The sequence below is a fragment of the Nostoc sp. NMS7 genome (genome assembly GCF_017115085.1).
Lineage (GTDB): Bacteria > Cyanobacteriota > Cyanobacteriia > Cyanobacteriales > Nostocaceae > Nostoc.
Genome location: NZ_JABXKJ010000213.1, coordinates 57672 through 115342 on the forward strand (window position 1 = coordinate 57672; position 57671 = coordinate 115342).

At 43.5% G+C, this 57671-nt stretch carries 47 protein-coding genes and 2 pseudogenes (2 of these 49 cut by a window edge); 28 read left to right on the forward strand and 21 right to left on the reverse strand.

Annotated elements, in window-relative coordinates; translation table 11 throughout:
* On the reverse strand, positions 1–349 hold the 5' portion of the coding sequence (gene trmB / locus HWQ38_RS25290; protein ID WP_292799059.1) for a tRNA (guanosine(46)-N7)-methyltransferase TrmB. The gene continues 302 nt to the left of window position 1, outside the view; the window shows 349 of its 651 coding nt (coding positions 1–349); its start codon is at positions 347–349; the stop codon falls past the left edge of the window.
* A gap of 176 nt (positions 350–525) precedes the next feature.
* Here trmB and HWQ38_RS25295 point away from each other — a divergent pair.
* The 3 genes and pseudogenes from HWQ38_RS25295 to lnt all read left to right on the forward strand — a co-directional run bounded on the left by HWQ38_RS25295 (position 526) and on the right by lnt (position 6265).
* Positions 526–1861 (forward strand): annotated as a pseudogene (locus tag HWQ38_RS25295) (chloride channel protein).
* A 140-nt stretch (positions 1862–2001) separates the two neighbouring features.
* Complete coding sequence (gene gyrA / locus HWQ38_RS25300) at positions 2002–4635, forward strand: DNA topoisomerase (ATP-hydrolyzing) subunit A (protein WP_292799061.1); 2634 nt, start codon at positions 2002–2004, stop codon at positions 4633–4635.
* Positions 4616–6265 carry an apolipoprotein N-acyltransferase gene (lnt, locus tag HWQ38_RS25305; protein WP_292799063.1) on the forward strand — a complete coding sequence of 550 codons (1650 nt, stop codon included), beginning with the start codon at positions 4616–4618 and terminating at the stop codon, positions 6263–6265. Before gyrA ends, lnt begins: the two co-directional genes overlap by 20 nt.
* 220 nt (positions 6266–6485) lie before the next feature.
* Here the strand turns inward: lnt and HWQ38_RS25310 are convergent, their stop codons facing one another.
* On the reverse strand, positions 6486–6722 hold the full coding sequence (locus HWQ38_RS25310; RefSeq protein ID WP_292799065.1) for a hypothetical protein: 237 nt from the start codon (positions 6720–6722) through the stop codon (positions 6486–6488).
* 619 nt (positions 6723–7341) lie between these two features.
* On the opposite strand from HWQ38_RS25310, the gene HWQ38_RS25315 reads away from it, so the two are divergent.
* Positions 7342–8352, forward strand: coding sequence for a cyanophycin synthetase (locus HWQ38_RS25315; RefSeq protein WP_292799067.1), 1011 nt, complete (start codon positions 7342–7344; stop codon positions 8350–8352).
* Between the two features lie 184 nt (positions 8353–8536).
* Here the strand turns inward: HWQ38_RS25315 and HWQ38_RS25320 are convergent, their stop codons facing one another.
* Positions 8537–8887, reverse strand: coding sequence for a hypothetical protein (locus HWQ38_RS25320; RefSeq protein WP_292799069.1), 351 nt, complete (start codon positions 8885–8887; stop codon positions 8537–8539).
* Positions 8888–9528: 641 nt separating this feature from the next.
* Between HWQ38_RS25320 and gatB the strand changes: the two genes are divergently transcribed.
* The 3 genes from gatB to HWQ38_RS25335 all read left to right on the forward strand — a co-directional run bounded on the left by gatB (position 9529) and on the right by HWQ38_RS25335 (position 14437).
* Positions 9529–11004: an Asp-tRNA(Asn)/Glu-tRNA(Gln) amidotransferase subunit GatB gene (gene gatB / locus HWQ38_RS25325; protein WP_292799071.1), complete on the forward strand. Its 1476-nt coding sequence runs from the start codon at positions 9529–9531 to the stop codon at positions 11002–11004.
* Between the two features lie 642 nt (positions 11005–11646).
* Positions 11647–12888, forward strand: a complete 1242-nt coding sequence (gene argJ, locus HWQ38_RS25330; RefSeq protein WP_292799073.1) for a bifunctional ornithine acetyltransferase/N-acetylglutamate synthase — start codon at positions 11647–11649, stop codon at positions 12886–12888.
* Between the two features lie 223 nt (positions 12889–13111).
* Complete coding sequence (locus HWQ38_RS25335; RefSeq protein WP_292799075.1) at positions 13112–14437, forward strand: DUF58 domain-containing protein; 1326 nt, start codon at positions 13112–13114, stop codon at positions 14435–14437.
* Between the two features lie 41 nt (positions 14438–14478).
* Here HWQ38_RS25335 and HWQ38_RS40575 read toward each other — a convergent pair whose 3' ends face one another.
* The 4 genes from HWQ38_RS40575 to HWQ38_RS25350 all read right to left on the reverse strand — a co-directional run bounded on the left by HWQ38_RS40575 (position 14479) and on the right by HWQ38_RS25350 (position 22220).
* The gene (locus HWQ38_RS40575; RefSeq protein ID WP_366933343.1) at positions 14479–15798 is read right to left on the reverse strand and encodes a calcium-binding protein; all 1320 of its coding nucleotides are present in this window, start codon (positions 15796–15798) and stop codon (positions 14479–14481) included.
* Positions 15741–16751 (reverse strand): calcium-binding protein, encoded by a 1011-nt coding sequence (locus HWQ38_RS40580; RefSeq protein ID WP_366933344.1) that lies wholly within the window; start codon positions 16749–16751, stop codon positions 15741–15743. The genes HWQ38_RS40575 and HWQ38_RS40580 overlap by 58 nt, the downstream gene beginning before the upstream one ends.
* 497 nt (positions 16752–17248) lie before the next feature.
* On the reverse strand, positions 17249–18427 hold the full coding sequence (locus HWQ38_RS25345; RefSeq protein WP_292799077.1) for a calcium-binding protein: 1179 nt from the start codon (positions 18425–18427) through the stop codon (positions 17249–17251).
* Positions 18428–18617: 190 nt separating this feature from the next.
* On the reverse strand, positions 18618–22220 hold the full coding sequence (locus tag HWQ38_RS25350; RefSeq protein ID WP_292799079.1) for a calcium-binding protein: 3603 nt from the start codon (positions 22218–22220) through the stop codon (positions 18618–18620).
* A 1073-nt stretch (positions 22221–23293) separates the two neighbouring features.
* On the opposite strand from HWQ38_RS25350, the gene HWQ38_RS25355 reads away from it, so the two are divergent.
* From HWQ38_RS25355 to moeB, 4 genes are all read left to right on the forward strand, one after another.
* A complete protein-coding gene (locus tag HWQ38_RS25355; protein WP_292799081.1) occupies positions 23294–23752 on the forward strand; it encodes a M67 family metallopeptidase in 459 nt (152 codons plus the stop codon).
* A 247-nt stretch (positions 23753–23999) separates the two neighbouring features.
* Complete coding sequence (locus HWQ38_RS25360; protein WP_292799083.1) at positions 24000–24602, forward strand: NAD(P)-binding protein; 603 nt, start codon at positions 24000–24002, stop codon at positions 24600–24602.
* 45 nt (positions 24603–24647) lie between these two features.
* Complete coding sequence (locus HWQ38_RS25365; protein ID WP_292799085.1) at positions 24648–25583, forward strand: FAD-dependent oxidoreductase; 936 nt, start codon at positions 24648–24650, stop codon at positions 25581–25583.
* A gap of 154 nt (positions 25584–25737) precedes the next feature.
* Positions 25738–26913 carry a molybdopterin-synthase adenylyltransferase MoeB gene (gene moeB / locus HWQ38_RS25370; RefSeq protein ID WP_292799174.1) on the forward strand — a complete coding sequence of 392 codons (1176 nt, stop codon included), beginning with the start codon at positions 25738–25740 and terminating at the stop codon, positions 26911–26913.
* An 85-nt stretch (positions 26914–26998) separates the two neighbouring features.
* Here moeB and ftsH4 read toward each other — a convergent pair whose 3' ends face one another.
* Both ftsH4 and HWQ38_RS25380 read right to left on the reverse strand, forming a co-directional pair.
* Positions 26999–28867 carry an ATP-dependent zinc metalloprotease FtsH4 gene (gene ftsH4 / locus HWQ38_RS25375; RefSeq protein ID WP_292799088.1) on the reverse strand — a complete coding sequence of 623 codons (1869 nt, stop codon included), beginning with the start codon at positions 28865–28867 and terminating at the stop codon, positions 26999–27001.
* A 95-nt stretch (positions 28868–28962) separates the two neighbouring features.
* On the reverse strand, positions 28963–29148 hold the full coding sequence (locus HWQ38_RS25380; RefSeq protein WP_292799090.1) for a DUF2949 domain-containing protein: 186 nt from the start codon (positions 29146–29148) through the stop codon (positions 28963–28965).
* Positions 29149–30833: 1685 nt separating this feature from the next.
* On the opposite strand from HWQ38_RS25380, the gene HWQ38_RS25385 reads away from it, so the two are divergent.
* From HWQ38_RS25385 to HWQ38_RS25395, 3 genes are read left to right on the forward strand one after another with little or no spacing between them, the layout of a single operon-like run.
* Positions 30834–31043, forward strand: a complete 210-nt coding sequence (locus HWQ38_RS25385) for a DUF2997 domain-containing protein (protein ID WP_292799176.1) — start codon at positions 30834–30836, stop codon at positions 31041–31043.
* A gap of 39 nt (positions 31044–31082) precedes the next feature.
* Positions 31083–31469 (forward strand): DUF1257 domain-containing protein, encoded by a 387-nt coding sequence (locus tag HWQ38_RS25390; protein WP_012406942.1) that lies wholly within the window; start codon positions 31083–31085, stop codon positions 31467–31469.
* Complete coding sequence (locus HWQ38_RS25395; protein ID WP_292799092.1) at positions 31469–31930, forward strand: ferredoxin; 462 nt, start codon at positions 31469–31471, stop codon at positions 31928–31930. Before HWQ38_RS25390 ends, HWQ38_RS25395 begins: the two co-directional genes overlap by 1 nt.
* A 124-nt stretch (positions 31931–32054) precedes the next feature.
* Here HWQ38_RS25395 and HWQ38_RS25400 read toward each other — a convergent pair.
* From HWQ38_RS25400 to HWQ38_RS25410, 3 genes and pseudogenes are all read right to left on the reverse strand, one after another.
* Positions 32055–32329: pseudogene (locus tag HWQ38_RS25400) on the reverse strand (YiaA/YiaB family inner membrane protein).
* 128 nt (positions 32330–32457) lie between these two features.
* On the reverse strand, positions 32458–34140 hold the full coding sequence (locus HWQ38_RS25405) for a DUF4335 domain-containing protein (protein WP_292799094.1): 1683 nt from the start codon (positions 34138–34140) through the stop codon (positions 32458–32460).
* A 230-nt stretch (positions 34141–34370) separates the two neighbouring features.
* Positions 34371–34976 carry a DUF3038 domain-containing protein gene (locus HWQ38_RS25410; protein ID WP_292799096.1) on the reverse strand — a complete coding sequence of 202 codons (606 nt, stop codon included), beginning with the start codon at positions 34974–34976 and terminating at the stop codon, positions 34371–34373.
* A gap of 491 nt (positions 34977–35467) precedes the next feature.
* On the opposite strand from HWQ38_RS25410, the gene HWQ38_RS25415 reads away from it, so the two are divergent.
* Positions 35468–36676: an RNA-guided endonuclease TnpB family protein gene (locus tag HWQ38_RS25415; RefSeq protein WP_292799098.1), complete on the forward strand. Its 1209-nt coding sequence runs from the start codon at positions 35468–35470 to the stop codon at positions 36674–36676.
* 168 nt (positions 36677–36844) lie between these two features.
* On the opposite strand, the gene HWQ38_RS25420 is transcribed toward HWQ38_RS25415, so the two are convergent.
* Entirely contained in the window at positions 36845–36976 is a 132-nt protein-coding gene (locus HWQ38_RS25420) for a hypothetical protein (RefSeq protein WP_292799100.1), read from the reverse strand.
* 111 nt (positions 36977–37087) lie between these two features.
* Here HWQ38_RS25420 and HWQ38_RS25425 point away from each other — a divergent pair, with 111 nt between their 5' ends.
* Positions 37088–37345 carry a hypothetical protein gene (locus HWQ38_RS25425; RefSeq protein ID WP_292799102.1) on the forward strand — a complete coding sequence of 86 codons (258 nt, stop codon included), beginning with the start codon at positions 37088–37090 and terminating at the stop codon, positions 37343–37345.
* Between the two features lie 159 nt (positions 37346–37504).
* Here the strand turns inward: HWQ38_RS25425 and HWQ38_RS25430 are convergent, their stop codons facing one another.
* Complete coding sequence (locus HWQ38_RS25430) at positions 37505–38950, reverse strand: FAD-binding domain-containing protein (protein WP_292799178.1); 1446 nt, start codon at positions 38948–38950, stop codon at positions 37505–37507.
* 432 nt (positions 38951–39382) lie between these two features.
* Between HWQ38_RS25430 and HWQ38_RS25435 the strand changes: the two genes are divergently transcribed.
* Positions 39383–39826 carry a molybdopterin-binding protein gene (locus tag HWQ38_RS25435; protein ID WP_292799104.1) on the forward strand — a complete coding sequence of 148 codons (444 nt, stop codon included), beginning with the start codon at positions 39383–39385 and terminating at the stop codon, positions 39824–39826.
* Positions 39827–39974: 148 nt separating this feature from the next.
* Here HWQ38_RS25435 and HWQ38_RS25440 read toward each other — a convergent pair whose 3' ends face one another.
* Positions 39975–40097 (reverse strand): hypothetical protein, encoded by a 123-nt coding sequence (locus HWQ38_RS25440; RefSeq protein WP_292799106.1) that lies wholly within the window; start codon positions 40095–40097, stop codon positions 39975–39977.
* Positions 40098–40389: 292 nt separating this feature from the next.
* Between HWQ38_RS25440 and HWQ38_RS25445 the strand changes: the two genes are divergently transcribed.
* The gene (locus HWQ38_RS25445) at positions 40390–42420 is read left to right on the forward strand and encodes a S9 family peptidase (protein ID WP_292799108.1); all 2031 of its coding nucleotides are present in this window, start codon (positions 40390–40392) and stop codon (positions 42418–42420) included.
* Positions 42421–42670: 250 nt separating this feature from the next.
* On the opposite strand, the gene HWQ38_RS25450 is transcribed toward HWQ38_RS25445, so the two are convergent.
* From HWQ38_RS25450 to HWQ38_RS25460, 3 genes are all read right to left on the reverse strand, one after another.
* Positions 42671–43555, reverse strand: coding sequence for a hypothetical protein (locus HWQ38_RS25450; protein ID WP_292799110.1), 885 nt, complete (start codon positions 43553–43555; stop codon positions 42671–42673).
* Between the two features lie 70 nt (positions 43556–43625).
* Positions 43626–44219: a DUF1517 domain-containing protein gene (locus HWQ38_RS25455; RefSeq protein ID WP_292799112.1), complete on the reverse strand. Its 594-nt coding sequence runs from the start codon at positions 44217–44219 to the stop codon at positions 43626–43628.
* Between the two features lie 56 nt (positions 44220–44275).
* Positions 44276–45841 carry a pentapeptide repeat-containing protein gene (locus HWQ38_RS25460; RefSeq protein WP_292799114.1) on the reverse strand — a complete coding sequence of 522 codons (1566 nt, stop codon included), beginning with the start codon at positions 45839–45841 and terminating at the stop codon, positions 44276–44278.
* 69 nt (positions 45842–45910) lie between these two features.
* On the opposite strand from HWQ38_RS25460, the gene HWQ38_RS25465 reads away from it, so the two are divergent.
* From HWQ38_RS25465 to HWQ38_RS25500, 8 genes are all read left to right on the forward strand, one after another.
* Positions 45911–46750, forward strand: a complete 840-nt coding sequence (locus HWQ38_RS25465) for a prephenate/arogenate dehydrogenase (protein WP_292799180.1) — start codon at positions 45911–45913, stop codon at positions 46748–46750.
* Between the two features lie 382 nt (positions 46751–47132).
* Positions 47133–47423, forward strand: coding sequence for a hypothetical protein (locus HWQ38_RS25470; RefSeq protein ID WP_292799115.1), 291 nt, complete (start codon positions 47133–47135; stop codon positions 47421–47423).
* Between the two features lie 222 nt (positions 47424–47645).
* Positions 47646–47882 carry a transposase gene (locus HWQ38_RS25475; protein ID WP_292799117.1) on the forward strand — a complete coding sequence of 79 codons (237 nt, stop codon included), beginning with the start codon at positions 47646–47648 and terminating at the stop codon, positions 47880–47882.
* Between the two features lie 25 nt (positions 47883–47907).
* Entirely contained in the window at positions 47908–48081 is a 174-nt protein-coding gene (locus tag HWQ38_RS25480; protein ID WP_292799119.1) for a hypothetical protein, read from the forward strand.
* A gap of 175 nt (positions 48082–48256) precedes the next feature.
* A complete protein-coding gene (locus HWQ38_RS25485) occupies positions 48257–48472 on the forward strand; it encodes a hypothetical protein (protein WP_292799121.1) in 216 nt (71 codons plus the stop codon).
* A 40-nt stretch (positions 48473–48512) separates the two neighbouring features.
* Positions 48513–48752: a hypothetical protein gene (locus tag HWQ38_RS25490; protein WP_292799123.1), complete on the forward strand. Its 240-nt coding sequence runs from the start codon at positions 48513–48515 to the stop codon at positions 48750–48752.
* A 95-nt stretch (positions 48753–48847) separates the two neighbouring features.
* Complete coding sequence (locus HWQ38_RS25495) at positions 48848–49777, forward strand: polysaccharide deacetylase family protein (protein WP_292799125.1); 930 nt, start codon at positions 48848–48850, stop codon at positions 49775–49777.
* A 76-nt stretch (positions 49778–49853) separates the two neighbouring features.
* Positions 49854–50885, forward strand: coding sequence for a VOC family protein (locus HWQ38_RS25500; protein WP_292799127.1), 1032 nt, complete (start codon positions 49854–49856; stop codon positions 50883–50885).
* A gap of 141 nt (positions 50886–51026) precedes the next feature.
* On the opposite strand, the gene HWQ38_RS25505 is transcribed toward HWQ38_RS25500, so the two are convergent.
* The gene (locus HWQ38_RS25505; RefSeq protein WP_292799129.1) at positions 51027–51281 is read right to left on the reverse strand and encodes a hypothetical protein; all 255 of its coding nucleotides are present in this window, start codon (positions 51279–51281) and stop codon (positions 51027–51029) included.
* A 270-nt stretch (positions 51282–51551) separates the two neighbouring features.
* Here HWQ38_RS25505 and chrA point away from each other — a divergent pair, with 270 nt between their 5' ends.
* Positions 51552–52763, forward strand: a complete 1212-nt coding sequence (gene chrA, locus HWQ38_RS25510) for a chromate efflux transporter (RefSeq protein WP_292799131.1) — start codon at positions 51552–51554, stop codon at positions 52761–52763.
* 305 nt (positions 52764–53068) lie between these two features.
* On the opposite strand, the gene murQ is transcribed toward chrA, so the two are convergent.
* Both murQ and HWQ38_RS25520 read right to left on the reverse strand, forming a co-directional pair.
* Complete coding sequence (gene murQ, locus HWQ38_RS25515; protein WP_292799133.1) at positions 53069–53995, reverse strand: N-acetylmuramic acid 6-phosphate etherase; 927 nt, start codon at positions 53993–53995, stop codon at positions 53069–53071.
* Between the two features lie 394 nt (positions 53996–54389).
* Positions 54390–54836, reverse strand: a complete 447-nt coding sequence (locus tag HWQ38_RS25520; protein WP_292799135.1) for a DUF3110 domain-containing protein — start codon at positions 54834–54836, stop codon at positions 54390–54392.
* Positions 54837–55101: 265 nt separating this feature from the next.
* Here HWQ38_RS25520 and HWQ38_RS25525 point away from each other — a divergent pair, with 265 nt between their 5' ends.
* Positions 55102–57671, forward strand: partial view of a translocation/assembly module TamB gene (locus tag HWQ38_RS25525; protein ID WP_292799137.1) — the 5' end (the start) only. It continues 3121 nt past the right edge of the window; 2570 of the gene's 5691 nt are visible here — the first part of the coding sequence; its start codon is at positions 55102–55104; its stop codon lies off the right edge, out of view.

A 57671-nucleotide genomic window follows, 5' to 3' on the forward strand; every position in this document is an offset into this window, starting at 1 on the left:
GGAATTGAATTGTCACGCGTTGTAAACTTCCTGGAGGGAGGGAAGATAAAAGTGAGTCCAGTGAGTTATTCACATTGCAAAACAAGTAGTGCAGGTTTGTTAAAGCCAACTCAGAACGTAATTTATTTGCCGCCACCACCAAAGGTTCCCGAATTTCTAAGCCTAGATAATTCCAGTTGGATTCTATCTGGGCCATATTCACCAAAAACTGTCCTTTAGCGCAGCCAATATCTAAATGTAGTGGTTGATTTGGCTTTGCATAAATGTTTTCCCAGTCAAGGGGACTTGCTGGTGTTTGATACTTTTTATTAAGTGGATTAACATGCTGGCGGACTCGGACTGTTGCCAAAATTTGCTCTCCTTTACGTGAAAATATCCTGTGGTGTCACAAACGTTTGAAATTGTACTCAATTAGGAAGCGATCGCGCCCTGTAGACTAAAGATGATTCACTAAACTAAATAGCCTATACCATAAAAAGCGTAAACATTCAGTACTTTCCGTTTCACTCAATTAGGAAATAAGCAGTGTTACCAAACAAGCCCCCCGCTAACAATGAAACTCAACGCTGGACATTTGCTCAACTTTTTGGACTGGTAAAGCGTAATCCCCTAATGATTTCGGAGTGGGTAATCCTCTGGATACTTGTAGGGACTGCTGGTGGTCTATTTGCGGCGTTGTACTGGAATGTTTTAGAGTTTTTAACTCACAGACTCCAACGATTTGAGGGTTTTAGCCTGCTGATAGTGATGCCAGTTAGCGGTTTATTTATCGGTCTGGTGATTCATTTTTTGGGTAATCCGGGTGAAATCGCCGTGATTGTTGATAATATCCATTTTCGTGGCGGACGCCTAGATGTTCGCAAAAATCCCTCAATGATTCTTGCTTCTCTAATTAGCATATCGGCAGGCGGTAGTGCTGGGCCAGAAGCACCACTGGTACAGGTAACAGGTTCTTTTGGTACTTGGGTTGCCGATCGCTTAAAACTCCAAGGTGAAGACCTCAGAACTATTAGTTTAGCAGCGATGGCGGCTGGCTTCACTGCCTTGTTTGGCGCACCTCTTGGCGGTGCAATGTTCGCCCTGGAGATTTTGCACCATCAGCATATTGTGGAATATTATGAAGCCTTAATGCCAGCCATTGTTTCGAGTTGCGCTAGTTATGTGGTGTTTGCAGCAATTACCCACTTGGGAATTGCCCCTACTTGGCATTTTCCTCAGTATCACCTAGAAAAGATTGATGATTTTGCGATCGCAATCATCTTCGGAATTATTGGGGCGGGGGCGGGATGGATTTTTATGGGGATTTTTCGGGGCTGTGATTGCCTTTTGGCAAGCCGTTTCACGTCTACCCATCTTTGCCCAGATTTCCGTCCCCATTTATGTACGCACAACACTAGCAGGATTGGGACTTGGCACTTTAGCAGTTTTATTACCCCTGACGCGTTATTTTGGACATGAAGAGTTAGATTCAGTCCTCACTACTAGCTTTGGTGCTGTTTTTCTCTTAACTCTAGCTGTTGGTAAAATGGCTGCCATTAGCATTACGGTAACAGGTGGCTGGCGCGGTGGATTCATCATTCCCCTGTTTTTCACTGGTGCTTGTATTGGTAAAGCGGTAGTAGTCTTAATTCCGGGACTTAATCCTGCCCTTGCCATGATTTGTACAATGGCGGCTGTGAATGCAGCCGTAACCCGCACACCTATAAGTACGACTTTGCTACTGTCAAAACTGACTAACTTGAGTCCCTTTACGCCAATCCTTTTTGCCAGTTTGATTGGATTTTTTCTTGCCCCCAAAGTTCCCCTGATCGCATCTCAACTCAAATCCGAAAGAGAAGCTACCAATCAAACAAGTGCCTGAGTTAGCTGCCCAGGCATAAAAAAGCAATATATGCTAAGATTGTATCAAATTATAGCAATTATTCAAGAGCAATTTAGAATAATTTTGCGCTTTGTTGAGTAAAAAAGCTAAAATCTACGATTTTTGGAGATTTTTAGGTTATGACAACCTCACAGGAGAGGATTATCCCGATAGACTTGCGAACCGAAATGTCGCAGTCTTATCTGGAATACGCCATGAGCGTGATAGTGGGTCGGGCGCTGCCAGATGCCAGGGATGGTCTAAAACCTGTGCATCGTCGCATTCTCTACGCAATGCACGAGCTAGGTCTGCTGCATGATCGCCCCTTTAAGAAATGCGCCCGTGTGGTGGGGGAAGTATTAGGTAAATATCACCCCCACGGCGACACGGCAGTATATGATGCCTTGGTGCGGATGGCACAGGATTTTTCGATGCGATCGCCCTTAGTTAACGGGCATGGTAACTTCGGTTCGGTAGACAACGATCCGCCAGCCGCAATGCGATACACTGAATGCCGCTTGCAAGCTTTAACTAGCGCTGGCCTACTGCACGACATCGAATTGGAAACTGTAGACTTTGCCGATAACTTCGACGGTTCTCAACAAGAACCCACAGTTTTACCAGCCCGGATTCCCCAGTTATTACTCAACGGTTCCTCTGGGATTGCCGTGGGTATGGCCACCAACATTCCCCCCCACAACTTGGGCGAATTGATTGATGCTTTGGTGGCTGTAATCCACAATCCAGAAATCACCGATCTGGAATTAATGGAGTATGTCCACGGCCCCGACTTTCCGACTGGGGCACAGATTTTGGGGACATCTGCGATTCGAGAAGCTTACACCACTGGGCGGGGTTCCATTACCATGCGTGGTGTCGCTAACATTGAAACAGTTGAACAGCGCGGACGCCCAGATAGAGAAGCAATTATCATCACCGAATTGCCCTATCAAACTAACAAAGCGGCGCTGATTGAAAAAATCGCCGAAATGGTGAACGAGAAGCGTCTAGAGGGCATCGCAGACATCCGGGATGAAAGCGATCGCGACGGGATGCGAATTGTAATCGAACTCAAGCGTGATGCTTATCCCCGCGTCGTTCTGAACAACCTCTACAAGCAAACGCCATTGCAAGCCAACTTTGGGGCGAATATGCTGGCATTGGTGAATAGCGAACCCCAAGTACTCACCCTCAAGCAGTTTTTAAGCGTCTTCTTGGATTTCCGCATCGAATCCATTGCCAGACGTACCCGCTACGAACTGCGAAAAGCTGAAGAACGCGACCATCTCCTGCAAGGGTTATTAATTGCGCTTTCCCAATTAGATCCGATTATTGTCTTGATTCGCCATGCACCAGATGCGCCCACAGCTAAAGGGGAGTTGATTACAACTTACGGACTCTCCGAAGTGCAAGCAGATGCGATTTTGCAGATGCAATTACGGCGGTTGACTGCCTTAGAAGCAGACAAAATTCGTCTGGAACACGATGAATTGCAAGCAAAAATTACCGACTTGCAAGATATTTTGGCACGTCGGGAGAGAGTGCTAGAAATCATTGAAACCGAAGTCGCACAACTGAAAACTAGCTTCGCCACACCTCGCCGCACCGTAATTTTACCAGGGGAAGGGGAACTAGATGACCGTGACCTGATCGCCAATGAAAAAGCGATCATTCTGGTTACAGAGCAAGGTTACATCAAACGGATGCCAGTCAACACCTTTGAGGCGCAAAGCCGTGCTACTAGAGGTAAAGCCGCAGCCAAGGTAAAAGATGATGATACTGTTGAGCATTTCTTGACTTGCTGCGATCACGACAGTATTTTATTCTTTAGTCAGCGTGGTGTCGTTTACTGCCTGAGAGCGTATCAAATTCCAGTGAGTTCGCGTACCAGTCGCGGCACACCAATTGTCCAAATGCTACCAATTCCCAAAGAGGAAAAAATCACTTCGATTGTACCCGTTGACGAGTTTAGCAACGAAGAATATTTGGTCATGCTTACCAAAGGCGGCAATATCAAGAAAACCGAATTGGCAGCGTTTAGTCATATTCGCGCCAATGGCTTGATTGCGATTTCCTTAGAAGAAGGCGACAAACTTCGTTGGGTGCGGCGTGCGAAAGCAGAGGACAGTGTAATCATTGGTTCTCGTCACGGGATGGCGATTCATTTCCGGTGCAATCACGAACAATTGCGTCCTTTAAGTAGGGCAACTCGTGGGGTGAAAGCCATGAAACTGAAAAATAAAGATGAACTGGTGGGTATGGATATTCTCCCCGCAGCAATTCTTGCCACTTTGGATACAGAAATAGAAGCCGAAATTGAAGATATCGAAGCAATCGAAGCAGTCGAAACAGAAGATATCGAAATTAGCGAAACTATCGAAACTATCGAAATTAATGAAGAATCCGCCGAAGTACCTAGCAACGGCAGTATTGGCCCTTGGGTATTAGTAATTACAATGGCAGGATATGGTAAGCGCGTACCAGTTGCCCAGTTCCGGCTGCAAAATCGTGCTGGTCAGGGTTTAATGGCAACCAAGTTCAAAAACCGCAAAAACAAAGACAAGTTGGCAACCCTACGCATTGTCAACGATGATGACGATGAAATGATGATGGTGACAAATCGTGGTATTATCATCCGTCAAGCCTTGAATGCGATTTCTATTCAATCGCGATCGGCAACTGGAGTTAGAGTGCAGCGTTTAGATGAAGACGACGCGATTACCGGAGTGGCAATAGTTCCACCTGATGCTGTCGATGCAGAAGAAGCAGAGTAAAAAGTCGGGGGAGAGGTTAACTTCCTCACTCCCTTACTTGATTGCCTTAGCTAGCGGCATTTTAATGGGGCTAACCGTCGCCCCTGTCGGCGCATGGTTCCTAGGTTGGATTGCCTTAGCGCCCCTCTGGGTCTTGGTTGTTAGTTCCTCAAAACGCAAAAACCAATCCCCCCCTGCTCCCTCATCTTCCCCTGCTCCCCTTGCTCTCCTCTGGGGTATCGGTTATCACGGTGTCGCCCTATCTTGGATTACGGGAATTCACCCGATGACTTGGTTGGGCGTTCCGTGGTGGCCGAGTTTGGCAATCACTCTTTTTTGTTGGGGATTTATCAGTGTCTTGGGAGGAATATTTGTTGCTATTTGGGCGGCTGTGATGGTTCGCCAGGGTGGGCAAAAATCCTGGTTACGTATACTGATTGGTACAGCCTTATGGTGCGGCTTAGAGAGTCTGTGGAGTGCTGGTCCTCTGTGGTGGAGTTCTCTGGCTTACACCCAAAGTCCGCATAATCTCGTAATTTTACACCTTGGTCAACTCTCTGGGCCTAATACTGTGACAGCTGCGATCGCAGCCGTCAATGGTTTAATTGCAGAAGGGTGGATGAAGCGCCTTCGCGCAGCGTCTCGCAGAGAAGATGCCAAGATTTCCTCCGCGCCTCTGTGGTTTGTTAATAAATACTTTGCTACTGCCGCAGGATTATTAATTAGCTTACACCTGATTGGTTTGATCTTATATAGCCGTCCGATCGCTCAACCCCCAGAAGCAGCTTTGAAAGTGGGGATTGTTCAGGGTAATATCCCGAACCGACTTTTACGAAGTTCCGAAGGGTTTCGTCGCGCCCAAGAAAATTACACCAGTGGGTATATAACTTTAGCAGACCAAGGTGTAGATGCAGTCCTGACCCCAGAAGGAGCCTTACCTATTTTCCAGCGTGACTTACTGGGAACTGCCTTAGTCGCAGCCGTGAAACTAAAAGGTGTAGTTGCTTGGATTGGGGCTTTTGGCGAACGGGGAGATAATTATACAATTAGTTTGTTTACCTTCAACAGTAAAGGTGAAATTGTCAGCCGCTACGACAAAGCTAAACTAGTACCTTTGGGAGAATATATTCCTTTTGAAGGAATTTTAGGTGGAATAGTTAAGCGGTTATCGCCTTTGGATGCACACCAAGTTCCCGGTTCAGCAAATCAGCTATTTGACACTCCTTTTGGTCGGGCGATCGCTAGTATATGTTATGAATCTGCTTTTCCTGAACAATTTCGCCGTCAAGCTGCTATGGGTGGGCAATTTATCCTCAGTTCTTCAAACGATGCCCATTACACGGCATCCATGCCATTCCAGCATCATGCACAGGATATAATGCGTGCTATTGAAACTGATCGATGGTCAGCAAGGGCAACTAATACCGGATATTCAGCCTTTATAGATCCTCACGGTAAAACCTTGTGGATATCTGGATATAATACCTATGAAACTCATGCTGAAACAATTTATCGGCGACAGACAAAGACTCTATATGTGCGTTGGGGTGATTGGTTGACACCCTTGTTGTTAGTATTCTCTGGAGGAGCTTGGCTAGTGATTCAACTTCGGGGTACAAATAAAATAAACAAAAACCTCAAAGAGTCCTAACGGACATCCCTCTCCTTGGTAAGGAGAGGGACAGGTTTTGCGTAGCAAAACCAGGGTGAGGTTTCTTTGGACTATTCGATAAAGCCTAAGTTGATCCTTAACCTCATCACAAGCCGTCAGAATTCAGCATGAATTTGAGTCCGACTGGCGTCTGAATAAATGCTCCTCAACTCTCGCCTAAGTCTTTATTTTCATAGGGTGTATTACCTACACTTGGACTTTAAATCGCAGCTTCTTCCCGTTGACAATCAAAAACAACCATGTAGGAAGCATTTGGTATTTCCTGAGGGAGGTGCCGCATATAGCCATCGGCATCAGAACGACTGCGGAAGCGGGCAACAATCTCCCGTTGCGTATTAGGAAGTAGACGAGCGATCGCCCAAGAATTGAGGCGTTCTTTATAGGCAATAGGCTGATTGTCTGATTTGGAAGCTTTGTTATCCGTATTTTCTGGCATAATTATGTTATCCGTATGAAATTTCATGAAGGGCGTTAATTACTTTCTAGGTAAGAATGCACTAACGCTTTTTTTTATGCTGCTGCCACCTTGTTATTCGATTATTTTTAGATTGTCAACACTTAGCGCTATATTTTAGACAAACTAAGTTGGAACTTTCAGATACCTATGAATCTCAAAGCCTTAATTTGCAATCGTTTCCAGGACATAACAATGCTCAAGCAGAAGTTTGCAATTATTTTGTTTGTATGATTTGTCTTTACATACATAAGTGAAATCCGTATCAGTGGTCAGAGCGAAAATAAATGTCTCAAAATTTACTATTGAAAATTCAGATAACGTGCGTAGGATTAATCGGCGCAGATACACTTTATTTTCTCTAGTACAGCGCGGCGGACTACACGCCTACGCTAAAGCCATCTTGCGGGCATTTACGTTTTTTATAGTTAGTTTAGAATACTGAAATCTTCCGAGTTTCTTTAGATATTAAAAAATGAAGTTTTCTTATCTTTTTACTATAGTTTTAGGCAGAATACATAGTGCAATTTTTTAAGTTAAAATGTCTTGACTAACTGCCATAAAATAGTTAATATTTTTCGGTAAAATTAGAGTTATGATTATGGAAACACCATTTGTAACATCAATAATTCAAAAAGTAGCAGAACAAATAGGAGCAGTAGTTTTATTAGATCCAGAATGCACTTTTGTGGGACTGATTACTTTTAAAAACGGCAATAAAACCTTTTTTCGTACTAGCAGGTTTAGTATTAATTCTTCTGGTTCAGTAGCAATAGCTAAAGACAAAGGGGTTTCGAGCTTTTTTCTGAAAAAATTTGGTTATAAGGTTACTGAAGGGAAAACATTTTTTAGTGAAGAATTATGCGAAGAAATAGCTAATTGCAGGAATATAGATGCAGGATTTTATTATGCTAAAGAGTTGGGGTTTCCCGTAATTGTCAAGCCGCTTAATCTCAGTCAAGGAGTATTTGTTACAAAGGTTCACAACAAGCAAGAATACTATCAAGTAGCCAAGAAAATCTTGCAAAAAGTCTCAGGATTTATTGTTGAGCGATTCTATAATGGCAATGACTATAGAATTGTAGTACTTGATGATGAAGTAGTTTCGGCATATCAAAGAATTCCCTTATTTATAATAGGAGATGGTCAATCTAATGTTTTAGAACTTATGCAACAGAAACAGAAAACTTTTATCAAAAATGGGAGAAAAGAAATTATAGATTTTGAAGATTACAGAATCAACAAAAACTTGCGAAGACGAAAGCTAAATTTTAATAGTGTTATACCCAATAATAATATAGTTTATCTTTTAGACAATGCAAATTTATCGACTGGAGGCGAGGCAATAGACTTTACTGAAAATATCCATCTTGATTTTCAAAAATTAGCAGTAAGTATTACAAAAGATATGGAATTGAGATTAGCAGGTGTGGATATTCTTACTAGTAATATAACATCACCAATGGGAGATTATACGATCATTGAAGTAAATGGCGCTCCTAGCTTAACTCACTATGCATCATTTGGTGAAGTTCAGACCAAGAGAGTAGAAAATTTATATCTCAAAGTTCTCAAAGCACTTGAAAATGAGAATCACAGAGAAAAGCATTGATTTTGACGCTTTAGCGGAGCAGGAGTTGCTCCGCTTTAACAAAGTATGTTCAGTTTAATTCCTCTGCCTAACGACGGCAGCACGAATTGAAGCCTAATTGAAATCCCCGTATTTCGACTTCGCTCAACACAAGTCATAAAACTTAATTACAAATTACAAATTACGAATTATTTTAACTATCTCTTCACCACTCCTTATCTAGTAGAGATTCAAATTCAGCTTGTAAGGCAGTTATATCTGCCAATCTTGTGACTAGTAAATTATCCTTACCAGCATCACTTAAACGTACTTTCCAATAACGAATACTGTCTGAGTTGTTCAACCAAAACTGAATCACGGTATCTACGACTTGATCGAGATTCCAACCCCACTTTGCTGGAACTGATTCCACGGATTCTAGAAAGGTATCTAGTGTACACGTATACATTCCTAAGTATTCCACGCCTTGGTGGGGTGGTTTTTGGCCATTTTGCTGTTGATGATTAAAAAACTGTAAAAGTAGAGATACGCCTACAATATCAAAAGTGTATTTCATGCTAGTATTCCCAGTTTTAAATTACTTACAGGAAAGCTTTAGTTTTTTCTAATATAATACCTGACAAGTAACTAAAGCATCTAGAAAAAGTATAGTTTTGGTCTATATCATAGGCATTAACCCTCAGCCATAAGTTAGCACTAACAAGCCGAGAGTGCTAATTTTCGTTAATAGTTTGATTTATCATTAAAGAGTTTCAGCGATTAATTAAGTGGTGTATATAGGACTAGTATTTGATTTTTGAAATGCGCGTAGTGGACCCTCTAGGCTAAAATAGTGCATTAGACGTAGACGTAGGTTGGGTTACGCAAAGCCTCCAACGCCACTTGCTACAACGCTCTTAACCCGCGCAACGCAGTGGCTCCCCAACCTACAATTTTTTTGCAACTTAAAAAGGAGGGAATTAAAGCAAGCCTTTTTTAGGGGAGTCACCCGTGTGCATATTTCCCCCATTGAGCAGAAAGGTAGATTTACCAGCACCCCCAGAACCAATGATTAAGATTTTCTTCACCTTAAATTTGCATCTCCCTTTTCAAGCTCAAAAGGGTAAGCATTGCTCACCCAAATAACCGTCTTCAGGGCAACTCAATACGCCGCTACAATAGTACAACTACAAGGATTATTGCCCAAATATTGATATTATGACCACTGCTACGACTGTAAAAACTGAGTATGAAGCGATTATTGGTCTAGAAACCCATTGTCAGCTGAGTACTAATACCAAGATTTTCTCTAATAGCTCTACGACATTCGGTGCTGACCCCAATACTAACATTGACCCGGTTTGTATGGGTTTACCTGGGGTCTTACCTGTACTTAATGAAAAAGTATTAGAATACGCCGTAAAAGCTGGTTTGGCACTAAATTGTCAAATCGCTAAATATAGCAAATTTGACCGTAAACAGTATTTTTATCCTGATTTACCCAAAAATTACCAAATTTCTCAATATGATCTACCGATCGCAGAACATGGTTGGTTAGAAATTGAGTTGGTAGATGCTGAGGGTAATCCGACTCGCAAACGCATTGGCATCACACGTCTGCACATGGAAGAAGATGCTGGAAAATTGGTACACGCCGGCAGTGACCGCCTCTCCGGTTCTTCCTATTCTCTGGTAGACTACAATCGCGCAGGTATACCGTTAGTGGAAATTGTCTCAGAACCTGATTTGCGTTCTGGATTAGAAGCTGCTGAATATGCTGAAGAATTGCGCCGGATTGTCCGCTATCTCGGCGTGAGTGACGGCAATATGCAAGAAGGATCTCTGCGCTGTGATGTCAACATTTCTGTGCGTCCAGTGGGACGAGAGCAGTTTGGCACTAAGGTAGAAATTAAAAACATGAACTCCTTCAGCGCCATCCAACGGGCGATTGACTACGAAATTGAGCGCCAAATCGCCGCCATCGAAGCAGGCGATCGCATTATCCAAGAAACTCGTTTGTGGGAAGAAGGCGCTCAACGCACAAGTAGTATGCGGGTGAAGGAAGGTTCTAGCGATTACCGCTATTTCCCCGAACCAGATTTAGCACCAATTGAGGTGACAAATGAACAATTAGAGAAATGGCGCAGCGAATTACCAGAACTACCAGCCCAAAAACGCCATCATTATGAAAGTGAGTTGGGGCTTTCGGCTTATGATGCGCGAGTGTTGACAGAAGATCATCCAGTAGCCGAATATTTTGAAACTGCGATCGCATCTGGAGCAAATCCCAAAGCTGCTGCAAACTGGATTACTCAAGATATCGCAGCACACCTCAATAAGCAAAAACTCAGTATTACTGAAATCGCCCTAACTCCCAGCAATTTAGCAGAGATTATCACTCGCATTGAAACGGGCAAAATTAGCAATGCTCAAGCTAAAGAAAAGTTGCCAGATTTGCTTAGTGGTATTTCTCCTGAGAAAGCCTTTGCCGGTCAAGAGTTAATCACCGATCCTAGTGTACTAGAACCCATCGTTGATGAAGTCATAGCCGCCAATCCCAAAGAACTAGAAAAGTATCGCAACGGTAACACCAACCTCAAAGGCTTCTTTGTCGGACAAGTTCTGAAAAAGACAGGCAAACGTGCTGATCCTAAGCTGACTAACGAATTGGTGGAGAAAAAATTGTCCGCCTAGTAGTTTGTTAAGTCAACTTTGCGGGGAGATAAGGGAGACAAGGGAGACAAGGGAGACAGGGAGACAAGGAGAATAACCCATCCCCAATGCCCCATGCCCAATGCCCAATGCCCCAAGTCAGTATTTTCCCGGTGTTTCTTCACAGAATCTTCATATAAAAAATGGTGACAACCCGCATACCTAAAATGATATGCTGTGGTAAGTAGATGCACCCTGATGATCTGGAGAGCTGCCTAAGTAGCTCTCTTTTTTATTTGATTTTTGTGGTATTTACGGTTAACTTTATAATATTATTAAAAATAGTTTCCATAAAATAAGTATTAACCCTTAGATTATAAATTACAGAATCTACTAAGTAGATGCACCGTGATGATCTGGAGAGCGACCCAAGTGGCTCTCATTTTTTGCTTTTGTCTTTCGTCATAAGAAAGGTAAAAACAATTATGCCAATGGCCAACTAGTGCATTATTATTGCCATCAGCAAATAAACTCACAATAAAAGGGACTCGGAAGCAGGGGAAGTAGAGCGAAACTAATAACTCCTGTACAGACGCGATTAATCGCGTCTCTCGTAACTCCTAACTCAGCACTTTTGCAAAGCACAAATTTACCTATCCAACCAGATATTTGTAAGGAAGAATAATGGCAGATTGGCACAAAATAACAGGTGGCATCACAGCACCAAGGGGGTATCAGGCGGCGGGAATTACCGCCGGGTTGAAACCTTCTCTTTTGCCAGATTTAGCTTTGATATTCTCAGAGGTGGAAGCGATCGCATCTGGTGTATTTACCACCAGCCAAGTTAAAGCCGCCTGTGTAGAATATTGTCGCCAACGCTTGCAAGCTAAACATAGCGCTCGTGCCATCCTCTGCAACGCCGGACAAGCAAATGCCGCTACAGGAACTCAAGGCTACCTTGATACCCTAGAATCTGGTATGGCAATAGCCCAAGCATTGAACATCTCGTCTGAATCTGTGTTATTGGCTTCCACTGGCGTGATTGGTCAAAGAATTAAGATGGATGCGTTGCGAAGCGGGATTCCCAAGGTAGTAGCAGCACTCTCAAAAACAGGCTCAGATGCCGCCGCCGGGGCGATTATCACTACAGATTTGGTAACAAAATCCATTGCCCTAGAGACAACTATAAGCGACCGTCCGGTACGAATTGGCGGCATTGCCAAAGGTTCCGGCATGATTCACCCCAACATGGCAACCATGCTGGCATTTGTGACTTGTGATGCTGTGGTTTCGCCTCACCTTTGGCAGCAAATGTTAGCAAGGGCAGCTGATAGAAGCTTTAATTCCATTACCGTGGATGGTGATACTAGCACCAACGACAGCTTAATTGCCTTGGCAAATGGTCAATCTCGCACCCCAGCAATTACAGAATGGGGCGCAGAAGCAGAGAAATTAGAGGCGATGTTAACAGCAGTTTGCCAGCATTTAGCCAAAGCGATCGCTCGTGATGGTGAAGGCGCAACCTGTCTCATTGAAGTGGAAGTAACAGGCGCTCATGATCAACTCTCAGCTAGGCAAATAGCCAAAACCATCGCTGGTTCATCCTTAGTTAAATCTGCAATCTTTGGACGTGACCCCAACTGGGGACGCATCGCCGCCGCCGCCGGACGTGCAGGTATTCCCTTTGAGCAAGAAAACCTGCAAATTCAGCTAGGGGATTTTTTAATGTTAGAAAATGGGCAACCTCTGCAATTTGACCGTGCAGCAGCGAGTACTTATTTAAAAAAGGCAGCAGGGGGTGCTTATCTCCAAGAAGATACAGTGTTAATTTCTGTTAATGTCGGCAATGGTCATGGTTCAGGTAAAGCTTGGGGTTGTGATTTGAGTTACGACTACGTGAGAATTAACGCCGAGTATACTACATAAAGTACTCACAACTGTTTGCTAGGTTGAGACATTAAAATCTCGTTTACAAGTATAAGGGACTTCCAACAAATAAATTATCCAATCTTGTGGGGGTGGGCATCTTGCCCGCCTTGCAAAATATTACCAACTGCGTAACTATGTCCTAAACTTCCTCTTTAACCGCTTTGCCCATGATGACGTAGGTTAAACTAATCGTCATTCTCCTAACTTCTCATTCTAAAAAATGGTTCCTTCCAGACGAGTTTATTTATTGTTACTTTTGGGTATAGCGATCGCCCTGATCCTATCCCTTTTTCTCAACATTAAAGCAGCGATCGCCATCACTTTGCTATTTGATGCGATCGTTCTCGGATTGATGGTTGTAGATGGTTTGCGGGTGCGGCGTTCTCGCGTGCAAATTAGCCGCGAATTACCGTCACGATTATCGATTGGGCGGGATAATCCAGTGGTGCTAAAAGTAACATCGCCAAATACTAACGCCCTAATTGAAATCTGCGACTACTACCCAACAGGGTTTGGCGTATCTGCACCCGCACTCCGGGCTATTGTTCCCAATAACAGCACTCAGGAATTGACGTATACCGTCAAGCCGACACAGAGGGGAGAGTTTCCTTGGGGAAATATTCAAGTCCGACAGTTGGGAATTTGGGGATTAGCTTGGGATGATTGGCAAATTCCCCAAAGTCTGCCAGTGAAAGTTTATCCTGATTTAGTGGGATTGCGATCGCTCACAATTCGTCTGACGCTGCAATCATCGGGATCAATGCGCCAATCTCGCAAAACTGGTATTGGTACAGAATTTGCCGAACTGCGGAACTATCGCACTGGTGACGATTTGCGGTTTATTGATTGGAAAGCTACCGCCCGTCGGGTTGGGGCCTATGGTAATGCAATGCCACTGGTGCGGGTTTTGGAACCAGAACAGGAACAAACATTACTGATCTTGCTCGATCGGGGACGGTTGATGACGGCAAAAGTGCAGAGTTTGCAGAGGTTTGACTGGGGAATGAATGCAACTTTGTCCTTAGCTTTGGCGGGATTACATCGAGGCGAGCGCGTCGGTGTTGGTGTATTTGACCGCCAGATGCATACGTGGATTCCCCCAGAACGCGGTCAACATCATTTGAATCAGCTAATTGATCGCTTAACTCCAATTCAACCAGTGTTATTTGAATCTGATTATTTGGGGGCGGTGACAAATGTTTTGCAGCGACAAACTCGCAGGGCTCTTGTAGTCGTGATTACCGACTTAGTTGATGTCACCGCTTCTACAGAACTCCTCGCAGCACTCTCCAAACTAGCACCCCGCTATCTCCCATTTTGCGTGACTCTGCGAGATCCGCAAGTTGATCGTCTGGCACACACCTTCACAGATGATGTTACAGATGCTTATGCCCGTGCAGTGGCACTTGATTTATTAATGCAACGACAAGTAGCATTTGCCCAGTTGAAACAAAAAGGTGTATTGGTACTAGATGCACCAGCAAATGAAATTGGCGATCAGTTAGTTGAGCGATATCTACAACTCAAAGCGCGAAATCAGCTTTAGCTGGGTTCTAAGAATAAGTTGCACATCGCGTTAATTTCAGATTAAACAACCACAAAATTGTTTTTGGTTAGTAACAGTCCAGCAGATAATTGTGCAAATTTTACCTGAGTAAACCCAGACGCACTGCCATCAAGGTCAAAATACAGTCCACCAGTAATATTGTCATAGATAAATCGTTGATTGGTTGTTGTTGCAGATGTTCCAAGGGTAAACTGACTTGTCTTAAGTGAACCTATGGATAACCCGCCACCAAAACCAGCAGCCGATACCTGAATCAATTCATTAGTCGCGTTGAAGTCATAAAGACGATCAACACCTTCATTGAAACTATTGAAAGCAAAGGTATCAGTCCCAGCTCCTCCATAGAGGGTATCATTACCGTTGCCACCTGTGAGGATATCATTGCCATTACCACCTGTAAGGATATCATTGCTGTTCCCACCATAGAGGGTGTCATTGCCATTGCTCCCCACAATATTGTCATTGTAGGCTGTACCTGAGATATTTAATCCTTCGATATTCTGGTAGCTAACCCGATTCTTGCCCGCCGTAATTTCTCCAATGTTAGTAGTAGGATTGAAAGTCGAAATGATCCCCCCTGTAGCATAGGTGTAATCGATGGACAGCACATCGTCACCCTTACCCCCATCTATCGTATCTTTGCCACCGCCCCCGGAGAGCGTATCGTTGCCATTGCTCCCCACAATATTGTCATCGTAAGCTGTACCTGAGATATTTAATCCTTCGATATTCTTGTAGCTAACCCGATACATGCCCGCCTTAATTTCTCCAATGTTAGTAGTAGGATTGAAAGTCGAAATGATCCTCCCTGTAGCATAGGTGTAATCGACGGACAACAAATCGTCACCCTTACCCCCATCTACCGTTTGAGTCACTAAATTTGATGGGGCAAAATAACCTGGGGGGCTTAGATAGAAGGAATCATTGCCATCGCCCCCAGAGAGTAAGTTATTGCCTGATGAAATAGTAGCAACCAAGGTATCGTCACCAAGGCCACCGTTGAGGGTGTTATTGCCTGAGGATGGTATATAAATATCAAGGTAGATGGCCAGATGATAGCCAGAGGTGGAGAGAGTATCATTGCCATCGCCACCAGAGAGTAGGTTATTACCTGTTGAAATGTCAGCCCTCAAGGTATCGTCACCAGCGCCACCGTTAAGGGTGTTATTGCCTGAGGAGCTAAAATTAGGCTGATCTTTATAACTATTAACGCCAGAGGTGGAGAGAGAATCATTACCATCGCCCCCAGAGAGTAAGTTATTACCTGATGGAGACCGAGCATCTAAAGTATCGTCACCAGCGCCACCGTTGAGGGTATTATTGCCTGAGGAGGGAACCACAACGTATCCGCGCCGCTAGTAAAATTGTAAGAGGCAAAGAGAGAATCATTGCCATCGCCCCCAGAGAGTAAGTTATTGCCTTTTGAAGCCCCAGCATCCAAGGTATCGTCATCAGCGCCACCGTTGAGGGTATTATTGCCTGTTGAAAATTCAACATTCAAGTAATCTTTACCAGTGCCACCAACGAGGGAGTCATTGCCAGTATCAACGTTCCGGGAGTCATTTCTCGTACCACCATCGAGGGAGTCATTGCCTGCACCACCAATCAGAGTATCATTGCCGGCATCACCTCTCAAAAGGTCATTCCCACTCTTGCCGTCAATGATGTCATTACCCCCCTGACCATTAATCACATCATCTGAGTTGTCAAAGCCGTTAACATTATTGGAGAGGTCGTTAAGGAAGGTGACTGTGTTCAAGTTGAAGATAGTGCTTTGGGTGGAGTTGGCATTGAAGACATCAAAGCTGTCTGTGATGCTAGTTTGCCCATAAAAGAGGATATTGCCCAAGTCTACAGTGGCTCCTGTAGATAAGCTTAGATTATCCAGGTTTTCCAGGGCAAAGTTTTGCAGGATGACTTTGGGACCAAAATCTGCTCCTAGATAATCTGGCAACCCTTCAAAGGCGATTTCTAGATTGTTGCCATTCTGGGTCAGCAGCAAATTTTGGGGAGTGAGTCCTGCAGCTTGGAATGCTAGGGTGTCTACTTCGGCGATGACTGCTGCTGAGGGATTTACGCCTTTACCTATGCCATCAAAATCGGTGATGATATCAGTATAAGTGCCGTCGGAATTCAACCCGTAAACAAATTTATCCTTGCCACCTCCACCAGTCAAAGTGTCGTTGCCATAGGAATATATGATGGTATCGTTACCAGCCTTACCGTTAATCGTATCGTCGGAGTCGCTGCCCTCTAGGGTATCATTACCGTTGGTTCCAATGATATTTGCCATAAGTTTTACCTATCTGAATAGTCTCAAAATAACTAGATAGTCAGTATCTTAGTTAAATCTATATGCTTAAATCAGCATCTTTGCATACTCTTGACATTATTTGCCGAAAAATGTGTATAGAAATACTGAGCTTTATGTAATCCTCATGTTCTTTTAGTTTCTAGGCAATAGACATCTCCGAAAATGAAGTAGGGACAATTCATGTAGCTTTAGCTGACCGCAGGGTATTGTCCCTACCAAGGATTTCGAGCAACGCAGAATTAATTTTCACTCCTATGTCTAATAATCGCTATAAATTACCAAAATTACGAACGCAGACATGAGCCAACTTAGCCAAGAACACTTACAAACCATCCGCACCCATGCCGAAAGTAGAGGAACAAAACCAAACATCTACTCTCTGTTAACACTAATTGCATTGAATAATCGAATGCGAGGTGCTATTTTAAGCACCTCGCAATCCGTGCCGCTTAGTGATCGAAAAACCCTAATTCCGATTAAACAACCACAAAATTGCTTTTAGTTAGTGACACTCCAGCAGATAATTGGGCAAATTTTACCTGAGTAAATGCACCTCCACTGCCATCAAGGTCAAAATACAGTCCACCTGTAATATTGTCATAAATAAATCGTTGATTGGTTGTTGTTGCAGATGTTCCGAGGGTAAACTGGCTTGTCTTAAGTAAACCGATTGATAACTCGCCACCAAAACCAGCAGCCGATACCTGAATCAATTCATTAGTCGCCTTGAAGTCATAAAGACGATCAATGCCTTCTTTGTAACTATTGAAAACAAAGGTATCAGTCCCAGCTCCTCCATACAGGGTATCATTACCAAGACCACCTATGAGGATATCATTACCAAGACCACCTGTGAGGATATCATTGCCATTCCCCCCATCAAGGGTGTTATTACCAGTGGCGCCAGAGGCCGAGATATAATCATTGCCATCGCCACCAAAGAGTAGGTTATTCCCTGTTGAACCGCTAGCACTCAAGGTATCGTTACCTGCGCCACCGTTAAGGGTGTTCTTGCCAGAGGAGCGAGAGTCGTATGTGATGGAGACATCGCGGGGGTCATTCACGTCTCCAGGAGTGTAGCTGTAGTAGCCAGAGATGGAGATATAATCATTGCCATCGCCACCATTGAGCAGGTTATTGCCTGTTGAACCGCTAGCACTCAAGTTATCGTTACCTGCGCCACCGTTGAGGGTGTTCTTGCCAGAGGAGCGAGAGTCGGAGTAGTCGTACTCATTTCCTTTGTAGTAGCCAGAGATGGAGATATAATCATTGTCATCGCCACCATTGAGCAGGTTATTGCCTGTTGAACCGCTAGCACTCAAGCTATCCTTACCAGCGCCACCATTGAGGGTGTTATTCCCATTTGAGCCAGAGTCATAGTCGTCGTCTGGGTATATGAAACTGGAGTAGCCAGAGACGGAGAGAGAATCATTGCCATCGTCCCCAGAGAGCAGATTATTCCCTGTTAAACTGTTAGCGCTCAAGTTATCGTCACCAATACCACCGTAGAGGGTATTATTGCCCGTGCCACCAATGAGAGTATCATTCCCCGCACCACCCCAGAGCAAGTCGTTGCCGGCTTTAGCGTTGATTGTGTCCGCGAGGTTACTACCCAGTAGGGTATCATTACCATTAGTGCCATTGATATTTGCCATAATTTCTACCTTCCTAAATCAATTTTTTCAGTAACTTCAGTTCTCAAGCTGCTGTTAGTGCTGTTTTATAGCACAAAGAACTCACCATCAAATACAAACCTACGACAACAATTAAAAGCAGACATACAAGATGCTATTATAAGCACCTCACAACATATACTACTTAGTGATTGCAGAGCGCTAATTCCGATTAAACAACCAGAAAATTGTTTTCGGTTAGTGACAATCCAGCAGATAATTGTGCAAATTTTACCTGAGTAAACCCAGACGCACTGCCATCTTGGTCAAAGAACAGTCCACCTGTAGTGTTGTTATAGATAAATCGTTGATTGCTTGTTGTTGCAGATGTTCCGATGACAAACTGACTAGCTGAGACTGAACCTGGTGATAAACCACCACCAAAACCAGCAGCCGATACCTGAATCAGTTCATTAGCGGCGTTGAAGTCATAAAGACTATCTACACCTCCATTATAATTATTGAAAGCAAAAGTATCAGTACCAGCTCCTCCATAGAGGCTATCATTACCGTTGCCACCTATGAGTATATCATTTCCATCACCTCCATCTAGGAGATTAGCACCTGTTGAACCGCTAGCATTCAATGTATCGTCACCTGCACCTCCTTCTAGGGTGTTATTGCCAGATGAACGAGAGTCGGAGTAGTCGTAGGAGGCATAGTAGGAGTAGTCGCCAGAAATGTCAAGATAATCATTGCCATCGCCCCCAGAGAGCAGGTTATCGCCTGTTGAACCACCAGCACTTAAGGTATCGTTACCTGCACCTCCGTTGAGAGTGTTATTGCCTGATGAGCGAGAGTCAGAGGTCTGGCCGTAACTATTGCTGTAGCTGCCAAAGACATTAAGAGAATCATCGCCATCGCCCCCAGAAAGCAGATTATCGCCTTTTGAACCGCTAGCACTTAAGGTGTCGTTACCTACACCTCCATTGAGAGTGTTATTGCCTAATGAGCGCGAGTCAGAAGAGTAGCCGAAACTATTGCTGTAGCTGCCAGAGATATCAAGAGAATCATTGCCATCACCCCCAAAGAGCAGGTTATCACCTGTTGAACCACCAGCACTCAAACTATCGTTACCAACTCCTCCATTCAGGGTATTATTGCCTGTTGAAATGTTAGCAGTCAAGTGATCGTCACCAGTGCCACCAAGAAGGGAGTTATTTCCCACACCGCCATCAAGGGTATCATTTCCCTCACCACCAATGAGAGTATCATTTCCCGCACCACCTCTCAAAAGGTCATTACCACTTTTGCCATCAATGATGTCGTCACCTCCTTGACCATTGATAACATCATTGGAGTTGTCAAAACCCGTTATATTGTTGTCGAGGTCATTGAGGAAGGTAACAGTGTTCCTGTTGAATAGGCTAGTTTGAGTGGAATTAGCGTCAAACACATCAAAACTGTCAGTGATGCTGGTTTGTCCATCAAACAAGATATTGCCAATAGCTGGTCGTGAAGAAGTTGCTGGCAGATTATCCAGATTTTCTAATTTGAAGTTTTGGAGAATGACTTTGTTATTAGCGACATTTTCAAAGGTGATTTCTAAGTTGTTACCATTTTGAGTTAATTGCAGATTTTGAGCAGTCAAGCCACTACCGATAAATTGCAAGGTGTCTAAGGAAGCAATCACGCTTGCTGAGGGATTTGAGCCTTTACCAATGCCACCGAAATCGGTGATAATATCAGTGCCAGTGTCAAAGCTGCTGTCTAAAAAGTTATAAACAAATTCATCATTGCCCGCACCACCAGTTAGAATGTTGGTATCATCTCCACCTGTCAGGATATCATTACCGGCACCGCCAATAATTGTATCATTACCATAGCCCCCAAAGAGCGTATCGTTCCCACTATTTCCCACAATGTTGTCATCGTAGGCTGTACCTGAAATATTTAATCTTTCGATATTCTTATAGCTAACCCGATTCGTGCCCGCCGTAATTTCTCCAATGTTAGTAGTAGCATTAAAAGTAGTTGTTATCCCCACCCCTGTATTAGTATAGGTGTAATCAACGGACAACACATCATCACCCTTACCCCCATCGATCGTATCTTTGCCACTAGTGCCCACAGAGAGCGTATCGTTCCCACTGTTGCCCACAATGTTGTCATCGTAGGCTGTACCTGAGATATTTAATTGTTCAATATTCTTGTAACTAACCCGATTCTTACCCGCCGTAATTTCTCCAATGTTAGTAGTGGCATTGAATGTCGTTGTGATACCCCCTGTAGCATTGCTGTAGCTATAATTGACGGACAACACATCATCACCCTTACCCCCATCTATCGTATCTTTGCCATTAGTGCCCCCGGAGAGCGTATCGTTCCCACTACTCCCCACAATATTGTCATCGTAGGCTGTACCTGAGATATTTAATCCTTCGATATCCTTGTAGCTAACCCGATACGTGCCCGCTGTAATTGATCCAATGTTAGTAGTAGGATTGAATGTAGAAGTGATCCCCCGTGTAGCAAAGCTGTAATCGACGGACAACAAATCGTCACCCTTACCCCCATCTACCGTTTGAGTCACTAAATAAGAGGGGGCACTATCTAATGCGGTGCCTACATAGAAGGAATCATTGCCATCGCCCCCAGAAAGTAAGTTATTGCCTATTGAAATGGTAGCATCCAAGTAATCGTCACCAGCGCCACCATTGAGGGTGTTATTGCCTGAAGATGGTGGTATATAATCAGCGTAGTTACCTATACCGCTAGAGGTGGAGAGAGTATCATTGCCATCGCCACCAGAGAGTAGGTTATTGCCTGTTGAAATGGTAGCATCCAAGTAATCGTTACCAGCGCCACCGTTGAGGGTGTTATTGCCTGAGGAGCTAAAATTAGGCTCTCCTCTATAAGTATTAACGCCAGAGGTGTCAAGAAAATCATTACCATCGCCCCCAGAGAGTAAGTTATTACCTGATGGAGACTGAGCATTTAAGGTATCGTTACCAGCGCCACCGTTGAGGGTGTTATTGCCTGAGGAGACGAAATAGGTGTATGTGTACGGAGGAGAAATGTAGGAGGTGTCAAGAAAATCATTGCCATCGCCTCCAGAGAGTAAGTTATTGCCTTTTGAAGCCCCAGCATCCAAGGTATCGTTACCAGTGTCACCGTTGAGGGTGTTATCGCCTGTTGAAAATTCAACATCCAAGATATCATTGCCCGCACCACCAATGAGAGTATTATTCCCCGTACCACCTCTCAAAAGGTCGTTGCCACTTTTGCCATCGATTTTATCATCACCCCCCTGACCATTGATCACATCATCTGAGTTGTCAAAGCCGTTAACATTATTCGAGAGATCATTAAGAAAGGTGACTGTGTTCTTGTTGAAGATAGTGTTTTGGGTGGAGTTGGCATTGAAGACATCAAAGCTGTCCGTGATGCTAGTTTGCCCATTAAACAGGATATTGCCCAAGTTTACAGAGGCTCCTGTAGATTTGCTGAGGTTATCCAGGTTTTCCAAGGCAAAGTTTTGCAGGATGATTTTGGGACTATCCTCCGCTTCAAAGGTGATTTCCAAATTGTTGCCATTCTGGGTCAACAGCAGATTTCGGGCAGTTAAGCCATCACCCTGGAAATTTAGGGTGTCCACTTCGGCAATGACTGCTGCCGAGGGATTTACGCCTTTACCTATGCCACCAAAATCAGTGATGGTATAAGTGTCGTCGTAGTCGACGTAGTAAATGTCCTTGCCGCCTCCACCAGTCAAGGTGTCGTTGTAACTGCCGTATAATGTATCGTTACCGTTGGTTCCAATGATATTTGCCATAATTTTCTAGCTACCTAAGTCGATTTTTTCAGTAACTTCAGTTGTCAATTTGCAGTTTGTGCTGTTTTCAAGCACAAAAATTCACCGAAATCTGTATAACTTATACGTCACTCTTGAGGATCAGTAATATTTATGGAATATTCACCCTTTGACTGGCTTTATCTTACTTAGATGTCTATGCTTAAGTAAGCATCTTTGCATACTCTTCACATTATTGACCAAAAAATGTATATATGATTACTGAGCTTTGTGTAATCTTCATATTTTTCTAGTTCAGGACTTACGCAAACAATAGCCGAAAAGAGTGATTTTCTTCTTAGGGACAATACCCTGCGGGAAGCTAAAGCTACATGAATTGCCCCTACCGTGTGTAGCTTTGCGTAAGTCCTATAGTTTATAGGACAGTACAGTTGGGTTAATAAAAATACTAGGTTGGGTTGGGTTTCGTTCCTTAACCCAACCTACACAGTTTTAGTTTTTAGCCTTAACCCAAGCGTATTGGTTTATAGGCAATAAGAAAACCCAAAGCAGTAGAGAAATATTTGAAGAAGTGAGCGACTTCCAAGAAATAAATTACTACTACTTGTGGGGTGGGCGTCTCGCCATAGGTGTCAAGTTAAGCTCAAACTTACTATGTCAATAAGCATTTATGCTGAAAAATTCGGTTTGAAAGGGGCAAAAAACGAACTTTTTCAGGGACTATTAATGCTTTGTTTATTAGCATCACTCCCAGCTTGCGTATAAAAGGCAGAAATAAGTTCACCTTTATACTTCGTTTCTCACAAAACCTATCGTTGACAAATAGGTTTTAACCTTAAGTTGACATTAATGGCGTCTCGCCCGCCCAGTAACCAAAGGCTCTCGTGTCGCCCACCCCACCCCACAATAAATAGTTGGATATTTTTTTATTTAGAAGTCCCTGATCAAAAAATACATATTTTTCTCTTTGAACGCTGCGATGCCTACACTTCTTTCAGCTACACATAATGGCGATGCCTGCGGCGGACTAGGCCTGCCAATATCTTGTATCTAAGCGAGAATCGTTAGAGGTTGCTATAATTACAAACGCAGACATGATCCGACTCAGCCAAGAACACTTGCAAACCATCCGCACCCATGCTGAAAGCATTTACCCAGACGAATGCTGCGGTATAATTTTGGGCTATCTGGCTAGTGAGGGCAAAATTGTGGTAGAAGTCATGCCAACAGAAAATGTCTGGAATACAGAAGCGGCTGCTGAGTTTCCAGGGGAACGCACAATAGAAAGTAAAAGACGGCAATATACGATCGCACCCGAAATTATGCTAAAAACACAAAAGGAAGCACGCGATCGCTCACTAAACATTATCGGCATTTTTCACTCCCACCCAGATCATCCTGCTATCCCTTCAGAATGCGATCGCCTATACGCTTGGCAGGGATACTCGTATATAATAGTTTCTGTCCAAAACGGCAAAGCTGGAGAACTCCGAAGCTGGAGCCTTGACGATCATCATCAGTTTCAAGCAGAGGTAATTGAAAATATAACTTAACGGGACTTAAACATTTTTTCGGGATAAACAAGCCTCAAACCCATGCAGGGTAAGGGAAATACACCAAATGCTCAAAAACGGCTCAAACCCAGATATATCAATCAACCAAGCAAAACGATGTCAAAGTCTCTCTGTATATAGATTTGAGGCTTTTTTATGGGTGTTTTTTGTCTAAGTTCCACTAACCGTGATGTTATCCGTAGGGAGTGTCAAAGCGACAACATCTACATTCTTTGTGAGAGGAACTATGGTAACAACAACTCGACAGCAGAGGTTTGATGCAATTGTGATTGGCTCTGGAATTGGTGGGTTGACGGTTGCCGCGCTCCTATCTAAGCTTTATCACAAAAGCGTTTTAGTGTTAGAACAGCATTTCACCCCTGGGGGATTCACCCATACCTTTGAGCGCAAGAGAAAATTTCATTGGGATGTGGGGCTGCACTATGTTGGAAATATGGGAGATGGAGGCACTGGCAAAGCTGTGTTTGACTATCTCACCAATGGCAATTTGAATTGGCACAAGATGCCCGATCCGTTTGAAAAATTTGTCTACCCGGACTTCACTTTTGAGGTTTATTCTGACCCCAATCGCTTTCAGTCTGATCTAATCCAGCGCTTTCCTCGCGAGCAGACAGCCATTCGGCGCTACTTTAAGGATGTCCAGAAAGCAGCATTTTGGTTTGGGGCGCATTCAATGTTGGAGCTATTTCCGGTATTGCTGCATCCTCTACTCAGGCGATTTGTTCGTCATTTCGGGGCCATTGCTAGACAAACAACCCAGCATTATTTGAACAGACATTTTCAAGATGCCCAACTCAAAGCATTACTGGCTTCCCAGTGGGCAGATTAGGGCTTACCGCCATCCCAAAGTTGCTTTGGCATTCATGGTGCGATTGTGACCCATTATTTTAAGGGCGGCTGGTATCCTGTGGGTGGGGCAAAGGCGATCGCGCAAGCCATTATTCCCGTGATTGAACAGGGGGGTGGTGTCGTCATCACCCAACGCCGAGTCACAGAAATCTTGTTGCAATCCGGGGTGGCAGTGGGAGTGAAAGCCCAAGATACAGCACATACCAAGGCAAACCTAGAAACGTACTTTGCACCTATTGTAGTGTCTGATGCCGGAGCCTTCAATACTTATGTGAAGCTGATTCCACCCAACTACCCACTGGCAGAGCGCCAGAAAATTCAAGCGTTTCCAAAAAGTAGCAGTATGGTGACAGCATATTTAGGGTTCAAAGAGAGTCCACAGCAACTGGGGTTTCAGGGTGAGAACCATTGGATTTACACGACCTATAACCACGATGCAATTGCCCAAACTCCACCCATTCCTGCCGATAATTTACCTAAATTCTGCTATCTCTCATTTCCATCGCTCAAAGATCCATTAGCTGAGGTGCATACGGCAGAAATCATTGCCCACGTTGACTATGATTTCTTTTCGCAGTGGCGGGAACAATCCTGGCGACGGCGAGGCGCGGACTACACTGAACTGAAAGCCCAAATTACCCAATCCCTGATTCAGTTAGTGGAGTGCCACTACCCTGGCTTTCAGGATTTGATTGAGTATGCCGAACTCTCGACTCCACTGACGGTGGAACACTTTGATGCTAGCGATCGCGGTGCTATCTTCGGCATTCCCTGTATTCCTGAACGCCTGGATCAATCCTGGATCGGGGCTAGAACACCAATTAAAAATCTATACCTGACCGGAGCCGATACACTTTCACTCGGCATTATGGGAGCGATGATGGGTGGAGTGAAAACAGCAGGTCTTTTAAATGGAGCATTCGGCTTTTTTAAGATTATGGCAACCATCATGAAAAGGTGAGAGAGAAAGCTTTACTGGTAATAGCAATCAGTAGGTACACAAGCAGCTTTTCCCAAAGTAAGATTGTATTACTAGTAAAAAACAGCTAAAACACTAAATTACTATTTTAATACTAGAATTACTAGATCAAACCTTGAAACTATTGGTACATGGTATGTCGCTCAATCCCAATCTGGACGAAATCCAGTTGACCAAAGACGATTACGAACGCTACTCCCGTCATCTGATTTTGCCGGAAGTAGGACTAGAAGGACAAAAACGCCTGAAAGCAGCCAGTGTACTGTGTATCGGTACAGGTGGACTAGGTTCACCACTACTTTTATATCTGGCGGCGGCGGGTATTGGACGCATCGGGATTGTCGATTTCGATGTTGTCGATACTTCCAATCTGCAACGCCAAGTAATTCACGGTACATCGTGGGTGGGTAAACCCAAGATTGAATCGGCAAAAAACCGGATTCACGAGATTAACCCCTATTGTCAGGTTGATTTATACGAAACCCGCCTGAGTTCTGAAAACGCCCTGGAGATCCTCCAACCTTACGATATAGTGGTGGATGGCACCGATAACTTCCCCACCAGATATTTAGTTAACGACGCCTGCGTATTGCTGAACAAGCCCAACGTCTACGGTTCAATTTTACGCTTTGAAGGGCAAGCTAGTGTATTTAATTACCAAGGTGGCCCCAACTATCGTGACCTTTTCCCAGAACCACCACCACCAGGAATGGTTCCCTCTTGTGCAGAAGGTGGCGTATTGGGAATTTTGCCAGGAATTATTGGTTTAATCCAAGCAACTGAAACTGTCAAAATCATTTTGGGACAAGGTAATACCCTGAGTGGGCGGTTGCTACTATACAACGCCTTAGAAATGAAATTTCGGGAATTGAAACTGCGTCCTAACCCGATTCGCCCAGTGATTGAAAAGCTGATAGACTATGAACAATTCTGCGGGATTCCACAAGCTAAGGCAGAGGAGGCAAAACAGCAGATGGAAAGTCAAGAAATGACCGTCAAGGATTTGAAGGAATTGCTGGATAGCGGTGCGAAGGATTTTGTACTGCTGGATGTCCGCAACCCCCATGAGTACGACATTGCCAAGATTCCGGGTTCAGTGTTGGTGCCTTTACCAGACATTGAAAATGGGAATGGCGTTGCTAAGGTGAAGGAAATATTGAACGGTCATCGTTTAATTGCTCATTGTAAGCTGGGCGGGCGATCGGCAAAAGCCCTCGCCATCCTCAAGGAAGCTGGAATTGTCGGGACGAATGTCAAAGGCGGAATTACCGCTTGGAGTCGAGAAATCGATCCGTCAGTTCCAGAGTATTAAAAACGCTTTAGGTAGCAGAGAAAAGCGCACAGGTACGCAAAGTTATTCTCTGCGTACCTGTGCGGTTAAAACCTGACTTTCTTAATTACGAATTAGTTATAGGTTTCACCTGACTCAACAAATTGTGCAGTTTTTCGCCTTCAATGACCTCTGTTTCTAAGAGTTGAGTAGCGATCGCTTCTAGCAAGTCTCGATTCTGTCTGAGAATCTCTAGGGCTTGTTCGTGGGCTGTTTCCACGATTTCCTTGACTTCGCTATCAATCGCTTTTGATGTTTCTTCACTCACCGCCCGCCGGGGATTAGTAGCACCATTACCCAGGAACATTGCTTGTTGTCCTTGTTGGTAAGCCAATGGCCCTAAGACTTTGCTCATCCCATAGGCTGTTACCATCCGTTCTGCCAAGTCAGTTGCTCTTTGCAAATCGTTGGAAGCACCTGTTGTAATACTGTTAAACACAATCTCTTCGGCGGAACGTCCACCTAAGAGAGTCGCAATTTGACCCCGCAATTCTGCTTCATTCAGCAAAAAGCGGTCTTCAGTTGGTAATTGCAGAGTGTAGCCCAAAGCTGCCATCCCACGGGGAATAATCGAAATCTTTTCTACGCGACCGTTTCCGGTTGTTAGCACCCCGACCATTGCGTGACCAACTTCATGGTATGCAACAATCTTTTTCTCAGTCTCGTTCATTACTCGACTCTTTTTCTCTAAACCGGCGACTACCCGCTCAATTGCTTCGGCAAAGTCTTCTTGAGCAACACTTTGACGGAGATTCCGAGCTGCCAATAATGCCGCTTCATTCACCAAGTTTGCCAAATCTGCGCCAGCAAAACCAGGAGTACGAGTAGCGATCGCTTTTAAATTTACATCATCTCCTAATTTTACCTTTTGAGCGTGAATCTTCAGAATTGCTTCCCGATCAGATAAATCAGGACGGTCTACCAACACTTGGCGGTCAAAGCGGCCTGGACGTAGCAAGGCGGGGTCTAGTATTTCCGGGCGGTTGGTAGCTGCTAGCACAATCACCGTTGCATCCCCAGCTGCAAACCCGTCCATCTCTGTTAGTAATTGGTTGAGGGTCTGTTCCCGCTCATCGTTACCACCGTAGAAGCCGTTACTGCTTCGAGACTTACCGATCGCATCCAATTCATCAATGAATATAATACAGGGAGCCTGTTTTTTGGCCTGCTCAAATAAATCTCGGACTCTGGAAGAACCGACACCGACAAACAGTTCCACAAACTCCGAACCAGAGATGCTGAAAAATGGAACTCCGGCTTCTCCGGCTACGGCTTTCGCTAAAAGTGTCTTCCCAGTACCCGGAGGGCCAACCAATAACACACCTTTGGGAATCCTAGCGCCAATTTGCGTAAAGCGCCCTGGAGTCTTGAGGAAATCCACAATTTCCACTAACTCAGTTTTCGCTTCTTCTACCCCAGCCACATCTGCAAAGGTGATTTTAGCTGATTCGCCTTCAACGTAAACCTTAGCTTTGCTCTTACCAATAGAGAGAACACCTTGGGGACCACCACCACCGGCACCACGGGCGAGAAAGAACTGCCAAATGCCAATAAAAATCAGTGGTGGAATCACCCAACTCAAGAGGGTTGTAAACCAAGTATTCTTGGGTGGAGGTGTAGCAGCAAATTCAACTCCCTTTTGTTCTAGGAGTTTGGGTAACTCTAAATCAAAGATTGGTGTAGTTGCAAATACTTGTCCAGGCTCGGCATTTTCTGTTTTTAGTTGGTATGTGATCTGGTTTTGACCAACAGAAACGCGACTAACTTCCCCTTCTTGTACTTGATGAATAAATAGGCTATAGGGAACACCAGCAGGGCCAGAAGCAAATAAACCAGGCAAAAATAAATTTAAGATCAGGAATAGCCCTGATACTGCCAGCAATATATTAGCAATGATCCGAAACTGAGGTGATTTAGGCTGTTCTTTAATTGCCATAAATGTTACTTACCAATCCTTAAAATGAAAACTTTTGAAAATCTGACTTTCTGGGAAAGTCCGTTATTTACCATCGAACTAGTTGAAGCAGCAGCTTATACTGTTTCCAACCAATCAAAAATTTGGGCTAACTGATCTAGTGTCACCAGCCCATACTGCCAGAGGGTCATGGCCAAAAAGTTGGGGGTCTGTTCGCAATCTCGCAAAGCAAGAGAAATTGCTCCACCAGAAATACCCAACTCTTCTTCTAAAAAATGCACCAATTGATCTATAGCTTTCATAGCAATGTTAAGCAATGTTAATTAAGTTTTATTTTTGACTTAAAGGAACTTGATTAAAGACTGGTCAAAAATGTCTCACAGACAAGACTCACTATCAGTGACGCTAAGTTGTTTATTTAGTTTGTCTTGATCGTCAACGATATTACCACATCTCATAAGTTCTCCCATTTAGCAATGTTTGCAGGTTTTTTTTATTTATGTAATTAAACTTAACAATTAAATTAATCTTTGGGAACTAACGAGCAAATACGGTTTACCGTACTCAAAGAATTAATATCACTCGAAATGAGAGAACTTTAGTGAAGAGAACGCTGTCGAAGAAGACGCAGAGATTGGGGGACACAAAGATAAATCCCCATGTCCTCTTCCATATCTCTGTTTTATAGACCAATACGCTTGGGTTGTGCACTTCAAAGTGGTGATAGCGCGTTGTGCCATCACCACTTTGAATTGAGCAAAATATAAATCTTAAATGATTTTAATGTGCTATATATTACAAGAACCGCAAAGGGCAGAAGGAAAGAAGTATTAATAAAAACTTTAGTTCTGGGTATAAAGCCCAGTTTAAAAAAAGAATTGTATCGAGACGCGTAGCGCGAGAACGATGATAGCATAGATCGCAATTGTTTCATTTAACATCTGCCCCTCCGAATTTTCTCACTGGAGGGGATTTTATTGTTTAAGTGGTCGCGAGCGATCGCCTGAATCTGTAACTAGCAACTTGGGTTACTATTTTTATATTCTGGCATTGAGTCTAAAAATCCGTTTACACTCAATGCCAGGTAAAGCCACTATAAGCTGAAAAACATCTAATTTGCATAACCGAATTAAACAGAACTCTTGTGGGGTGGGCAGCGTTCGACTGACTTGTACTGACTTTGCCTGCCCTGAGCTTGCCGTACCACTTCGTGGAAGCAAGCTACGCGTAGCGTCTCCAAGAGTTGGGTACTGAGCGACGCGTTGCCCTGAGCTTTGCCGTACCACTTCCCTACGGGACGCTGCGCGAACGTGGAAGCAAGCTACGCGTAGCGCGGTGCCCTGAGCTTGCCGTTCGCGGAGCGTCTCCAAGAGTTGGGTCTCCAAGAGTTGGGTCGAAGTAGCGTTGTCGTTGGCGTGGTCACTGAGCCTTGCCGTTCGCGCAGCGTCTCGTAGAGAAGTGCAGCCTAAGAAGAGAAGTAGCGCTCACGCCGAAGTCTTGCTGCCCTAATGGGAGCAAGTTAAATGTGGAACAGCTTATCAAAGACCTAATGCAATGCCTACGCATACCCCACTATTTTGCTGTAGGTCTATACTGCAATGCATACAATCTACGTGGAAAACCTGAAGAGAATAAGGTAAATGTAATGGTAATGATAAAGTTTTCAATAAATTTTATATTTTTGTGAATTTTATTCCTGGCTATACTACGCCCTAATGCTTGTCTTTAGGGCTTTTGCAGCTTACTTAGTGAGCTTCAGTTATTACCTTGACTAATCGATGAGGTTAAGAGAAACTAACTACATACTGATCTGTGCTGATAAAATTAATAATTTTTGTAAAAATTCTGAGGTATATATGTTAAAAGATGGAACATTAGTTAAAAAATCGCAAGTTTGTATCTAAGTAAAAATGTTCCTAAGGCTATATTTGTAGCCTTCTGGTAAGGCAGTACAATTCAAATGTACTTATCGTGGTTGGCCAAGAGCATGGAGACATTAGAGTTCATAATCTATCCAGACGGTCGGGTACAAGAGAAAGTCACTGGCATTGTGGGTGGTTCTTGCGCTGAGGTTACAGCAGCAATAGAGGCACAGCTGGGGCTAGTACTTAATCATGAGCCAACCTCAGAATATTTCGCCGCTAAGGTGCAGCAATCGAATGTGGCAAATACACACAGCACTTACAGCGATTGGTAAGTTTTCACAGTAGTTTAGTGTTATTAATTCATAACCACCATGTCACACTTTAGCCAAATTAAGACTCAAATCCGTAACCTTGATTCGTTGAAAGATGCTTTGACTGAATTGGGCGTAGACTGGAAACCAGGGCCACGGGAAGTACGTGGCTATCGCGGTCAAACCCATCCTGCGGAAGTTAGTATTGAGCAGGAAAATGGCTACGACATCGGCTTTAGATGGAATGGCAAAGAATATGAACTGGTGGCTGACTTGCAATATTGGCAGCAAGACCTGTCTGTAGACGGATTTTTGCGTCAGGTAACACAGCGCTATGCTTATCAAACTGTTGTGAAAGAAACCGCTCGTGTTGGTTTTCAAGTCTCTGAACAACAGAAAAATGAAGATGGTTCAATTCGCTTGGTAGTACAACGCTGGAGTGCGTAATGGCTGATTTTCTGCCGTCGCCGGAAGAACAAGAAGATAATCGTTCGGGTTTTGAACCAGAATTAGGGGGTTTTTTACGGGATGCCCCAGAACGTTCTGGTTTAGAACCGGAATTGGGCGGTGTGCTGCGCCAAAATGGTGTTTATGTTGACGAAATCACTTGTATTGGTTGCAAGCACTGCGCTCATGTTGCACGTAACACCTTTTACATTGAACCAGATTATGGGCGATCGCGCGTGGTTCGGCAAGATGCAGACGCTGAGGAAATTATCCAAGAAGCAATTGACACTTGTCCGGTTGATTGCATTCACTGGCTTGATTACACGGAAGTAAAAAAGTTAGAAGAAGAGCGCAAATATCAGGTAATTCCTATAGTGGGTTATCCGGTAGAACAGGCCGTTGCGGCTAGCGAACGTCGGCGTAAAAAGCAAAAGTTAAAGACCAAAAAATCCCGTTATTAAGATAAAAACGTTAAATCAATATAATAAAGGACTGGTATATCCAGTCCTTTTGTTTTTCGCATATAGTTAATTTCTAATGCCGGGATAATTCTTAACTTTGAATTCCTGTAAGGGCTGATAGTTTTCATTTGAAATTTAGAGGATCGTGTTGTGAAAGCAATTTTTGTACTTTCGCCTCATCTAATCTAGCAGTTAATCTTCTAGTTTCGTGCAAGTCTCTAGTAGTTTTCGCCAAAGTAAAGTTGAGCCAACAGAAAAAGCTAAACCCATACCCATAAAGCCTTTCACCCAGCCATCCACAGGCAAGTTTACAACGCCGAAGGTGGTCATAGAAATAGAAATCACAAAAGCTGCCCAAGTTTGAATAACCCAAGCTGAACTGTCTTTTTGAGTACCAATTGTTTACATATTTCCTACCTTTGCTCATTCGAGTAAGTAGAAACTGGCACAAGCTCTGTGCCAGTTTGACAAGTGGTATTAAGTTGTTGGGACTAGTAGAATATCTCAGAGTGAACCGATTAATTTACTTATTGCTCTGAAAAAGTCTGTACCTTGCCATCAGGACTGAGAACAACTCGAATTCTAACATTTTGTCCGCGTGTATTGGCGGAAACAAAAGGTTTACCAAGTTCAGGCATCCCAGTACTATCAACGTATTCTCTTGCTGCCTTATTGAGAGGAAAAATTCGTTCAACTGTGCCGTCAATACCGACTATCAAACTGTACTCTAATGTTTGTGCTAGTCCAGTGGGTGGTTGCCAACGCTTGATTAAATATTCTCTAGCTTCTGCTACTTGAGGTGTATCAAATAATGTGCCGTTAGTTGCCACTTGTGTAGATGTAGGGGTTTTGCGTCCGTTCCCTAATTGATCGATAAAGGGATTATTATCCCCAGTTCTAGAGACGGGAAGTTTTGAAGTAGGTTTTTCTCCAGCAGAAGGTGACTTTAGAGAATTGATTGTTTCCTCTAGCTGTTGTGAGTTTAGTGAGGAAGGTTGGGTAACTGTATTGCCACCACTATTATTGGGTATGGTGTCAAGAGACGGGGGGACTGGTGAGATATTAGTTGGTAAGCTGCCTGTAGTAGAAGATAGTCTGGATGGCAAATTCCGCCGATGGGGGAGAGCATCAGCTTGAGAACTTGAGGCTGTAGGGTTCTGTCCCAGATTTGGTAACATAGCAATTTCCTGTCCTGGGATTTTGCTCGATGGTGCGTTAGCGTTCGCGGAGCGTCTGGTAGAGAAGCTCGCCGTTGGCGTTCGCGTTAGCGTCTCTGAAAGAGAAGGCATCGCTGGATTAGTGCCAAGTGTTGCAGTCGTTCCTTGAGGTACTGTCAGTGCATTCTTTGCAAATAGAGGTGGCGGTGTAGAGAAACTGGAACTAGGGACTGTTAGAGGTGCTTGGGGCAAAGTGGATGTGGGAAGTGGAGCGGTAGAATCTAGCAAATTATCCGATGGAGTGGTGAGTCCGGGTTGAGGCGTGGGAAAGTTTAGTGAAGGTGAAGGTTGTAAAGCAGTCTTTACCGCAGCTGGATCTGCTGTTTTGGCTGTCTGCTGTTGCTTTTCCCTGATGTTATTAGCATATTGCCAAGTAACTGGTAACAAACCTACACCTAATACTAATACTGCGGCAACAGGCGCCCAAGTCGGGAACCTTAGAGTCGAAGTGGTGCTGTTGAGAGTTGGGAGTGCCATAACATCAGTCGAGTATTCATCTAAAGCACTTCCCAAATCAAATAGTTGCAGCAGACTGAGTTGAATTACGGGGCCAGATGCGTGGTTGGCGAGAGAACCGAGAAACAAGTTGTGAGTTAAATAGCTGCTTGGTTCTAAGTAGATATTTGCCCCTGAAATCTGGGTACTAAAGGAATTTAATGTTTTTGTTGAGGACTTTAATTCCGGCTCATCCAGTGCTGTGCTTGACTTGTGGGCACTGGCGAAACTAGCCCAAAAGCTTTCTGGAGGCTGTTGGAGGAATTGTTGTACGTAGCTGGTGACGGCATCACATAAGGCTTCGAGTTGCTCGCGATCGCCCCGAATTGGAACTCTCTTTTCTTCTGGGATTCGGGGATCGTCAAAACGTAGCTCAAAGCTTAGGTGTTTGAGGACAGTTTTCCCCATCCAACGGGACAGAGGAGAGCTTTGGGCGAATACTTCTAGCGTGCAAGTCGGGGGTGTGTAGCAACGAATGACAGAATTTGATAGAGGCATGGCAGGAACTGCGAGGAAGACTATTTGGGATTTTGCAAAAAAAGAAAAGTTGAAACAGAGGATTCCTTCACTCAGAACTTTGTCAGGTTCCTTCCGTTATGCAAACTGGTGTGCAACGAGGAAGCAGTGCTGATAGTGCATCGCCCAAAAGCTAACGGCCATCAAAAGGGAATCCTGATCTAGCAAACTTTAATGAGCGAATTTTGGTTGAGGAATTTCAAATTTAAAATCTAAAATTTTGTCGAACGGTCTATAAGTGCTAGCCAGAGACGGCGATGCCCACCAGGCGCACTGTAAAAAAGTAAATCTACAAGCAGTTTTAGTGCCAGGTTGGTTAGTAAATCCGTTGAGATTTGCTCGTCCTCTTCCATCCGCTCTTGGTAGGTGTTGCAAAAAGCATCAATATAATCTCCAAGTAAAGCAGCCTGGTGAGGTTCCCGGTTATTTTCTGCCATTTGTTCCAACAAGCCGACAGCGCGGCGAATTAATTCCTGGTGCTGTTTGGCTAGGTAGCAAGTGATCAAAACAAGCGATCGCGCTTCTTCGATATCTAGCTTTTTTCGCCCTCCTTGACCTTTGCGTAGGGGATTTGATTGGCGCAGTCGCCATAAAGCTACGCGGTCTGGCACTCTTGACTCTAAATTCAGATCAGTTGCCGCCGAAAGCATAGCCTCTGAACCAATCCCAGTTAAGGTTTCTAGCGCCAACAGCACCAAGTCTAATTGGGTTTTGATATTGTCCCATTCAACTGTGTTTGGCGCTGGAAGCTTGATTAAATCCTCCCACTGGGAATTCGGAGTGGCTGAGTTGGTGGCCGAGTGCATAACTTTTAGCATAGGTGATCAAGCTGATAGGGGATGTTGCTGTTACCCATTTTGAAACCAGACTCTCAAGGGTCAAGCTTGGTTTCCTATAGCTATGAGCCAGAGGCTTCAGCTAGATTTTTTCTATGTGGTAAACAACAGGTATCTTTGTCCTACTCTAAATGAAAATTTATTTTCGACAAAGTAGAAAATTTTCAATTCTAGTTAAGGTTTACCCGACTTTCGCTGCTAGCTCCGTACAATAGTATAAATAAACAATGTTAAGAATGGTAACAGCCAATGATCGCTAAGTAATTATTTAGCTGAAACAGCAATTCATCTCACACTCCTCTTCGGGTGAGATGTGAGATGAATTGCGCGTGAAACACGACGACAGTTCTCTGACCGATATTGAGCGTCAGTTCTCATTAGGGAAGAGGACATGGAGGAAACGAACAAATCTTCTCGTGCGAACGCTGCGCGATGTGTTAGAGTATTTTATAGCAAATTGATTTCACTCTAAGATGTTAAAAGTCGTCAAAGTCAGACTATATCCAGATGTCCTTCAACAGCAGTCACTAGCACAAGCTTTTGGCTGTTGTCGTTGGCTTTGGAATTATTGCCTGAACTTGATGAATCAGACGTACAAAGAAACAGGTAAGGGGTTATCTGGATATGAAGTTAAAAAGCTAATCCCACAACTTAAAAAAGAGCATGATTGGTTGGCTTTGACTTACTCACAGTGCTTACAACAAGTCTGTTTAAATCTTGGAGTGGCTTTTAATAACTTCTATGAAAAAAGAGCAAAATATCCAAACTTCAAGTCAAAGCATAATAAACAGTCAATACAGTATCCTCAAAATGTCAGGATTGCTGACAATTACTTAACCTTCCCAAAAATAGGGGATGTGTCAGCAATAATTCATAGACCTATTGAAGGAAAAGTTAAGACTGTAACTATATCTAAAAACTGTTCTAACCAATACTTCGCTGCCATTCTCTTTGATGATGGTAAAGATAAGCCTTTGTCCTCTACAGATGGTAAAGCAATAGGTATTGATTTGGGACTAACTCACTTCGCTGTTACTAGTGATGGGTCTAAATTTGACAATCCTAAAATACTCAATAAACACGAAAAAAATCTGAAGCTAAAACAGCAACAATTATCTAGGAAGAAAAAAGGTTCTAATAACCGGATTAAATCTAGACATAAAGTTGGCTTTGTTCACAGAAAAATTACTAATTGCCGTGAGGATTTTCTGCACAAATTGTCTCGTAGGATAGTTAACGATAACCAAGTTATAGTGCTTGAAAATCTTAATATTAAAGGCTTGATGCAAAACCACTGTCTCGCTAAATCCATTCATCAAGTAGGGTGGGGAATGTTTTGTACCATGCTGAAATATAAGGCGGAAATGGAAGGGAAGATTTATCTTGAAGTTGATAGATTTTTCCCTAGTTCAAAAACCTGTCATGTGTGTTTGAATAAAGTTGGTAGCTTACCACTGAATATAAGATTTTGGACTTGTGAAAAGTGCCAGACTAAGCATGATAGGGACATTAACGCAAGTATTAACCTTCGAGATGAAGGACTACGGATTCTGACCTCTGGAACGGGGGATAAAGCCTGTCGTCCAGATGTAAGTCGGAGTAATAGAGGACGCAAGAAATCTACTACTTCGCTTTCTGTTGGACAGGAAGCCTACACTGTACCGTCAGGTCAGTGTAGGTAGTTCACAATTAATACCTTCGCCAAAAAAAGAGGATGAGGAGAGAAGTCTAAGCGAATAGAATTCGCGGCTACACAAACAAAGTCCACCTCCGTGGACTAAGAAAAAATCAAGCTTTTATAACCCACGAAGGCGCTCACTGAGCTTGCGTTGCCCTGACTAAATGAGGTGTTAGAGCGATCGCTGTGGTAGATTTTTAACAGTGCTGTCTGTTCGCCCCATCTCCTCAAGATCCACACTCTGAAAATCGACCGATTGCAGAAACTTAAACAAAAGCTGACGAATGAAGCAGACTTGTCCCATATCTGGTCATTTTATATGGATCATTTTGCTGATCTGCCGGAATTTACTGACCTGGGTGAGCCTGCGGATAATTAATACCTAAATGCTATCCTCCACAAAACTTGTTAGCAGATGTTTGGCAGCGTAATCAAGATTACTGGCTTTTTCCTGATCTACATTCCAAACTATCGTTTATTTCATGGGCCTTTCCAAGTTGAAGGACGTATTGGGGGTATGATTTATTTCGAGGATATAAAAATTGGGTTAATTGCAGTATCGGCGGATTATCCCCCTACCGATGCGGTTAAGTATTCATGTTTTTCTGAGATGATTCAATTGTCGGCACCTAATCGCAACGATGTCTACGACGGGCTACGCCTACGCAATTGAGATTCAGGGTTAATTAACTCATCTGGGTTATTTTAGATAAATTTTAAAGAATTGAAATATTATTTAATTAATTATGCGTTGCCTAAAATCCTTGGTAGGCACAATTCATGAATTGTGCCTACGTAATTTTTGGAGATGTCTATTAAAAAACTAACAATCTTACTCACCACTAGTAATGTTTTTTTGCTGTTGATAACGCTGTTTGAACTGCTGTTGTTGTATTTTATGATCTACAATTGGTTCAGGATAGCCAACAGCATGACGTTCTAAAGATGGAATTTTACCAGTAACTAAATATTCTGGATCTACAGACCGCAATTCTGATACCCATTGCCGAATATATTCCCCCTCTGGATCGAATTTTTGTGTTTGACTGGCTGGGTTGAAAATCCGCACAGGTTTGGGGTCCATACCACTAGAAGCACTCCATTGCCAACCGCCATTATTAGCAGATAAATCTCCGTCAATTAACTTCTGCATAAAGTATTTTTCTCCCAATTGGGGATTAATTAGCAAGTCTTTAGTGAGGAAACTGGCGACAATCATCCGACAGCGATTGTGCATCCAGCCGCTTTCATTCATCTGGCGCATTGCCGCATCCACAATGGGGTAGCCTGTTCTCCCCTCACACCAAGCTTGGAAATATTCTTCGTTAGTTTCCCAAGGAAAGTTTTTGAAGGTGTCGCGGAAAGCACCATCAGCTAATTCCGGGAAGTTATACATTGCATGTTGATAAAACTCCCGCCAAGCTAATTCCTGTTGCCATGTGCGGATATTAACTGCTGTTTCCTCACTGCGGCTGTTTTCTAGTGCTTCTATGGTGGCTTGCCAAACAGTGCGAATGCCAATTACGCCAAATTTTAATGCTGCACTCAGTTGCGATGTTCCGTCCACTGCGGGAAAATTGCGCTGTTCTTGGTATTCAGTAATCGCTTTAGTAGTAAATTCCTCTAGCCGTTCTTGCGCCGCCATCTCTCCCGGTGAAATAATCAATTCTCCATCCCAAATAAATCCTAAATCTTTCGCTGAAGGTAATGCGATCGCTCCTTCAAGTTTGGCAATTTCTTGTTCAGCTTCTGTTAAACCCTCAACATTTTGCAGTGTTTTTACTGGTTGATTCTTCGGTTTGGTAATCCAATTTCTCCAGAAGGGTGTGTAAACCGTGTAAGGACTGTTACCACCTGTGCGGATTTCATCTGGGGAGTTGAGAATCTGATCCCAGTTTTGGTTAAGAAACTCAATGCCTTTTTCTTTGAGGGCATTTATAATGGTGCGATCGCGTTCTTGCGAATAAGGTTCTACATCCCAATTCCAAAAAACAGCTTTGGCATTTATTGCCTCGGCTAAAGCTGGTATCGCTTGTACTGGATTGGCGTGGAGTATTAATAACTGGCTACCCACTTTCGCATATCGCTCTTGGAGTTTCTGCAAACAGCCAATCATATAAGTTACTCTCACCGGACCAATATCATCCCGTTCCAAAATATGCGGATCAAGGCAAAACACGCCCACCACTTTCGGACTCTGCTGTTTTGCCGCAGCCAGTCCGGTATTGTCAGAAATGCGTAAATCGCGCCGATGCCAAAACAGAATTAAGTCAGACATTCCATGCTGGATATAGTTCACCCGTACTAGCTTAGACGCTAGTGGTACTAATGAGCATCATTCTGGCGATAAATTTATTCTGTGAGTGGGGCAGGACTTACACAAACAATAGCCTTTCCATTGCCTGTGGTAGAGAAATCAACTCTGTCCAAGAGGAGCCACTAACTAAATTTTGGGCGTGAGCTAATCACTTTCGCACCTGTTCAGCAGACTTGAGTCAGCGATCGCTAAACCGCTTAGACAATTTTAAGTAACAAAATATTTCGCATCTAGAAAAAAATAAATATATATGTAGTTAACTATATCAGATTAGTTGATTAATTTGTGATAAAAATGCCGAAAATCCTGACAAAAAATGTTATTACTAAAACGACATATCGAATTAATACTTGGTAGAATTTTATCAAGATAACCAAAATTGATAATATTATTATGCCAAGAAAAGAACAAGGATGGATCACATTTCAAACCTCAGAGGACGAGCGGAAGATTCTAGAGGAGTTCTGCGAACAGTCTCAACGCACGAAGACTGAGATTTTGCGGGAACTCGTGCGTAGTCTCAATCACCATTCTTGGGCATCAATATCACCACCAACTGAGGAGAAAAAACAGGAAGATATCTACACTCAAAAGCCTGAGATAGAAAGTAGTATTCAAAAGAAATCACTAAAAGTTAGCTCTCGGAATATTCTTAAAGGTGTGGTTAAACGAGTTGTTTATGGAGCTGTTAATAGTGAAGTGACTCTGGAAATTCTTCAGAAAGTAGAATTAACCTCGATTATCACCAGAGCTTCCGCAGAAGAGTTGGAACTATCTGAGGGAAAAGAAGCTTATGCAGTGATTAAGTCTAACGATATTGTCATTGCTAGAGAATAGAAATATTTGATTTTGGGTGTTGGATATTAAGAGAATGAATTATCATTACTAATATTTTTTATTTTGGATAACTGCAAGATAAATTGTAAATTATACTCAAAACCCCGCTTCCATTCTGATGCCGGGAGACTGGGCGCACTATTAAGAACTACCAATTGACCGCTACTTTCGCCACCAGATAGGCTTTAGGTTTGTAGAATAACGGCTCATTTATAGTCTCGTAGACAATGCGATCGCTATTGCTACCCTCTAAAATTTGACTGCACATCATAGGCTGACTTGCGATCGCTCTTCAAACGGGCAGTTAGGCCATCGCGCTCTATTTGGAATTTGCCTGTTTACTGGTTGTCGCGTATCAGAAGCACTAGCACTCTAGACGACTGATATCAAATGTTCTGCTATCACTTTGAGCAAGTCTACCACCAAAGGTAAGCATAAAACCCGGATTGTGGACATCCCACCAGGGCTAGCCACAATGCTGGGGCAAAGCTTTATAACCAAGTTATTTACCAATTTCTCTAACTTCAAAAAAATGTGCGAACCCCCAGTTATGATATCTAGTTATGAAAAAGCTAACAAAAATCGCTTTAGCAAGTAGTGTTTTAGCGATGACACTGGGTATAAATATTTCGGCTCAAGCCCAAGAAAAACGTCTGCTGACGATCAAGGATCAGTTTGCCTTTCGCCAAATTAGCGATCCCCAACTATCTCCCACTGGAGACTGGATTGCTTACACAGTAACTAATACCGATTTGAAAAATGATACACAAGATAACCATATTTACATGACTTCTTGGGATGCTTCCCGAACATTACATTTAACTAACGGTAAGGATAGTGAATATAACCCTCGGTTCAGCCCAGACGGGAAGTATCTAGCTTTCATCTCCAGCCGTGAATCTGGAAAACAGCAAATTTGGTTGCTCAATTTATCAGGCGGTGAAGCCGAGAAAATATCTGACTTTGCTGGTGATGTTAGCGATTTTGTCTGGTCTGGTGACAGTAAACGACTAGCCGTAATTGCCTCTGAACCAGTTTCAGAAACACCCTTTAATGGGAAAACCCCACCACCGATTGTTATTGATCAATTTCACTTCTTAGAAGACGGTGTGGGTTTTATCGATAAAAGTCGAGAACATCTTTATGTATTGGACTTAGCAACTCGCAAAACAGATATTCTCACTCCAGGTTCATTTAATGAGTCTTTACCTGCTTGGTCACCTGATAGCAAAAATATTGCTTTTGTGAGCAAACGTGGTCAAGAGAGCGATCGCAATAATAATTGGGATCTGTATGCAATCGCCGCCCAATCGGGAGCCAAAGCCCGTCAGCTAACTACCTTTATTGGGCCTGACTCCGCTCCTGATTGGGATAGCCGTCCGGTTTGGAGTCCAGATGGTAAGTCAATTGCTTATTTGCAGGGAGGTTCACCCAAACTTATTGAGTACGCAGTTCATCATCTCGCCATTATCCCCGCCGAGGGTGGTACTCCCCGTCTACTGACTGCCAACCTTGATCGCAATGTTGCCAAACCGCGCTTTACCACAGATGGTAAATCAATACTGTTTTTAATCGAAGATGATGGCAATGTTCACCTAGCAAAAATACCTGTAACTGGTGGCAAAATCGAGCGATTCCTAGCAGGAAGACGAGAGATTAGTAACTTTGATTTAGGACGCGATGGCAAAATCGTTTTACTTTCCTCAACGCCACAACAACCAAATGCAGTCTTTGCCTTTAATGGTAAAAATTTGCGTTTAATATCACACCAAAACGATCAGTTACTAGCGCAGTTAAATTTAGCAACTACAGATGAAATCAGCTTTAGGAGTAAAGATGGTACAGAAATTCATGGCTTTCTTGTCAAGCCACCTCACTATCAGCTAGGGAATAAATACCCAACACTGCTAATATTGCACGGCGGGCCTGTCGGTCAGTTCACAAATCAGTTTAAGTTTAATTGGCAACTGTTTGCGGCCAAAGGTTATGTCGTTGTCGGTATTAACCCACGTGGAAGTTCAGGAAGAGGTGAAGCTTTCTCCAAAGCGATTTATGCAGACTGGGGAAACAAAGACGCTCAAGATATTATTGCCGGTGCTGATTATGCGATCGCTACCGGAATTGCTTCGCCATCGCGCTTAGGAATTGGTGGGTGGAGTTACGGCGGAATGTTGACCAACTATACTATTGCTCAAGATAACCGCTTTCAAGCCGCAGTCAGTGGGGCTGGTGAATCAAATATTCTGGCGACCTATGGTACTGATGAGTATATTGATGACTATGAACAAGAGCTTGGTGTACCGTGGAAGAACCTCGATGTCTGGCTACGAATTTCTTTCCCATTTCTTCACGCTGACCGCATTGTTACACCAACACTATTTATGGCAGGTGATAGGGATTTTTCTGTACCACTACATAACTCTGAACAGATGTATGAAGCACTCAAAAGTCTGGGAATTGATACCCAGTTAGTAGTTTATCCAGGACAGTCCCACGGAATCAGCAAACCGAGTTATCAACGTGATGTCCTAGAACGTTATTTAGCTTGGTATGATAAATACTTGATCCCCTCAACCGCAACTACTGGAAAATAGTCTTGAAGAAGAATTCAGTGCTTCTGAATTCAGGAACAAACCCGGAGACGTTTCCGTTGCTCCGGTCAGAAGCAGACAAAATAAGCTTCTTAGCCCTCTCCCCTTGTTGGTAGTACGAGAATCAAGCCTTAACCCCAGCGTATTAAGATATAAAGAGAAGCCGGAGGGTTGACTTATGACCCTCCGACTTCTTTATGCAACACGCTACCTTCACTTCTTAGGCAGCCTATTTAATTGAATTTGGAATTTTCTAACGGCGTCTGCTGCCAAAACCACCTGAACGGCTGGGTGCTGAACTACGCCCACTACCAAAACTACTACCAGAATTGCGTCTGGGTGAAACGGCTCTGCCAGAGGGTCGCAAGCTGCTACCACCAAAGCCAGAACCAGAAGGACGGTTATTACCTGTAGTGCTACGCGGTGTATTGCGTATAGTTGAATTTCCCGGATATGATCTTCTAATTGTGCCTGTATTGCGGAAGGCAGTGCGATTTGTTATGGCTGCGGGTGGCGTATTATAGCGAGTTTGGTAGTTTTGAACTGCTTGGCCATAGCTTCCACCATATCCACCGAAGCCACTTAATCCTTGACCTGATTGATAGACAGGGGGTACATAATATTGGGGTCTAAACAACATACTACCAATTGCCTGACCAGCCAAGCTACCAGCTACAGACCCAGCAAAGGGTGCCCAGAAATTATTTTCTCGACGGACTACAACCGTCTCTTGTTGTCCTGTTTGAGGATTGGTTTTATTCTCGGTAACGTTGTGGACGTACTCAATTTTAAAGTCTTCCGTCACATATAAAATCGGTTGTCCTTTTTCTACCTTTAGATAGCTTTTCTTACCTTGCTTGATTTGATCATCAGTTAACCGTGCCATTTGCAAATTTTCGGTTGCAAAGGTTGGGGGATTATTGTTAAGTAAAAACAGGCTGTATTCCCCAGTTGCATCGTCATAAGTAGCTTGTTGTATTTGATACTCACCATCACTCAGCTTGGTGTTAGTAGAGCTTTGGCTAACGTTCTTAGGTGAAGAATTAGTTTGGTTTTGGCCTCCACAAGCGACAGTTGTCAGACACAAACTCAGAGCTAAAAAAACGGCTGTAAATTTACGTACTATGGTCATGATCATTGGATTATTGTCCTATCTCTGAGCTTAACAATTTATTGATGTGAATAGTAAGTACGGACTACCCAACAGATTACAAAGGGATCAATTCTGGGTAATATTGCAACAGTTGATCACTAGTGAGTTCATCGCCTAACTGTGCTGGCGAGAAATGTACTTGAATTGCCTTGAGTTTATGTTTATAGTGCAAATTGATTAAGGCTTTAAAAGCTTCCTTCAGAGACTGAACGTTAGAAAGATCAGTTTCTAACTCTGATATTTCTCCTTCATACGCTACTGTAATAATCACAATGACATTGCGGGTTACAGGTATCGATAAAGGTTGATTCAATCCAGAGTCAGAACTGTAATCTGGTTCACTAAGATATCTTTGGGCAGAATCAGTAAATAATTCATTCACGTAATCTCCCGCCTCGCCTTCATCCCAAAATACATCGCCTTCATTGGCAGCAGAAAGCCAATATTCATCGTATTGCAACAGGGTTTGGCTAATTTCTACCAATCCTTCTCCCAAAACTTCTAAATCGCCATCGGCATCGATCGCATCTCGTCCAGCACTATTCAATACTCCCATAATTGGGGCTACCTCACCTCCCCCTAAGTGCAGAAATAGGCGAAAGACTACATAGCGATTTCGACCGATCATTTTATTAAAGGTATCGCGCATTTTTATCCTCCAGAAATTTGTTATTTGTAATTTGTCATTTGCTCTATGCCGAATTCCTAATGACTAATATAGTGAAATCCTTTAAAAAAATCTATAATTATATCTAACGAAGGCAATATATATTTTGTGGAGTTATGGGATGTATCATCATAAGCTGAAGTATTGAGAGCAGAGCGATTAATAAATCTTTTCCCAAAGTTGGGATGGTCATGGACAATCAAATTGTGGGCGCTGGAATTTGTTAAAATTATTTGGGTTGGGGCTTGGCAAAAATTTAATTTTGCGGCGACTGCGATATTTCTTTTCATCTGTTTAATTGTTATAGCCTGACTTATGGCTTGCTCTACAAGAATATTTAATTGTTTCACCATATCGGGCGATTTAAAATCTTGATTTGCAGCAACTTCACTATTAATCATTTCCACCAGACTAGAAATATTCTTTTGGGTAGATGCCGCATCTAGAAAGGGAAGAATCACAATGTAAGCAGTGGAAAATAAGGCTTCGTCGCTATCTAGATAAAAGGTGAAAACAGTGCGACGACGCCCACTGTCGATGCTTGGGGGTTGTTTCAGCCCCCGGTATTCTTGAGCAATTTGGTAGTAAGCACCAGCGATCGCAAAATTGGCTTCATGTTCTAGGGCTGCATCAACAATAATCCGAATTGTTGGCGGTGTTTCGTTAAAAAAATCTCGTGAGTCTTCGGAATCGAACTTTTGGATTATGGAGCGATCGCCTGCGGGGCTAAGATCAAGCCATTCACAAGTCATACCTTCGGTTTTTAAACCAAACCTGGAGGTGGCATAAAGTTTTGCCCCAGTTAAAGTTGCTCCTGTTAAATCAGCACCGATCCATTCCGTCTTAATTAATTTTGCCTGAGTTAAATCGGCGTGGATTAAACTGGTATTCGTTAAATTTGCATTGCTTAAATCTGCGCCAATTAAATTAGCCCCGCTCAATTTTGCGCCGCTCAAATCTGCCCACCGCAGATTCGCCCCCCTCAAATCTGCCCACCGGAGATTCGCCCCGCCCAAATCTGCCCCGCTCAAGTTAGCATGGCTGAAATTGGCTTGTCTGAGTTCGGCATCTCGCAAATTTGCACCGCTCAAGTCAGAACGACTCAGGTCACTGGAGTTTAAATTAGCCATCTCTAAGTTAGCTCCTGTCAAGGAAGCGCCTCTCAAGAGTGCCCCACTCAAGTTAGCCTGACGGAGATTCGCTTGGCGGAGTGTCGCCTCTCGCAGATCGGCACTGGTGAGGTCAGCCTCTGACAGGTCGGCGCGACTGAGGTCAGCGCGAATTAACTCGGCGCGGATAAATGAAGCTCCTTTAAGTTGAGCGCGACTGAGATCGGCTCGAATCAAATTAGCAACATTGAAACTGGCGTTATTCAAGATGGCGTTAGATAGATTCGCGCCACTGAGTCGGGCCACATTCAGCTTGGCATTGCTCAAGTTAGCTTCACTCAGATTCGCGCCACTGAGGTTAACTATACTCAAATTAGCATCACTAAGATTTACGCCACTGAGTTTAACCCCACTCAGGTTAGCTTCCGCAAGGTCAACACCACTAAAGTTTAAGACTCCTGCTGCATATTGTTCCAGTAATTCCTCTACAGTCATTGATGCTACCCCTTGGATGCCAACTTAATAGTTGGTAAAGTCAGAAAAAACGGAATGTCAAAATCAAAAATGAATATTGGGATTTTAGGACTGGGACTGATCGGCGGCTCTTTAGGTTTTGATTTGCGATCGCAAGGACATCATATCTTAGGAGTTAGTCGCCGTGAATCTACCTGTGAAAAGGCAGTTGCCCTCGGCAGTGTTGATCAAGCATCAGTTGATCTGAGCCTGTTGGCAACCGCAGAGGTTGTATTTATTTGTACACCTCTAGCCCTCATTGTGCCTCAATTTGAACAGTTGATCGCTCATTTGTCTGTCGCTACCGTGGTCACTGATGTCGGTTCGGCGAAAGCCCAGATAGTCAAGGCGATTTCTCCCCTCTGGGATAATTTTATCGGCGGTCATCCAATGGCGGGAAGAACAGACAGTGGGATAGAAGCTGCACAGAGGCATTTATTTGTCGATAAACCTTATGTATTAACACCGATCACTACAACCCCAACTACTGCAATTACCATTGTGGAAGAAATTGTGCGATCGCTGGGAGCGAATATCTACCATTGTCAACCAGAGCAACATGACCGCGCTGTTAGTTGGATTTCCCATTTACCTGTAATGGTCAGTTCCTCGTTGATTGCTGCTTGTTTGAGTGAAACGGAAACAGATGTTTTGGAATTAGCCCAAAAGTTAGCTAGTTCCGGTTTTCGGGATACCAGTCGTGTGGGTGGTGGGAATCCAGAGTTAGGCGTGATGATGGCGCGGTATAATCGTCAAGCATTGCTGCGATCGCTCCAACAGTATCGTCACAATCTCGATGAGCTGACTAACTTAATTGAGCAAGAGAATTGGGCAGTTTTAGAGTCAAAGTTGAAATTAACTCAACAGGCACGACCTGATTTTGTTGAATAGTTGTCGAGTGCGTTCAGCTATGGAGAACGCACCCATTTTCACATTTAAATTCTGAATTCTCAATTGTGACTCCGAAATTCTTTTCTGCTAAAAAACTCCACCTACAAGGGGATGGAGTTTTTAGTCATTAGTCATTAGTCATTAGTCAAAAGTCATTAGTACCAATGACCAATGACTTTTGACTAATGACGCTCATCGGCGGGGCGGTGGTCACTGAGCACGGCCGAAGTGCTATCCCTCTCCACCCACGTTCGCGCAGCGTCCCGTAGGGAGGGGATGGAGTTTCCCGCCGCTTTCAATAAAATCTTTAAAAAATGCTACTCAATAGTTTAATAGTCACCAAACCGATGTACTATACAGATAAATTTGCAAAAAATCAACAATGGTAGAACGCCCAATCAAAAAATCGGAACGTCAGTCCCAAGGAAGTACTGACAACAATTCCGAAAACTCCGATTCTATACCTCCTATTGAATCCAACCCCAAAAGCTCAAAACCGACTCGTAATCGTTCCTCTGGCACAGAGAAAAAAGGATCCTATGGGGATGAAAAGAGGCAGCCAGGGAATCCTGCCCTAGCGCGTGGCCCAAAACCCGTTAAACCTCCAGCCAAAGTCAAAACAGAAGAACTTGAAACCGAATCGGAACCTATCTCTGAAGAGTCTCCAGACTAGCATTACAAGTGTTGGGTGTGATGTGGGAGCCTATAGAACCCATTTGACATCTTATGAGGTTTTGAATCTCGGATGATGCCGGATTAAAAGAGAAGTTTACTCTCAACATCGACTACTTCAAGTCAAAACCTACCGATATTCCCAAGCTCACCATCTTGCTAGATCACGGGTATCAAGATTGAATATTTGACTCAGGAGTTAGAGCGAATTTACCCGGAGATCATGACTAAAATCCAGTTTCAACTTTCTACGAAACCCTCAAAACAAGAGAAAGCAGCACAAGGTAAATGTGAATTTGTTCCGGCAGTCGCCAGATGGGTGATCGAGCGCTCCAATGCTTGGATGGAGCGTTGTAAAATTCAGGTTTTGAACTTTGAACGAACACTCGCTGGTGCCACTGCCAAACTCAACCTCTGCTTCATCAGGCTAATGATTAAGAGGCTTGCAGACCCTTCCTAAGATGTCAAATGGGTTCTATAAGCAGATGAGTACTGAAAATTCTGGCACCGAAGGCAGCGATCGTACCCCACATCAGCATTGGGTTATTTTTATGTTGAATGCTTTTACCGAAAATTTGGGTCTAAAGCCCCGTGCTTCTAGCAGGGCTTTACATTGTATTATGTTCTTTTATCTGCCCCAGGCGATCGCCTGGGAATGAGGAAGATTCTACAGGTTTTTAGATGTCTAGATAAAAGTAAGTGGGCATGAATAATTAAAGGTTTGTAATCAGGGCTTCAGCCCTTAAAATAGCGGTGTATGCTGGGATAAAGAGCGAATTTAATTAATTTGATATTGCGTAACATAGTTTATTTATTCTCGAATCTGCACCCTTTGTGGAATTTGCTAATTTACAACCATTAATTGCTAGAACAAGGTTACATTTGGGTGTAATTTTGGCAGTTGTGGCAGCAGTGTTAATTTGGGGAGTACTGCGGCAAACATTTTTTGGTTTCAGCGTGCGGGTAGTTGATGCCAGTCTCAAGGCTGCGGTGTATGCTGGGATAAAGAGCGATATCTACCACGGGCTATGCCTACGGTTAATTGACTAACTCTATTAATATAGCGTTGGATTAGCTTTTTTTAGCTGGTGTGTGCAAAGTCCAAAGCCCTATTGGTCAACTACGCCCTAGCATTTCTGCGGGTTACGGTTATACTGCCATTATTGCTGCTTTTATTTGCCGCTTAAATCCACTAAATATTATTTTATCTAGTCTTTTGATGGGACTTTTGTATATAGGCGGTGAATTAGTGCAGATTAAATTGGGACTTCCTTTAGCTGGGATGTTTCAAGGTATTTTATTCTTTTTTCTTTTAGCAGCAAAGATATAAATTTACAACCGAGTGCGAATTAAATAAGAGGGCGATGAAAAAGCGGAAATAACTAATGACTAATGAGTAATGACTAATATTTAAGGAGATTTAAGGTGTACAGTCATAAATTAACTCTCAGTTTGAAAGTAGCAATGATTACATTGCTTACTACTGCTACTAGTTTGAGTATCAGTCTGCTTGTAGGCACAACTAAACTTGACCATTTGTTGGGAATTCAAAAGTTAAAAGGCGATCGCACTAAAACGAGTTTAGGTAGAGCAATGAGTGCATCTGCACACGTTGTTTCCCCAGCAATAAACCAGATGAATGAAGTGCCAAAGCCTTTTCAGGGAACAATCGTTTATCAAGGGAAACTAAAAGCAAATGAGAAAATCATCGCCTTGACCTTTGATGATGGCCCTGGCCCCAAAAATACGGCACAGATTTTAGAAATTTTGAAGAAAAATGATATCAAGGCGACATTCTTCATGGTTGGAGAAATGGTGAAGTATTTTCCCAAAATTGCCAAGCAAGTGGCTGCTGATGGTCACGTAATTGGTAATCACACATGGCATCATTGGTATTTTCAAATGGATGGAGCGACTGCGGCTACTGAAATTGATCGCACAGCAGACATCATCTACAAGACGACAGGACAGAAAACAACTCTGTTTCGTCCCCCTGGTGGCTTTTTGAATAATGGATTGGCTCAATATGCCAAAAACCAGAAGTACGCCGTCATGATGTGGTCAGAAGAGTCAGGAGACGCTGAACGTCGTTCGCCTCAAGTACCAATGCTGGTCAAAAATGTGCTGAAACAGGCAAAACCCGGTGCAATTGTACTGTTGCACGATGGAGGCGGCAACCGTTCCAAATCTGTCAAGGCTTTACCAGAAATGATCGCAGGTCTGAAAGCCCAAGGCTATCGATTTGTGACGATTCCCCAATTACTGGAAATACAAGCCCAAGAAAAAAGTGTAGTAACGGCAGTATCACCTACGGTTACAAAGGATGAACATCCAAACAATCAGCTTAATCATTAGTGATAGGCTACGGGCAGCTACCCTTTAATTTTGGCCGCATTAGGTGAATTAGTGACCTAGCCCTCAGCACTCATATATGACTCACGAACAACAAACCGCAATTGAAGGGATCTATGAAGTCTGTATTGGCATCCCAGAGCCAATTTCGGCAATTCAGTATTGGGAGCAATTTGGCTATCGTATTGGTGAAATCGGTGAATTAACCGCAGATGTAGCCAATCAATTATATGGGGTGAATTCATCTTTACGTTCAATCCGGCTCTACCACCAAAATGCAGATCATGGTTTGATTCGGCTGATGGTTTGGCAAAACCCCACCCATAAAGGTTTAGAAATTGCCTCAATGAAAATTAAGGGAAATCGTTGGGCGACAAGCTTAACGACGGATATTTTAAATATCTTAAATCATCTAGAGGATGCAAAAGCCGCAGGTTTACCTATTAGGCACTCTAACCCTTATTGGGAAGTCATCTACAACAAAGAGAGGAGAAGCCGTCCTTTTATTCAGCCAGCAGTTGGTGTGCGAGAAATGCTACTACTGCAACCCTTAGCTCGACAGGTTTTATTTCAACGGTTTGGTTATACACTACCGCATTACGGACAAGTTAACCATAATGCTGCTCTCAAGGCTAGTCAGTTTACCCATCTGGGGATCATTGTTCAAGATGATACCAAAGAAACCTTGAAATTTTATGAAGAAGTTTTAGGTTTGCTGCGTGTGCGTGATGATGTCGAAACTAGCTATGAATCTTCGCTAGCAGGTCGAGATATATTTGACCTTAACCCTGGTGAAAAGTTTATTGTGACTACCTTTGATGATCCCCGTTCTTCTAAGTCTGACCTAATGGCTGCACGCAGTGGCAGGCTTTACATCGTTCGATTCCCAGAAGATATTAATTTAGAATCGCGCTTTGAAGCAGCCCAACCAGGTAGCTTGGGGATGTCTTTATATACCTATCGGGTTAAGGGAATACAGGAGTATTGCGATCGCATCAAAGCAAGTACTGCACAAAAAGTTACAGAGATCATTAGTAATGAGTTTGGCGAGAGAAGTTTCTCTTTTGTTGCCCCAGATGGCTACTTTTGGACTTTGCTAGAAGGTAATTAATTGCGGAAAACACCGAAATGAGAAAGCAAAATGCCATTTTGAGTAAGTCAAATGGCATTTTACTTATTGAATTAGACTTAATCAAATGCGCTTTAGATCAGTGGTCATACTCTTAAATAAGTCACACATCGCGTTAAAAGTTTAAATTTCTTTATTTACAGCAATAGCCAGTTCCTTTTTACTATGTTTCAACTGTTTCCAAAGCACCCTAATTTGCTGGTAAGCTTCTTCTGAAGATAGCTTTCCGCCTGTTTCTAGACAAGTGATGTAACTAATTTTTTGGGCAAATTCTTGGAGGTTAGCATTAAACACTAAGTTCTCTGGCTGGAATTTCCCATAATATCGACTACGAGGGTAAATAAAGTTGTTTTTGTCTTGCGAGTTAGGCTGTGTCATGAGTTTGCTATCTGTAATTTTTTATGAAGAGTTCTAGGCTTGATTTTTATCTCTGTCTAAATACACAGCAAAAAATTCAAATTCCAGAATAAGTCAATATTTTAGTTAAAAATATATTTTATGGCTACTGTAAGAAGGCACAAATCCAGCCACCATCTCAATTATCGAGATTAGTTACTCTAAGGCACTTGTTAAAGCTAGGCAAACTTTCGCCTGTATTATATTTATGGGGATTATTAAGTTTGAATTTTTAATTCGTAGAGAAGCGACGTGACTAACTCAGCACCAAGTCGTTTAGGTGAACTCGCTAACCTGTTTTTTAAACTAGGTGTCATCGGCTTTGGAGGTCCGGTTGCTCATATCGCCATGATTGAAGATGAAGTGGTTAAGCGGCGTCAGTGGTTAACAAGGGAGCATTTTCTAGATTTGCTGGGCGCAACTAACCTAATTCCTGGGCCAAATTCCACAGAAATGGCTATCCATATAGGATACATCTATGCAGGATGGCTGGGGCTGATTGTGTCAGGCGTCTGCTTTATCTTACCTGCGGTTCTAATTACTGGCGGGTTTGCTTGGGTTTATGTTACTTACGGCACTCTACCCCAAATAGCTCCCTTACTTTATGGCATTAAACCGGCTGTTTTAGCAATCATCATCAATGCCCTGTGGGGCTTGGCAAAAAAGGCTGTGAAAACTCGCCAATTACTAGTGATTGCTTTGGCTGTGGCATTACTGACATTATTATTAAAATTAAATGAAATAATTGCCCTATTAATTGGGGGATTGCTGGGTATGCTTTGGTTACATTCTGGTGAGAAAAACGACAAACCAGGAGATAAAGCCAACTTTTTAATTGCTAGTCTCAGCACAGGTGCGACTTTCAAGGCAACGGTGGCTGTTGCTGCATCTGCATCTACAGCAACCAACGTTTCTTTATGGCAGTTGGGCTGGTTTTTTCTGAAAGTCGGTAGTGTCTTGTTTGGTGGTGGCTACCTTTTGGTGGCTTTTCTCCAAGGAGGATTGGTTGAAGAATACGGCTGGCTGACACAACAACAGTTATTAGATGCGATCGCAATTGGTCAATTTACGCCTGGCCCAGTACTTTCCACTGCGACATTTATTGGTTATATCATTGCCGGTATACCTGGCGCAATTATTGCCACAATCGGAATTTTTCTACCTTCTTTTGTTTTTGTTGCTGCCTTGAATCCCCTAATCCCACGTTTACGGGCTTCTTCTTGGACTAGAGCTTTTTTGGATGCTGTGAATGTTAGTGCTGTAGCACTAATGGTTGTTACGACTCTGCAACTGGGGGCAGCGACTTTAACATTACCACAAGCCCCATTTGGAGATTTTCTCGGCTTTGCGATCGCGAGCGTCTCAGCTATTTTAGCTATTCGTTTGGGTATTAATAGTGCATGGCTAGTCTTTGGTAGCGCTTTAATTGGATGGGGTGCTTCACTCTTGGGCTACACTCGATAAAATTGACCCTCACCCCCAGCCCCTCTCCCAAAATTGGGAGAGGGGAACAAATTCTCTAGTTCCCCGAATCCCAAGTTGGGATTCGGGGTTAGGGGATGAGGGCAAAACGTCTTCTCAAAGCAGATTTTTTCTGAAGTTGACACGTATGAGCTTTTTCTGTGCCCCTACGAGAAATCTATATGTATCAGGGTTTGTGTGAAATGGTATAAGCAGGAAAATTTAAAGTTTCTCTCCTAGAAGAAGAGAGGTTTTGCCAATGCCGTGAAAAGTCAGAAAGTAGAAGTGGTTTATTTAGGAAAATTTCTTTAAGGTTGGTTGTGGTTTTGATAGCTGAGAACAGCTGCTCTGAGATTACTTTGGTGTTCGGAAAGAAGCCGATCGCTCTCGTCTTTTTCTAAACCAGTCCAGTGCATCAATAGCGCTAGTTTAACCCACTTGCCACTACGTTCTAATAAAAAACCAGCAGCTTCCCGACTTAAACCAGTGAGGTCTTGCAAAATTCCCAAAGCGCGATCGCGTAATTTGTGATTTGTTACGGCCACATCCACCATGCGATTGCCATAAACTTTGCCTAGCTTGACCATCACCCCAGTAGAAAGCATATTTAAAGCTAACTTCGTAGCTGTACCAGCTTTCAGGCGAGTTGAGCCGGCGATTATTTCTGGCCCTGTCAATAGGCGAATGTCAATATCGGCATCAAAGCTAACTTGTTCAGCTGGAACACAGGCGATAAAAATAGTAGTGGCTCCCCGTTGACGCGCAGCATGAAGCGCACCGTGGACATAAGGTGTTGTCCCACCGGCGGTAATGCCAACGACTACATCTAATTGGGTAATGTGTCGCCCAGCGATCGCCGCCTCACCATCTTCAATACTGTCTTCTAAATCTTCAGAACTACGTACCAGCGCCCCCGCACCACCAGCAATAATCCCCTGTACCAACTCTGGAGGTGTACAAAAAGTAGGTGGACACTCAGCAGCATCTAACACCCCTAAGCGACCACTTGTGCCCGCACCGATATAAAATAGGTGTCCTCCGTGGCGCAAACGCTCTGCGGTACGCTCAATTGCTTGTGCCAACTCAATTTTTGCCGCCGCAACCGCCGCAACTGCCTTTTGGTCTTCGTTATTAAACAGCTCCACCAATTCCAGAGAACTGAGCTGGTCTAAGTTAAGACTGTTAGGATTTACCAACTCGGTTAAAAGATGTCCGCGTTCCTGCAAATTTGTCATTTGTCCCCTGTAATTTGTCCTTAGTCTTTTGTTCTATCCTACGGGTTCGCCTTTGGCGTTCTCGTAGAGTAGCCGCTTTTTCGGCTGTCTATGTCATTAGTCAAGCGACCAATGGCTATTAACAATTCAAAATTCAAAATGACGCTCTCTACGAGACGCTAAAAGCGAACGCGGACTCGCTAACGCTACGCTAACAAAATTCAAAATTAAAGACATTTCAGACGAAGAGAAGTGCCTTGCGGGGGTTCCCCCCGTTGTGGCAACTTCGGGGGATTTAAACCCCGACTGAAATGGGTTCTACATGTAGATTGCAGGTTCTTAAACCCTTTAATTTACGATAACCAATAACCAATAACCAATGACCAATGACCAATGACTAATGACTAATGACAAATTACAACAATCCTTCCAATTTGCGACGCATCTTATCTAGTTCCGAATCAGACAATTCTGGTTCTTCTAGTGGCTGTTGATTGACAGGGAAGGTGTCTTCAACAGTATCCTGCTTCTGGGCATCTGCTTGCCAGTCGGTTTCTTCCACGTTAAGTTCTGGGGGAGTCACAACTAAATTGGTGTTTTCTGGGATAATTTCCCATTCATATCCAGCACTTTCGCAAAATTCCTTGATTTCCTCAGCATCGATCGGTTCTGGTGTCGGTGAGGGGAAATCCTGAGCTTCCAACATCAGCGCAAAGCGCGTAGCATCGTCTTCTGACTCGAACATCAGAATTTTATTGCGTAGCTTGCCGCTTTCGGCATCGCCCTCCCGAATCGTGTGAATCCCCTCATTTTCCGTTCGAGCATTAAACATTAACACAAAAACACGCATAGGTGTAATCATCTGTCTTTTTTAAGGTCTATTAACATTAAAGTTCTAGATTGTGTCTCACCGAAAGTCACAAGAACAATTTTCACTCTATTTAGCTGAGATTTTCCTGAAAACGCCAATATTATTCAGCATATATGTTAGATCAAGCAAATTCGGTAACTCAACCAATGAGTCTTGGATTTAGTTGGCGTATCCTGGAAATGGCATAGTGATACCAATCTGCCAGTTAATGCTTGTGTGTGCCAGCGATATCCGGCAATTAATACAGTGAAAGCAAATGACTAACTCTTCCAATCAAGATCATCACTCCCTTTCCCCTATCCGCAAACGTCTATGGTTGCTGGTGTTGAGTCGGGGTAGCATTGCCTTGGGCGGACTTTTACTGTTAGCAATTGTCGTCGGTATTTGGCGGTTGTGGACTTTTGTGCAAACAGAGTTAACACCCTTGGCACAACAAAGTCTCACGACTACACTCAACCGTCCGGTAAAACTGGGAAGAGTCACACAATTTTCGTTGACGGGAGTGCAGTTTGGAGCATCAGCTATCCCAGCCACACCCACAGATCCAGATCAGGCGGCAATCGAATCTGTGGAGGTGGGTTTTGACCTGTTACAACTAATCTTTAACCGCCATCTAAAGCTAGATGTCACTTTAGTCAACTCAGATATTTACATTGAACAGGATAACCAAGGGCGCTGGGTTTCCACTAAGATAGCGTCGTCTGGTCAAGGTAGCGCAATTAAAACCGATTTGGACTACCTGCGGTTTCGCAATGGCAAGCTGGCGTTGATGCCGCAGAAGAGAGTAGGGGGATTAACATCCTCATCATCTCCTGTAACATTTTCTCAACTGAACGGTTCTGCGCAACTTTTAGCAAAAAACCAGTTCATCAGGTTTGATGTCGGGGGTCAAGCAGATAGTGGTGGCAGTATTTCCATTCAGGGAGAGACACGTTCTCGGATGTTAGCAGGGAAGTTTCAGGTGCGATCGCAAGACTTGCTGGCTGAGGATATTAGTCGCCTAATCAAGTTACCAGTGAACTTACAGGCGGGTCGAGCTAATGGTGACTTGTTAGTTCGGTTAATGCCAGGACACCCGACTTTATTGTTTGGCAATGCTGCTGTGCAAGGCGTAACAGTTCAAATACCAAAAGTGCCGCAACTGTTGAGCAATAGCCAAGGAAACCTCCACTTCCAAGGAACGGAGTTGCAGTTAAATAATGTTACTACCAACTACGGCAAAATTCCCTTAGTGGCGACGGGAATTATCGACACTAAAGCGGGTTTTAAGTTGGCGGGGCGTGTAAATTCGGTGAGTTTAGCTAATGCCCAAGAAACTCTCAAGGTAAAACTACCTGTGCCGATCGCTGGACAAGTACAAGCTTCTTTGCAGATTACTGGATCAACAAAAGAGCCAATTCTCTCAGGTACAGTTGCCACAATTAAAACTGCCCGAATTGACAAAGTTGATTTTAATAGCATCACTAGTAAATTTGAGCTTGTTACTAAATCTTCTTTAATTACTCTCAAAGATATTCAAGGTAAAGCCAAAGTTGGTGGTGAAATCACCGGCGCTGGCACAATTCAACTCGGTAAAAACCCGCGACTGGATTTAAATTTCGCTGCCCAGAATGTTCCAGGGGATGCGATCGCCAAAGTTTATCAAACAACACCCAATTTCCAAATCGCCAATGTCTCAGCTACAGCCCAACTAACTGGCGCTCCTACCAATGCCCAAACTCTGGTACAATTTCAAGCTCCTAACGGAACTTACCCCGGAACTGGCGAAGTTGCGATTGCTAGCGATCGCACCGTCTCTTTCCGTAATGTGGTTCTAAATGTAAGTGGTGGTACAGTACAGGCAACTGGTAGTTATGCCAATCAGCGTTGGCAAGCTGTGGCTGTTGCCTCTGGGGTAAAGTTGGAACCCTTTGTAAACAAAAGTCAACTGCAAAATCTCTCTTTGGCGGGGGTAGAATTCAATGGTCGTCTCATCCTCTCAGGTAGCACAGCACCATTTAAAATTGCCACAATTCGCACTGATGGTGCAGGAATTCAAATTGGTGGCGGCACAGTTGCAGTTTCTCATATACAACTGCAAGACCAAAGCTTCTCTGCTCAACTTGTAGCTAATAATGTGCGGCTGGCACAAATATTGAAACAGTCTCCCCCAGCTTTAAATAATCCATTGGCGGGTACGTTCCAAATCGCAGGCAACAGAGATAATTTCAGTCTGAAAACTCTCCGTGGCAGTGGTGAGGGTCGTCTTGCTATTGGCGGGGGGACTGTTACAGCCTCTAATATTCAAATTGCTGATGGTGTATATCAGGCGCAAGTCCAGGCTAAGAATGTTCCTGTGCAGCAGTTGGCAACAGTACCAAAGCAGTTCCAAGGAACCTTAAATGGTCAGTTCAATGTCGCGGGTGCTGTTGATCCTTTTAAACCGCAAGATGTTCAAGCCAATGGTCAGGCACTAATTAATGTTGCGGGTGGGACTATTAAAGCCTCTAATATCCAAGTGGCTAATCGTGTATATCAGGCGCAAGTTCAAGCAAATAATGTCCCCTTGCAGCAGTTGGTAGCAGTACCACCGCAGTTACGAGGAACGTTAACTGGTCAAGCAAACGTGGCGGGTTCTGTTGATTCTTTTAAACCGCAAACTATTCAAGCCAGTGGTCAGGGACGGTTAAATGTTGCAGGTGGAACGATCGCAGCCTCTAACATCCAATTGGACAATGGTCGCTATCAAGCTGTAGTTAATGCTGATGGTGTGGAATTAAATCGCTTAAATCAGCAATTGCGTGGTCAATTTGGCGGTCAGTTGCAATTAGCTGGCACCCTCGGATC

Bases quoted from the DNA above. Each gene is read 5' to 3' on its own strand.
- gyrA (WP_292799061.1), top strand. From the start codon at position 2,002: ATGACAACCTCACAGGAGAGGATTATCCCGATAGACTTGCGAACCGAA.
- lnt (WP_292799063.1), top strand. From the start codon at position 4,616: ATGCAGAAGAAGCAGAGTAAAAAGTCGGGGGAGAGGTTAACTTCCTCA.
- HWQ38_RS25310 (WP_292799065.1), bottom strand. From the start codon at position 6,722: ATGCCAGAAAATACGGATAACAAAGCTTCCAAATCAGACAATCAGCCT.
- HWQ38_RS25315 (WP_292799067.1), top strand. From the start codon at position 7,342: ATGGAAACACCATTTGTAACATCAATAATTCAAAAAGTAGCAGAACAA.
- HWQ38_RS25320 (WP_292799069.1), bottom strand. From the start codon at position 8,887: ATGAAATACACTTTTGATATTGTAGGCGTATCTCTACTTTTACAGTTT.
- gatB (WP_292799071.1), top strand. From the start codon at position 9,529: ATGACCACTGCTACGACTGTAAAAACTGAGTATGAAGCGATTATTGGT.
- argJ (WP_292799073.1), top strand. From the start codon at position 11,647: ATGGCAGATTGGCACAAAATAACAGGTGGCATCACAGCACCAAGGGGG.
- HWQ38_RS25335 (WP_292799075.1), top strand. From the start codon at position 13,112: ATGGTTCCTTCCAGACGAGTTTATTTATTGTTACTTTTGGGTATAGCG.
- HWQ38_RS40580 (WP_366933344.1), bottom strand. From the start codon at position 16,751: ATGGCAAATATCATTGGAACCAACGGTAATGATACCCTAGAGGGCAGC.
- HWQ38_RS25345 (WP_292799077.1), bottom strand. From the start codon at position 18,427: ATGGCAAATATCAATGGCACTAATGGTAATGATACCCTACTGGGTAGT.
- HWQ38_RS25350 (WP_292799079.1), bottom strand. From the start codon at position 22,220: ATGGCAAATATCATTGGAACCAACGGTAACGATACATTATACGGCAGT.
- HWQ38_RS25355 (WP_292799081.1), top strand. From the start codon at position 23,294: ATGATCCGACTCAGCCAAGAACACTTGCAAACCATCCGCACCCATGCT.
- HWQ38_RS25360 (WP_292799083.1), top strand. From the start codon at position 24,000: ATGGTAACAACAACTCGACAGCAGAGGTTTGATGCAATTGTGATTGGC.
- moeB (WP_292799174.1), top strand. From the start codon at position 25,738: ATGTCGCTCAATCCCAATCTGGACGAAATCCAGTTGACCAAAGACGAT.
- ftsH4 (WP_292799088.1), bottom strand. From the start codon at position 28,867: ATGGCAATTAAAGAACAGCCTAAATCACCTCAGTTTCGGATCATTGCT.
- HWQ38_RS25380 (WP_292799090.1), bottom strand. From the start codon at position 29,148: ATGAAAGCTATAGATCAATTGGTGCATTTTTTAGAAGAAGAGTTGGGT.
- HWQ38_RS25385 (WP_292799176.1), top strand. From the start codon at position 30,834: ATGGAGACATTAGAGTTCATAATCTATCCAGACGGTCGGGTACAAGAG.
- HWQ38_RS25390 (WP_012406942.1), top strand. From the start codon at position 31,083: ATGTCACACTTTAGCCAAATTAAGACTCAAATCCGTAACCTTGATTCG.
- HWQ38_RS25395 (WP_292799092.1), top strand. From the start codon at position 31,469: ATGGCTGATTTTCTGCCGTCGCCGGAAGAACAAGAAGATAATCGTTCG.
- HWQ38_RS25405 (WP_292799094.1), bottom strand. From the start codon at position 34,140: ATGCCTCTATCAAATTCTGTCATTCGTTGCTACACACCCCCGACTTGC.
- HWQ38_RS25410 (WP_292799096.1), bottom strand. From the start codon at position 34,976: ATGCTAAAAGTTATGCACTCGGCCACCAACTCAGCCACTCCGAATTCC.
- HWQ38_RS25415 (WP_292799098.1), top strand. From the start codon at position 35,468: ATGTTAAAAGTCGTCAAAGTCAGACTATATCCAGATGTCCTTCAACAG.
- HWQ38_RS25420 (WP_292799100.1), bottom strand. From the start codon at position 36,976: ATGGGACAAGTCTGCTTCATTCGTCAGCTTTTGTTTAAGTTTCTGCAA.
- HWQ38_RS25425 (WP_292799102.1), top strand. From the start codon at position 37,088: ATGTTTGGCAGCGTAATCAAGATTACTGGCTTTTTCCTGATCTACATT.
- HWQ38_RS25430 (WP_292799178.1), bottom strand. From the start codon at position 38,950: ATGTCTGACTTAATTCTGTTTTGGCATCGGCGCGATTTACGCATTTCT.
- HWQ38_RS25435 (WP_292799104.1), top strand. From the start codon at position 39,383: ATGCCAAGAAAAGAACAAGGATGGATCACATTTCAAACCTCAGAGGAC.
- HWQ38_RS25440 (WP_292799106.1), bottom strand. From the start codon at position 40,097: ATGATGTGCAGTCAAATTTTAGAGGGTAGCAATAGCGATCGCATTGTC.
- HWQ38_RS25445 (WP_292799108.1), top strand. From the start codon at position 40,390: ATGAAAAAGCTAACAAAAATCGCTTTAGCAAGTAGTGTTTTAGCGATG.
- HWQ38_RS25450 (WP_292799110.1), bottom strand. From the start codon at position 43,555: ATGATCATGACCATAGTACGTAAATTTACAGCCGTTTTTTTAGCTCTG.
- HWQ38_RS25455 (WP_292799112.1), bottom strand. From the start codon at position 44,219: ATGCGCGATACCTTTAATAAAATGATCGGTCGAAATCGCTATGTAGTC.
- HWQ38_RS25460 (WP_292799114.1), bottom strand. From the start codon at position 45,841: ATGACTGTAGAGGAATTACTGGAACAATATGCAGCAGGAGTCTTAAAC.
- HWQ38_RS25465 (WP_292799180.1), top strand. From the start codon at position 45,911: ATGAATATTGGGATTTTAGGACTGGGACTGATCGGCGGCTCTTTAGGT.
- HWQ38_RS25470 (WP_292799115.1), top strand. From the start codon at position 47,133: ATGGTAGAACGCCCAATCAAAAAATCGGAACGTCAGTCCCAAGGAAGT.
- HWQ38_RS25475 (WP_292799117.1), top strand. From the start codon at position 47,646: ATGACTAAAATCCAGTTTCAACTTTCTACGAAACCCTCAAAACAAGAG.
- HWQ38_RS25480 (WP_292799119.1), top strand. From the start codon at position 47,908: ATGAGTACTGAAAATTCTGGCACCGAAGGCAGCGATCGTACCCCACAT.
- HWQ38_RS25500 (WP_292799127.1), top strand. From the start codon at position 49,854: ATGACTCACGAACAACAAACCGCAATTGAAGGGATCTATGAAGTCTGT.
- HWQ38_RS25505 (WP_292799129.1), bottom strand. From the start codon at position 51,281: ATGACACAGCCTAACTCGCAAGACAAAAACAACTTTATTTACCCTCGT.
- murQ (WP_292799133.1), bottom strand. From the start codon at position 53,995: ATGACAAATTTGCAGGAACGCGGACATCTTTTAACCGAGTTGGTAAAT.
- HWQ38_RS25520 (WP_292799135.1), bottom strand. From the start codon at position 54,836: ATGATTACACCTATGCGTGTTTTTGTGTTAATGTTTAATGCTCGAACG.